Raw genomic sequence first — 57,671 nt, forward strand, 5'->3', positions numbered from 1 at the left:
ATGCAGTTTGTGCATGGGCAGATCGCATGGATGATCGCGACAGTCCTTGTGCTCACACTGTTGAACGCGCTGTCCTACGAGTTGGTTTTCGTCCTCTCACTCATCGGATTCCTGATTATCACGGAGCTAACGGCCCCATTCAACGTCACACCGACATGGCGACGTCGGCTCCGTTGGCTTATTCTGCTCGGCCTCGCCGGCTTCGCAGTCATCGTGGTGCGACGGATTCTCGACATTCTGCCACCGGAGGTAATTCCGGCATGAGTCTCACTCATGCACTCCGTCTCACCCGAGCCACGAAGGTGATCCAATGAGCCGGCTTGGCGACGGCAGAATCGACTGGCCGCGAATCCTGTTGCTCGCACTTACCATCACCGTACTCGTCACACTAGGCACCGTGGCCGCGACGTCGTCGACTGCATTCGGCCCGTACAATCCATCTTGGGATGGATCGTCTGACTTCCGGCAGGATGCTGCGGATGATCCCACAGTCGAGAGTCATCTATCGAGTGACACCGCCCGGTACGATGAACTGTCGGCCAACGAGACGGTCACATTTGTTATCGCGCCAGACGAACCCTATGAGAGAGAGGACGCTGAACGGGTCAGGGATTTCGTCACTCAAGGTGGCATGCTAGTCGTCCTCGGGAGCACCGGTGAGCCAGGAAACGAACTGCTGGCTGAGATCGGTGCCGAGGCACGGATTGACGGGCAACTTCTCCGTGACGAACGTCACCACTTCCGGGGGCCAACGATGCCGGTCGCGACGAGCGTTGAGAACCATACGCTCACGACGGATATTAATCAGCTGTCGCTCAACTACGGAACTGCGGTCGAACCAGGAAACGCAACAGTGATAGTAGCGACCAGCGACTTCGCATACCTCGGCCCTGAGGATGACGAGCTAGACAATCAGGACGAACTCAGATCATATCCGGTCGCCACCGTCGAAAACGTCAGCAAGGGCAAGGTGGTCGTCGTCGGTGACCCAAGCATCACGATCAACGCAATGTACGGTGAACCGGACAATGCCGCGTTCGTGCGCGGTTTGTATGCTGATGCCGATCATGTGATCTTCGACCGCTCGCATGGTTCCGGAGTCCCTCCGTTGGCCGCTGTGCTGCTGGTGATCCGGCGCTCACCATTGTTACAGCTACTCGTAGGTACTGTTGGGATCGGATTTGTCGCAGCACTCTCTCGGATTCGGGTCACGTCTCCACTCGAGACGGTGCAGTCCTGGTTGCCTGCGCGGTTCCAGTCCGCCAGGAATCGCAATCGTGGAACGAACGGTCCTGGACTTTCAACTGCCGAACGCGCCGACCTCCTCCGCAGACGGCACCCCGACTGGGATAGGGAGCAGATCCAGCGCGTGATAACAGCGCTTAACCATCCCGGTTCGGAAGATGAGACAGACGAATGAGCGGTACCACTGATTTGGCCGACGGGACGAGCGGCGATCCCGAAGCCATCTATGACTCGCTTCGCAGGGAGATCGACCGCGTTCTCATCGGCAATGACGAGGCCGTCGAGTATTTGGCGGTCGCGTTACTGACCCGTGGACATCTCCTGCTTGAGGGGGTCCCAGGTATCGCTAAGACGACGCTTGCGAACCTTTTCGCGCGGACGACTGGCCTGGAATACAACCGGGTTCAGATGACGCCCGACACCCTCCCGGCCGATATTACGGGCACGCACATCTATCGACAGGGTGCAGGAACGTTCGAACTCCAGCGCGGCCCCGTCTTCGCAAACCTCGTGGTTGCTGACGAAATCAATCGCGCGACGCCGAAAACCCAGAGCGCATTGCTCGAGGCGATGGAAGAGCGTCGCGTGACCATCGAGGGTGAAACGCTTTCGTTGCCGGATCCGTTTATCGTTGTCGCGACCCAGAACCCGATTGAGGCCGAAGGGGTGTTCCAACTCCCAGAAGCGCAGCGTGACCGCTTCCAATTTAAGCTGACACTCGATCTGCTGGAGCGAACGGACGAACGAGAGTTGCTCGACCGATTCGATGACAATCCGGAACTCGGTCCTGACGATGTCGAGCAAGTCATCGAGCCACAGAAACTCGTCGATGCACGCCAGACCGTTCAAGCAGTCCACGTCGCACCGGCTGTCAAGGAGTACGTGCTTGATCTCGTTGCTGCGACGCGATCGCATGCTGATGTCGAACACGGTGCCTCACCGCGTGCGACGCTGGCATTTCTCAACGGTGCCAAGGCACGCGCCGCTATCCGTGGCCGCGACTATGCAATTCCCGATGACGTAAAGACGATGGCTAAACCGGTACTGCGTCATCGGCTCGTGTTGAGTACCAGTGCCGATCTGAGCGATGTCGATCCCGATGCTATCGTCGCAGAGATCGTCGATACGGTCGAACCGCCGGGAGCGGAGACGAAGCAGGCATTCGAACCAGCCGCAGCAAGCGACAGCGACGAGACGGATCTCGAGTAAACTGCTTCGGATCAAGTCCGTTGGATCCATCTCGAAAGTTCCGTGAGCGAGACTCACTCCAACGTGAGTTCATCTCTCGTTGTCGTTCTCGGCTGCCGTGTTTCACTTCTCAGTGAGAGCAGTCTCGTCCGAAACTTCTTCCGTACTCTCCTGCCACCGGCAGGTGACTAGCCAGTCTGCTCGTTCAGTGGCGGGTGTGACCTCGAGTCGGATTGGCCGCTCGAGCCCCGTGACGAGCCCGACTGCGAGAAATGAGACGATCGGATGGTCAAAGCGGTCAAGATTGCCGAACGCGCTATCGTCGATGGCGACGGTGATGCGGTTGGAGGCGACATCGATGTCTGGCTCGGCACCGCCTGCGAGTTCGAACTGCTCGACGAGGCCGTCAGCGAGCTGGGTTGCAAGCGGCGTCGGCGTAGTCGCAAACTCGTCGGTCAGCGTCCGCTCGAATTCTTCGAGCAGCGGTGCGCCAGTGGGCGCAAGAACAAGTCCACGGTGTTCAGAGTCCGTCAGGATCGGCCCCTCACGGTTGTCAAGCGTGGGCAGTTCATCGGTCATCCGCTGGGGGACATATAAGCGCACACCCGCGGCGTCGTCAGGGAGGTAGACGCAATCGTTGCTCAGGCCGAGTTCTCCGGCGATTGCGGCCTCGTTGGCTGCCATCGCAGCATAGATCCGTTCACCGACATCCGCAGCGACAAACGACCCTGGTGTCAAGTAGTAGGTGAGTACCCCACCAAACAGACCCACGGAAGCGAGTGCGAAAAGTACCTCCCGGCCATCAGGCAAGAGGACTGCGGCGAGGGCCGCACAGGTACCAACGAGGGCTAGTCCCGCTGCAGTGCGACGGTATTGCGAGTGCTTGGTGCGAGCATACTCGGCCCGTAACCGCTCGTTTTCCGCCTCTAGAAGTTCCGTCCGCGCCGCGAGTTCGAGCCGGTTAGTGTCCACCTCGTCTGCTCGGTCAGCATCCGAGTCGGTCGTCGTCTCGCTCAGATCAACATCACTCGTATTCATATGTCAGTGGTGGGTTCAGTCGTCGGGTTGGCGGTCGTCTCGGTATTCGTCTCGGTGGTTGACTCGTCGGTCTGATCAGTGTCGATCTGGCGTGCCTGCTTTCCGTCTTCGTGATCTGGAACCAGTCCGAGTCGAACACGCTCGAGTCGGTGGAGACCATACGAGGCGCTTGTGAGGAGAACGATCACCGTTGCAGCGGCCATATAGATCGGCTGTGAGTCGACGACGAGCCACGCAGCGCCCGCCAGCGTGAGTGCGCTCGTGATCGCGACGAGCGTGATGCGACCTGGGCTCTCAGTCCACGCGATTGGCGCGAGGAGGACGGCAATGAACGTGGCTTCGACGATGACGAACGGGAGTGGATCGATCCCGTCCGGGAAGGATACGACGAGCGCAACGTGACCGGCTGCAAGCGCGTATGGCATCCCAAGCAGGTAACCAACGAGTGCCGTCGCGATCCCTGCGAGCGCGCCAAGTGGGCCAGCGACGGCACCGAACGCAACGACGATCGCAGCGAGAGAGATGACGGTTGCCCAGTCGCGTCCAGTCGCGGCCGGGACCGTATTGATTCGGGCGGTCACGCATGCCCACCTCTCGAGCGGCCTGCCTCAATGATAGCCGAGAGTCGGTCGGTTGGCCCGACTTCGAGGACGGTCACGTTATCTAACCGGGCAAGTTCTCGCCGGAATTCCTCAAATTCGACGTAGCGGTCATAGGCCTGCTCGATATCCGTCAGTCCATCCGGTTCGTAGAGGACCGAGGGTGCGAGCAAAACCAAGACCTCGTTTCCGCCTTCTCGTGCAAGCAAGACCGTCTCGCGGAGCTCTGCTGGCCGTGAATCATCAGTACAGATAACAGTCCAAATGGAACCCTGTGCGTCCGTCACACTCTTGTGGACTGCGCCGTACAGTGGATCCTCGGCGATCCGTTCCTGATATCTTTGTCGATCGGAATAGAACGGACGCAGTGTCCGTGCAAACGTCTCATCCGTTCCTTCGAGGTCGGAGAACGACCGCTGGGCGTCCGTTGGGGTGGTATTCCGTCGCAGAATCGAGCCGCTGTTGTTGCCTGCGTTGCCCGTTCTCGATTGTGTGTTCGAGGACCGCGACGCGACTGATTCAGTTGCGGTAGTTTTCGGTTGGTTCATCGTCGTAGTACCCAGCTGGTTAGAGACGGTCATCGTGGCGGGCGTGTCCGCCGCTGTTGTTGGCTCGAGAGCGAGCAGTCGACGGCGGATTGGCCTGTAATTGACGGTCGTCGATGCTAGTCCACGATAGTTGGTAATTCCACCATCGCCAACCGTCACAAGCCCGAGCGGATTGGTGAGTCGACGGGCGTTTCCTGCGATGACGAGGACCACCTCGCGGAGAGCTTCAAGTTTTGTTTCACTTTGTCGCCCCATCGCAAGTGAACTTCGGTGGTCGACGACCAGCAGGGTCCGGCGGTCACTCTCGGCCTCGTACTCGCGGACGTACGGCGTCGTGTGCCGCGCCGTTGCTTTCCAATCGATCCGTTTCCCTGTATCGCCGGGGAGGTATTCGCGGAGTTCAACCGGCTCGATTCCCGTTCCGATTCGTCCAGATTCGTGAGGGCCGTACGACGCGGCAATCCGGTCACCACCCTCGCCGACATGAATCGACTGGGGACTGGGTGGTTCGACGGTCACTGTTGGTGTCGAACCAACCGTAATCGTCTCTCGGAACAGCCCATCTGTCGCCGTCACGGTCACTGCGTCGAACGTATGGCGACCGGCGACAGGCCACGTAACCGTCCGTGTTCGGTTTGCCTGTTCGATGGCTGACTCAAGTGAAAGCATAAACGGTCTAGTTGCGGTCGCTGTGACCGGTAGCCCAGCAGTGATCTCGAGTGTCAGTTCCGTCGTGGCTTCTCGCGTCGCGGTGAGCGTGACTGGGATCTCGTCTTCAGTCTGGACGGCCAGACGGGCAGGAGACTGCACGACCGACAGCGACTCCACTGCTCGCTCGAGGTCACGGGTGAAGCGATACTGGTAGGCCAGCAGCCACGCGCCGATGAGAGCCGACCCGACAAGCACGAGTGGACGTGCAAACACTACTGCGAGGATGGCGAGCACAACAGCGAGTGCAGCGGCCGTCCATCCCTGGCGCGTGGGATACATGTCTGGACAGATTTCCGTGACCGTGTTCAATGTACTGATTGCCAACAGGCGAGACGATCCGGAAACGAAGTGGAGGCGGAGATACGTGTCCCCCGGTGCGTGGACAGTCGGTTGTGGCGAGTATCGTCGCTCGAGAGAATACCTTATTGGGATGCACTGAAAACCCCGCAGATGTGAATCCTGTCGGTAGTCGTTCGTTCGCCGTTGCACTCTTGATCACCGTCCTGGTGGTTACCAGTGGGATGGTCATGGCGAATCCGGCGAGTGCGGCGGACAGCGATACCGGTCATCGCGTCACAGTCCAGCAAAACAACACCGATGAAAAGCGAAATGAGACGACCCCGCATCGGAATCCCGACACCTACTCCGAAGACGGTGACCTCAATAGCGTCGAAGGGTGGCTGGCGGATCGGCTGTCGACCCAGCTCGGTGACGGGGCAATCCACCTGAGCGAGGGCGAATACGAACTCGCGAAAGACTCCGTCGGTGAGGACTATCACGAGCGGCTGGGGCAATACGTCGATGTCGCGGGCGAGACTGACGGTGAGGGTTACGAAGACGAATTCGAAGAAGCTGGCGAAAAGCAGTCTCGGTTCTCCGAGACCGTGCAGGAGTATCGGGAGACGAAAAACGAGTACGAAGCGGCCCGTGAGGCAGGAAATGAAGAGCGAGCACGTGAGCGCGCACGTGAACTCGAGACACTCGCCAACGAGGTCGAGTCCCTCGGTGGCTCCGTTCGTGAGAGCTACGACAAGATCGAAAATCGGACGAATGCCGATCTTGCAGAGGCGAACACGGCAGTCAAGAACCTTACTGAAACGATCCAGACCGAACAGACAGCCGTTCGCGAACAGTCGTTTGTGGAAACAGAGCTGACGCTGACGCCCGAACGTGAGACGATCTCGTTCCATGACCCACTGGTCGCGGCGGGTGAACTACGAACAGCAAACGGAACTCCCATCGCGAACAAAGAGATTAGACTCGGTGTCGGAACCCACACCGAGCGGGTCACAACGGATGCAGCGGGCACGTTCACGCTCGAGTATCGACCGACCGACGAACAACTATCGAGCGACGAATTTACCGTCCAGTACGTGCCCAAGACACAATCGGTGTATCTGGGTGATGAGACCAACGTTAGTGTCTCGATCGAGCAGGCTGAACCGACCGTCGCCCTGAACGAGGTTAGTCGTGAGGTGTCGTACAGCGATGAGGCAGCCGTCGCCGGCGAGTTGACGGTTGATGGCATTCCCGTCGACGATGTTACCCTTGCTGTGGTCCTCGAGGAGGAGCAAATTGGAACGGTTACCGTCACGGACGGTGTATTCAACGGAACGGCGACGGTTCCAGCGTCGATCCCCGACGGAGAGGCTGAACTGGACGTCCGACTGCCGTTCGATGATCAGGCTCTCGCCGCGACGACTAATACAACGACTGTGATTGTCCGCGAGACCCAAAGCGAACTCTCAGTTGAGGGAGAGTTGGCTGACAATCAGGAGATAACGGTCAACGGGACGCTCAGCACTGGTGGTGGCGACGGTGTCGAAGGCCAAACCGTACGACTTCGAGTCGATGGAACAGCCGTTGGCACCGTCACGACTGGGGCCGGTGGGTCGTTCGGAGGGACGGTTTCGATTCCGGATTCAGTTAGCGGGAATGATGTGACGGTTACGACGGTCTACGAGGGACGTAACACTAATCTCGCACCAGCGACCGCTGAAACGGTCGTTATGATCGGCGAGGCGGGAGCGCAGTTGCCGACATCAATCTGGCTCGCTGGCGGCTTTCTCGTGCTAATCGCAGCCGGTCTTGGTTTCTGGTGGTACCGTCGTTCCGTGGTAGCGTCCACATCGGACAGTCCAGCAGGTAACCGACAGTCGACATTGGACGGGACAACCGCCGCTGAGAAGCCGGCGGACCCGTCGCCTGAGACCGTCACACCACTGCTCGAACGAGCACATGAGCAGCTCACAAACGGACGATCTGACGACGCGACACGAACGAGCTATGCAGCCGTTCGCCGGGCACTGGCAGCACAAATCGATACACAGGATGCGATGACACATTGGGAATTTTATCGAACCTATCGCAACGAAGGGTCGACAGACGCCGAATTGCTCCAGGAGATCACGCAAGGATACGAACGTGCCGCATTCGGTCGCGAGAGTGTTTCGACAGACGAGGCGTCGGGTATTCTCGAGCGAGCACGGACGTTGTGTGGCAGCAACGAGTCGACGAGTGATAGCGCGCTTGCCGACGACTAACGAACTGCTCGCAGCATCTCTGTTCAGTTACTGACCCTCTCGAGTAGCACTGTTGACGGAGACACCAACTGTGGGATCATAAGAGATGGGACATATTTCAATGGGATACTGTTGACGGCGCTCGCGCATACCTTTCGGTTTGTTTTTACCCCTGTTATCAATACTATGGGTTGAATGGTCGCGTTCCGATCGTTGTGGCTGTTGCTCCCACGGCGAGTCAGACAACTACCTGCTGATCTTGCTGCTGTGGTGGCGCTCGTTATTGCAACTAACATTGCTGTACTGGTTCCTGTAATTCGGGAGACGCCACTCCGGGTTCCGATCGGTCTCGCGTTCGTTCTCTTTGTTCCTGGATATGCGTTTATCGCCGCGCTGTTTCCCGAGGCCGACGAGACGCCTGCGTCGGCCACCGAATCGACACCACCAGACGGCCGGACGATAGTCGACGACTCGGATCCGGATGGATGGGACGACTCGATCCCCTCGCGGCCGGGAATCGATGGCATTGAGCGCGTAGCACTCTCGTTCGGCCTCAGTATTGCAATTGTGCCTCTGATCGGCCTCGTGTTGAATTTCACACCTTGGGGAATTCGTCTAGTCCCGATCGTAGTGTCGGTCAGCGTCTTCACGCTCGGTTCGACAGTCGTGGCAGCAGAACGCCGACGGGAACTGCCGGTCGACGAGCGGTTTCAGGTCCCCTACCGAGAGTGGTACATTGCTGGACGCACAGAGTTGCTCGAACCGGATACGCGTGCAGATGCTGCACTGAATGTTCTGCTGGCAATATCCGTCGTGCTCGCGGTCGGGAGCGTGGGGTATGCGGTGATGGGTCCGGCCGATGGCGAGCAATTCTCGGCGATCTATCTGTTAACGGAGGACGATGACGGTGAATTAGTCGCTGACGATTATCCGACCGAGTTCATCCAGGGGGAGAGCCAAGAGTTGATCGTCGGGATCGACAACCACGAACATAAAACGACGGAGTACACGGTGGTTGTCCTCGAGCAGGATGTCGAGGTAGTTGAGAACGAGACAGCTACCAGTGACGGTGACACTAATACGACGGTTAACAAAACAGTCGTTCGGGACCAGCGCGAACTCGATCGATTTAGCACCACGATTGCACACAACGAGAGTTGGACCCACGAGTACACGCTCGAGCCGACGATGACCGGTGAGAGCCAGCGGATCGTCTGGCTACTCTTCCCTGATGGCGACGTACCAGCCGAGCCCGCGATGGGCGATACGGAGTACGCTGTTCACCTCTGGGTTAGCGTGTCCGACTCGTGAACGCGCGGGTCTCACTAGCTAACTGTCTTTTTCGAACTCTTCTTCTCGGGCAACACTACTCGCTCTAAAAGGGGATGATCACGGAGCGAGACGACGCGACAACGGCGTCGGTATCGACGATGTTTTCGGAAGTGACATCAAGTGAAGACAATCCCCACAATCGTCGATACGGGATATACTGGAGTGCTGGCGAATAATGTAGTTTAATTAAATAATTCCAGTGGAGGTGTGCGACTAATCCGCCAACCAGCAGTAGCTGCAGCAATCGTTCCAACGATCACGGCGATTCCGAGACCGCTTCCGTAAATCCACGGTGCAGTTTGGAGAAGGCCTTCAAACCCGACAACCGCCTCTGCAAGTCGGTTGAAAACACTAACAGCAGGCAGCGTGAGTAGTATTCCAATTCCTCCTCCAACGAACCCGATGATGAGCCCCTGTCCGATCACAGTTGAAACAAGGAGTGATCGTGAGATCCCTTGAGCCGTGAGAGCTGCAAACGTTTGGCGTTGTTGGTGAATGACAAGCGAAAGCAGTGATATCGTTAGTGCGATGCCAGACCCGATCGCTAACAAGACGAGTGCCCCTGCAGCTGCCAGTAGCAGCACTTGTTCTTGTAAGACAGCGGATAGCTGTTCTTGATTCGTTCGAATTTCGTATTCAGGGTACGATTGTTCCAGGTCCTGCTGAACCGTACTGACGCTTGCACCGTCCTCGACAGTGATTGTGATGAACGTCGCTGGCTCAGTTTGAGTCGTACCCGTGACTTGGTGCAGTTCACTGAGTGGCATCGTTACCGTTGGCGTTCCAAGCATTCGCTCGAAAGTTGGTGAAATCCCGACGATTGTGAACTGATTTTCCCTCGCAGCAGCCAGTGATCCGCCAATATTGACTGTCTCTCCAATAGAAACGTTTAGCGTCTCAGCTGTTTCTTTATCAATCACCACCTCTCGAGTCATCTCTCCCTCATATGTCCCATTCGCGTAATGGGGGTCTCCCTGAATTCCCTTTCCCTCTGTCATTTGAACGACTGGGCCTCCCTGTGGGACACCTGTTGCGACGAACGTATGGAATTCGGCACTACGATTCGTACTCACATATACGGTATCGAACGCTAATGGGAAAGCATGTCTGACGCCCTCATGTGCGTTCATTTCGGCGGAGAGATTTCGAGAGTTGTACAACGTGTTTTCGAACCCACCGCCGCCTGCAGACGTTATTCGGGTTTCACCTGACGTGACCCATAGGTCACGATCAGCAGCATCAAATCCTTGCTGGCCGGTTTCAAGAACTCCAATTCCTGCACTGGCAAGTAACGTCATTGAGAGGACCGCTAATGCGACACCGATGATCGCCAACGTAAGTCGGAGTTTGTGTTGTCGGAATTGAGCAACAGTGAGACTCCCCGCAGCACGCAGGCGAATAACGCCTCGACTCACCCAACTGTAAAGTCGTCTAAACACTACGGCACACCTCCTGAAACACGGCGAGCTGTCAGTAACAGGACTGGCAGTGAGAGTAGGCCCACTACCAGTGCGACACCGATTCCATAGATAATGAAGACGGGATGTGAGGTCGCTATCGGCTCAGTCGTTATTGTTCGGACTGCAACAATATTTATCAATCGGATCCCTGCTAGACCACCAATAGTTCCGATCATCCCACCAAGTCCCGTCAGTACAACGGTCTGTGTTCCTACAAGCTGTAACTGACTTCTGACCGAGAGCCCCATTGCAGAGAGAACCGCTAATTGCTGCTGATCTGCAACGATCTCAAGCCCTGCTGTTGTGACAACAAACAGCGTCCCGATAGAGAGCGATACCACAAGTGCAGTAAACGCGAGTGCCAATGACAGATCCGATTCAGCCACTTTATTTGCCGTCAGTTCACCACGTGTTTGGACAGATGACCGTGGATAAACCCCTTCGAGCTTATTTTTCATGGCTGGCGAGTTCGTACTGACAACGAATTGATCCGCTTGGTCATATTCCGCAGCGCCAGTTATCCTTTGTAACTCGCTTAGCTGGACAAGTGCTGTCGGCATATCGCCTGTCGAACTCGACTGGTTATCGATAGCCGTAACCGTGAACGTATTGTTTCCCGCAACTGTGACTGCGTCTCCTGATGCGGCGGTAAGAATGTCTGCTGCACTCTCTGAAAGTACCACCTCTCCTGTCCACTTACCGTTGTACTCACCAGTCACGTAGTAGGGATCCTGTGGTGTAAGCAGGTCAGAGTTGACTCCAACAACGCGATCTAGTTCGGGCGTATTTATAATTCCAACAACAAGGACATACTCAGCCGTGTTGCTTGATTCGATTCGGAGAACTTGAGCTAATACTGGTGTCGTTGCATCTACTCCATCGTAGTGACGGATACGATCGTTCGTCTCATGGACCGAGCTAAACTGTATATTATCGGTTGCGATTAACGGTGATTCTGGACTGTCTGTCTCAGGAACGATCCAATAATCAATATCATCGTCATAGACGGTGGTACTCGTTGCGAGGCCGACACCAAGTCCAGTGATCATAATCAGTAGCGCGATAGCAACGGCAACACCGAGAACACTAAACCGACTCCGTTGCTTCGCTGTATCGGTTGCACGTGATGCTGTACGACGAATCCCGACAGCAATTAGCCCAATCCACTGGGTAAGTAATTGCCGAATTTTCATCGATTGACTTCTTGTGTTTGGCGAGTAGTGATCGCGCCGTCTCGAAGCCGAATTACCCGATCACAGATTTCGAGCGTCTCCTGATCGTGTGATGCAAGAACGATCGTTCGATTCTCAGCAACCTGTTTGAACTCCTCGAGTATCTTTTGTCCAGTTGCCGTGTCTAGTTCGCCGGTTGGTTCGTCAGCGATCACGAGTGCTGGATCCGTGATAAGCGCACGGGCGATTGCAACGCGTTGTTGTTCTCCACCGCTGAGTTCACCGGGTCGATGCGTGATCCGATCTCCGAGTCCGATTCGCTCAAGTAATTCCGTGGCCCGCTTTCGGCGTTCGCGTTTGGGAACCCCGAGTTCAACGAGTGGAAGCGCAACATTTGCACGAGCAGAGAGCGAATCGAGTAGATGGAACCGCTGGAACACGATCCCAATATTCTCGAGTCGATGCCGGGTTCGTTCACGAGCGGACAGTGCTGCAAGATCGGTCTCACGAAACGAAACTGTCCCTGCAGTCGGCTGTTCTAATCCGGATAAGAGATGCAACAGTGTCGATTTCCCACTCCCACTTGACCCTGCGAGACCAACAATTTCGCCGGGAGCGATCTCGAGTGAGACTGAGTCAACTGCATGGACTGCCGGTGGCTCCGATCGGCCTACTATTCGACCAATCAATCCTGGTTCCGACCCTCGCTTGTAGACTTTTGTCACGTCCCTCGCTGTGACGATCGGTGAAGAAGAATCACTGTCGACGCTTGCGGTAGCGGCCCCGGCCATACAGGTGAGAGATCTCTATAGCAAATTAACAGTTCCGTTATCGTGAGTAAGTGGACTCTCGGTTTACTTTTGCGGAAAGAAAACCGTGCGCTGTGAGTTAGGTTTGTCGGCGAGACAAGAGCAATGCAACTGATAAGAGGGCAGCAATAGCGACGCCCACACCAAATCCGGGGATGGGGAAGCCGCCGTCATCCTCTGGCTCGTCAGGCTGATCGGGACCGTCGGGTTCAGTTTCCGTATCTTTTTCAACAGTTAGGGTCGCTGTTGCAGTATCAGTCTCACCGGCTTCAGTTCTGACCGTGAGTTCGACTGGGTATTCGCCAGGCTCGTTGAATGTCCTGGTAACGGTTTTCCCTTCAAACGTCCCGTTATTTATTTTCCACTCGTAATCGACGCTGTCCTGGGTTTCATCTGTCGACTTCGTAGCCGAGAAAGTAACTGTCTCGTTGACTGTGGCCGGGTTAGGATCAATGGCAATCGCAGCGTTTGGCTGCTGCTGCTCGGACTCGTTCCCGTCGGAAGTATCCCCATCAGGTTCATCGACGAAACCACCGTCGCCACCGCCACCACCGCCACCATCGTCATCGCCGCTGGTATAGTCTTCAATCGTCACCGTGCCGGTGTTCACTTGGAATGCATCACTCGAGGACCCGGTTGCGATGTGGACCCAGCGGTAGTCACCTTCCGTCCAATTCTGATACGTTTCTACGGTAACAGCTGTTTCAGGACTCGCTTTCACTGCAGTGGTAGAGGCATTGAGCGTTGTTTCTCCGGTAACGTCTGTTTCGATCCCATCGACGTTGCCTTCGTTTGCGATGAAACTCACAACATCTCCGAACTGAGTTAAGCCTGTCCCGGTCTGCTCTCCGATTCTTTGGTTGAATACCGAGACGTTATCTTCGATGTTTTGTATCCCGTTGAACTCCTTAATTTCGTGCTTGATAGTCACGTTCTCACCGGAAAGGTCTGTACTTAGCTGTTCGGAGATGTTGACGGTCATCTGACTCGTGGTGAATGTGGACTTGTCATAGACGGCAACAGCGTGTGACGTGTCGCCCTCTAACTCGGTCGCATTGACATCAAAGGTCACCTCATCACTAGGTTCTGGCGACGTAGGCGAGACTGTGACATCCGATGGGGAATCCTGCGCAGCGAGTTGTTCGACACCGAGAACTGTTGTCTCACCACTGATTTCGAGATCGCCGTTAGACGTGCTAAGATTACCGCCTGTTGCAAGCACGTACACGTAGTGTCCGGGTTTGTCCGGCGTGACGGTTAGCTCTTGATCTCCGCTCAGAGTGATGCGCTTGTCGGTAAATGAAGCGTTCTGGTTGAGATTATCGATGTTTTCGTTCGAGAGTTCACTAAGAAGTTCGCGGCCAGTCGTCGGTGTCGCACTCGCTTCTTCCTCGAGATGCGCAGTCAGAAGTTGCGCATCGTCGGTCGGGATATTACTCGTATCAACGCCGTCTCCGAAGGAAAGTGTTACCTCATTCCCAGTCTGGAAGACAGCAAGTGTAGGACGATTTAGATCACCTGACGATACGTCACCACGTGGGGTCTGTGCATCAAGCACGAGATTGTCGACGGTTACTGCACCGCTCGCACTCGAATCCGTCCGTAGCGAGAGTACTGACCGATCCCAGACACTCATATTCTCGGTGACATCGACGTATGAGTCGTCCGTCCCGTCGCTCGCTGCTAGCGAGTGGGCTGGTGTAGCTGTCCCACTTGTGGCTCCCACAACCCCTGCGATCGGGCTGAGAAGGATCACGGCACTGAACAATAGTGTGATGACTGGCCGACGTTTCATATCTTGTGAAGATAAACTCCACCGCTTTAACTCTTTTCAGGAGAACGTTCTCTTCTTCAGGTGTCACCGTACGGTACGGCACAGCTGAGTATGCGTGGGTACTCCGATTGACCTTCCCCGTGACCTGAAGACACAGATCTGTGCTGTCAGACCTTGTCAACGCGCCTTTTGACGATATCCAACGAGAAGGAGTGCAAAGACAGTTACCACGGGGAAGAAGCCTAAGTTCCCAACCGAGTCAGTATCCGTCTTCGTCGACTCATTAGCTGCCTCAGACTCGTTGTTTGGATTGAGAACCTGATCCTGATCAGGAGTCTCTTGTCCGCTCTCGTTGTTGGAATTGGTCTCGTTCTCACTCACGGTGTCCGAATCCGAACTGGACGTTTCACTCTCGTTAGGGTCATCTTCGTCTCCCGAATCATCGATCACGGATTCATTTGACTGATCAGCGCTGCTGTTAGACGTATTGTTCTCTTCTTCGGCTGCGCTGTCGTCTGGCGGAGCAACTCCACCACCGCCACCGCCGCCGCTACCGGTTCCATCATCTTCGTCGGTGTCATCGGCTGTTACTGAGATCGTCTCACCATTATCGATCGCGACAATGGTCGGGTATCCCTGTGCTTCCTCGTTACCCTTTACGGCACCGTAGACGTGGTACTCTCCTTCACCGACATCACTGAGATCGATAGTCGTACTATACGTTCCGTCGCCCTCAGAATCCAACTCGATATCCTTTCCTTCGTCGTTAGCTTCGTTCCAGATCGCGACATTGACAGCGTCTACCTCCGTTGCCGCATCCGTCGACTCGATCGATGCAGTAATCCTGATTTCCTCATCGACTGTTGCAGATGACGGATGCTCGACTGAGAGGTCGAATTCCTCGACAACTACGGGATACACTGCTTGCCGACCTTGGCCTCGAGGCTCCAAGGATAGCATGTACGTTCCAGGCTCAAGCGTGCTTGTATCGAGTGCATCGTCTTCGGTCCCAATCGCAACACTGGCTTTGTCCGCCGTCCAGACATCACTATACTCAGCTTTTTCGTCTGTATTGTAGAGATAGAGCGTATACTGCTCTTGGGAGGTCACTTCGACCTCGATCGGCTCGCCCGGCTTGATAACACCGACACCGTCAACCGGATACTCTGTTCCTTCGATCTCGATTGTTTCTTCAGGGGTCGAAATCGAATCGGCGACCTCGAGATCGTAGTCCGACTCCGATGCTACTGGAACGGCAAGCGAGACAACAGCAAGGATGAGTAGACAAACACTGACGACTTGAAGGGTACTTGTCCGCATGGATGCACATTGAGAAACTATGAATAAAATCTTTCCGCTGTTGTAAGGGGTCGAGTACGTGGGTGTGGCAGGATCTCGAGGCGGCGTCGATGGTCGGCCAGAACAACAGCCGACTCTTTCTGTGGACGAACAACAGTTCCTGTTGACCCGTCTGTGGCTCCTCTCAGAACTCGAGGACCGCGAGCAGCTAGCCGCTGTCCTCGAGGTCGTGTATACGAACGGAGAGCGTTCTATCACCAGTCCGTCGACGTGCTCCAAGCAGATGGGCAGGACGAGCGAGCACGGGAGGTCGTCGAGGACCGACTAGAAGAGTTTCCACACGCTGTCGACGTCCCTCGGCTGGCAGCCGAATTGTGTCAGGGACGCGACGATGAGCGCTATCGAGGTTCGAGCTGTACGTCCGTGATGGCGACCTCGAGAACGCCTTCGAGAAGGTTATGGAGAGCGATAATCTCGAGACGCGTCGGCGGTATCGAGAGCCCGTCGCCGAGGTCGATTCAGAAGCGTACTTCGAGGCGTATCGGGACTTACTGGAAGCGTATCCGGCGGCCGATACCGGACGCGATCACTACAAGACCAGTATCGAATATTTGCAAGAGATAGCGGAATTCGGGTTCGGCACGGAGCCGGAAGCGTTCGTTGAGCATCTCCGTGAGAAACACTCGAACCGGCCGGCGTTTCTCGACGAACTCGAACCGGCCGGATATTGAGTCTCTCCGCTACTGTTGTCCGGAATCCGTCTTGATCTTGATTCAGCGAGAGAATCCCGCCTCCCGTGGGTGACAAGTGCATCGACGCCCTGTCGGAATCAAGGAGCGAACAGGACCGCGCGGGGGAGAAAGTCACTAGTAGGGATCGTACGTAGCGACGGGAATGACTTCCTGGACGTCATCCCTCCAGAACTGCTTCTCCGCCGTCGCGAACCATCCCCCATGTTCTTGAGCAGAGGCAGCGATCAGTGCATCGAGTTGATCGACTGGTACTCCTCGATCCTGGAGTTCTTCTTGTAAGTCGTATGCCTCCATCGCAGTCTCATCTGTCGTCTCGAGGATCTCCATTGAAGCGTTCACAGCCCTGGTGATTTCGTCCGGAGAAGCATCGATATACCCGTAGAGGCTACCCATGAGAGACTCAAAGAGGACGACAGAGGAGACTCCCCACCGGTCCTGCTAGTACTCCTCGAGGAACGCCCTTGCGTCATCTTCACCACTCAGGTAGTCACTCAACAGATTGATATCGAAGACGAGCAGCGTCACTGCTCCAACTCCTCGATGTGATCGTCCATCCGACTGCGCATCTGCTCCCGGATCTCATCCATTCCTTCGTTATCCATGCTCGATGCGATCCCAAATCCAGCCCACTTATCATGCGACGTGAGACGGATGATGACGTCGTTATAACTCTCATCATCGCCTTTGAAGAGATCTAAGCGGGACTTAGCCTCGTCCGAATGTGCCAACAAGCCGTTACTCTTATCGTGAGACGGACTTGGCGTTACTTTCTGTCGAATGTTCTCTGCACTGTTCGCGTCCGCCTTCGCGACGGTATCGCACACCTCACAGACGTACAACCCATGTTCGACGCGCTGATTGCCGTCTTTCGTCCCAGAGACGGAACACGTCTTCGAACTGTCGCGTTCGGATTCTACGCTCAATCGGCACTCTCGGTCTTCACCTGCTCATCGTCTCGCCACGACCCCCATACCTCCCGATACTCGTGAGTGCGTCTCCTACAAGGCCCCGAACAGGAATTACGTGATAGGATTCCACACCGTCAGGGTGTGGAGGGACTCAAACCGAATCACCGGTAGCTTTCGTGGGTAACTCCGTGGATATTTCCGAAGTGGCTATCGCCAGCAAGGACAGGTTCATTACGCTCCAAAGCAGTCGCTGCGATTGCTGCGTCTCCTTTCCCGATATCAGGTCCCTCGCCTTCGTCCGCATCGGCCATCTGCTCACCGAGTAGCCGTCCAGCGCGACGGGAGATACTCGGGGTCATATCCACGACCGGGTAGGAGTCAAGCACGGCTTCTACCTTTTGGCGCTCCTCGAAGGTGTTTGCAACCTTCCCGACACCGATGTAGAACTCCAGAACGGTCACCGAGGGAATCACCAGCGGAACGCTCTCAGTTTCGAGTTCCTGTACTTTCTTGGCGGCAGGTTCGACATCATCGATAACGTCCACGATGAAGCTCGTATCAACGATCATTCGAAGCGCTCTGCGACCTCACGGACCTCATCACGGTCCGCCTGATCAGCGGCCGCGATGGCGTCCCGCATCTCGCTCACCTGGTCGTCGTCGAACACATCGCGGAGATCGCGGAGTGACCGCCCACCGATGAGTCGGTCCACGGCGTCGCTGAACGACTTGTCATCACGCTTATTCGCTTTGATGCGTTCGTACTACGTCATCTTCGAGACGAATCTGATGCGACATCCTTGTTGACAGCGTTGACACCCTACGAGAATCAATGTTCGGGTGCAGTCTGAGCTGCGTTGAGGCTTTGTCTATCGCGTCAATCATTGGGTCACACTTGGGGCACTTTCATAGCTCCACCGAGCTTGTAAGCGTCGAGAAAGGAATCAACAGTGCTCGTAGTGCTTGATTCGACCGCGCCTACGAGATCAGGTGGACATAGTCGTCGAGGGCGAGGGCGAACTCTCGAGTCGTGGGTAACTCGAGCCAAGAATAGGTGAACTCGGCGCCCTGTTCCTCCCCATCACCAGTCACCACGTGCATCCACGTGTCGCGATCGATGTCGACCTCTGCATGGAAGAAATGCCGATGGTAGCGTTTGGGAGGGGTGCGCCGGCGTGTCCAGACATCGCTCGTCAGGCGTTCGACGTTCTGAAGTGTTGTGAGGCCACTTTCTTCCCGGACTTCACGCTCGAGTGCATCCCATGGCGATTCGCCAGGCTCGATCGTCCCTTTCGGGACCTGGAGTCCATCGTGGCCGGGTCCCTCGAACACGAGCAACTCGCGGTCATTCCGAGTGAGATACGCACAGACCTTGGGGACACAGGGCACTGCCGAGGTGTGCATGTGGTATATTTTCTCGAGTTATAGTATAAAACTATGTGGGTGTGGTACACGTGTGTTGTGAGATCAGCTTGCCTTGAAGTCGCGACTGTGACGCTGACTTGAGGATTCGTCTCGTACTCCGCGACGATGTCAGCGGTGGCGTCCACCGATGGGTGGGCCGGTTCTTGCTGTGTCAGCAGCCCTGCTCCGTAGCAAGCCTATATAGCACTTTGCTCACAACATAGCAACCCACATATACATCGTACAAATGACTAATTTCCAACAGGTGTCCAAACAACATCCAACAGAGCAGACGTCGGTCCCAACTGCGAGCGCCACGGCACGATTCACACCGACAAACCGTGGTTGCCAACCGTCTCTGTGGCCTGTGGCACCCTCTGCTGACGACAGTGCCACCCCGGTGCTGCCTCGTCCGTACGGGACATCGTCAATGAAGCGAGTAAGAGTTCCTATTGTGTGACTCTTGTCCCCGTTCGAAGCCGAATCCCCGCGTAGAGTTCCTCGAGTTTCTCACAGAACACGGCCTCGTGATGCCGACGAAGTCACTCTATCGGAACTTGAATCGGCACGGGCACGAGATCGGCTACTCAACTGTTCACCAACGGTTTGGAGAACTCGAGACCGACGGATTAATCGAAAGAATCGACGACAGAGGTTACTATCAGGAGAGTTTAAACGGAGAAACATACCACGATGGTGAGCTCGTACTGAACGATCTCGAGCAGGACGACTAACAGTTTCTTTAGCTTACTATCGGACTCTGCGAGCAACCAGAAAGCCCCCGACATGCTCGAGGGCTGCGATTCGCTGTGCGCTTCACTCACTCCGTTCGTTCCAGTGCTTGCGTCGTCTCGCACCTCGAGCGCGTCGCCCCTTTTAGTCTCACCCGACGGTGGACTGCTCAGGCTACCACTGAAAGAGGGGACCTCGTTACTACCAGTCTCCTGTGATTGCTCGACGGTAACACTGTTCTGCCTGTTCAGCAACGGCGTCCCAATCGTATCGTTGGGCTCGACTCGTCGGCTCCGTGTTTGGTCGTTCGCCAGTAAGTGCGCACTCGAGACCGTCGGCTACGTCGTCGACCGTTGGTGCAGCGAGGAAGCCGAGCATCATCACTCGGTCGGCATGGTTCAGGTTTCGGGCCTGTCGCTCGAGAGCGTCGCGTTCTGGGCCATCACCGATGATACCCAACGTGATGTTCGGCATGGTTTCGGCGATACGGTCGAATCCCCCCAAGAGGAAGTCGACGTTCTTGTGCTCGATAAGTCGTCCTGCATAGAGGATGTCAAACCCGTCTTCGGCAGGCTGGGTCGTTTCGATTTACTCGATGTCGATTCCGTTCGGGACGATTTCGATTTCGTCTCGCGTCGGACCGATCTCTGTGAGGCGGTCGGCAGTGACGCTCGAGATAGCGATGTCGGAGTTCTGGCAGCAGTATAGGTGATCGGGCAGACGGCGCGGAACTGGTTCTGCTGGGATCCGGAACAGAAGCAACCGCGTGCCCCGTTCAACGACGGCTATGCAGGGAAGTGAAGTGGGTTCGGGATTCGGTTTCGTGGGACAACCGAGTCAGTGGACGGTTCGGCGACGTGATGGAGGCGTTGAACGGAACCGTGAACGGCCACGTCGATCCGTCGTGGTACTGGAGGACGACAGACCACGTCGAAGCCGTAGAGCCACGTCCGTTGTACCCGATGGTGATCGGTGCCCCACGCAGACTTCCAGCCTGACGACGGGTCGCTTATGCTCGTTGATTTGGACGACGTGATCGACGTTCGGGACGACGGGACGGTATGATGACCCGAGAGACGTGGGACATCATTCAGTCACTCGACGGATACGCGGAGGTTCACGGTCGATGACCGGTGCACACGTCTTCGTGAAGGTGCGGATTCCCGGCGACATCGATGGGCGGGAGATTATGGAGGTTTCGTTCCATCTCTGTGGCCTCGCGCATTACTGCATCCAGATCGACCCAAAGAACGATTCCGCTAGCGGTGACGAGTAAAACCGTCGCCAGAAGCACCCACATTATTGACACCTGTTCTCAGATATTAAAACAGGAGGAGGGGAGAGGTTATCAAATTTACCACTGAGGATAGAATTTGGCCAAGGAGCTTCGAGTTAGATGATGCATGTTTTATTGTCTTCGCAAGGAGGATGAGGCATATGGACGTATTGACTCACCTCTCTTCCAATCACGGTTGCTTATTCAGTTCCGCCAGAAATCTTTCCCTCACGATTGTATTTTGCGCTTGCAATGTTTGCGGTCCTCCCTGACTTCGATAAGTTACTCGCCATACCGAGATTGCTTCATTCGGTCTTTGCAGTCGGCGTAATCGGTTCGGCCGCTTTCGTCCTTGAACGTCGACTTGCTAGCACTAGATCATATGCAAATGTTGTGATCATTTTTCTGGCCAGTCATCTTCTACTGGATTTCCTTGACGGTGGCCCTGGTATGTTTCTGTATCCGCTTATCGAAACAGGCGTCGGATTGGAGTACCCCTCACAGATCGTGTTTGGTGACGCTGTTCAAAATGTCGCCGTCCGCAATCCGCTTCCCCATCTTCAACCGATGCTACTAATTCGAGCCGAATAGCGTACTCACTGGTGAATGGCTACGGAATACTGTCGGCACTCGTGTTTGTGACTATGTATCTCGGGATTCATTCCCGACACAGCTACATGGATCGATAGATATGGAAACAAACATCTCACATACTGTCCTACTTGCGGTGCTGTGCTTGCCGACAAGCAGATCGAAGGGCGGACACGTCGATACTGTCAGTAGTGTGAAAACCAGATTTGCCGAAATCCCAAGCCGTGCGTGAGGGTCGTCGTTGATGAGAGCGATCTGTTGCTCGTGAAGCGCACGCAACCCCCGGTGTTGGTACGTGGAGTGTCCCTGCAGGGTTTCTGGAGTATTACGAGGCTTCGGTGCTGTCCGAGAACTCGAAGAAGAGACCAGTGTAACGGCTTCAGAGGAAGAATTGGAACTGTTTGATACTGCGTCATCCTTCTTGAGCTAAGCCAAGAGTTGCGATTTCGTTCCCTGTGGATACTGGGTGAGGGTTATCTGAAATATTTCGGGAACGAATTCTGCTGTGATGCAACCCTAAGTAGAGTACATGACCGAAGGTTTAGTGTTCAGGCCTACGAACCTGTGGTCAACTGATGAATGACGCTCGTGTCGTATCGATTGTTCTTAATTGGAATAATTATTCGGATTCGAGAGACTGCATCGAATCTCTCAAAGGTATCTCCTACGGAAACCACGACATCGTCGTTGTAGATAACGGCTCTGAGGACGACTCACTGGAGAATTTGCAAGACGACTTCCCTGACGCTGAGTTCGTCCCTTTAGACCGGAATCGAGGATTCTCCGGTGGTATGAACGCTGGAATCTCTTGGGCCCTGGAACGGGATGCAGATTATGTATGGATCTTAAACAACGATGTCATCGTCAAAGACGACCGTATTCTGGACAAACTCCTCCATTACTTCGACGGTCATAGTGTTGGGGGAGTGACGCCACAGATTCTGGAATATCCAGACACAGACTCTGCTTGGTTTACCATGGGGGAGGTCGATAGACAGTCTGGCCACTCTATCCATCATCAATCTCTCCCCGAGGAATTTGGTGAACCCATCGAAAACGACTATATTCCTTTTTGTTGTTCCCTCTTTTCGACAAGAGTATTTGGGGAATATGGTTATTTGCCCGGCAAATATTTCATTTACCGGGAAGACGTAGCGTTCTCGTACCAACTTGACGAGGACTATCGCTTACTGACTATCCCTGAATGTACGGTATATCATAAAAGTAGCAGCAGTGGAGGTGGTGACCTGAACCAGACCTTGTCATATTATACGGCCCGAAACCGATGGCTCTTGTTCCACGAGTATTCGGGCGATATGTCCTTCTCTCGTTTTTTGTGGCAGTATCTCAAGTGGGGTCTTAGCAGGTGTGGGATGATGGTTAAACGGGCTAAACTTGAGTCCTTGTCCGCTTTCGCACATGGGACGGTAGATGGAATATTAAATAAGACAGGGAAGGGACGATATCCATGAACGGAAAACAGAGCTTTATCAATATGTTGGAGAAAGCTAAAATCGGCCTCGCTAACCCCGAACTATTCGGGAGGGCGATAAACAGACTGTACTATACGAGATTAAACAGTAGAGACTACAACACGGCTGGTGAGAACTTTATCGAAAGAGACTGGGACAATCTCGTCATTCTAGACGGTTGTCGATACGATACGTTTGAAGAAGAGAGTACGTTGCCTGGGGAACTTTCAACTGTAATTTCTCGGGGTTCAATGACGGTGGAGTTTCTCGAAGGTAATATTACCGACGAATCGATGCTGGATACCGTCTATATTACTGGAAACGGCCAATTCTACCACAACTCCGAGGATCTGAGCGCATCGTTCTACGAGGTCGAAAACGTTTGGTCTGATTCGAGATTCTGGAACGAAGAGAACCACACAGTTCTACCCGAAACAATGGCAGAACGGGGCCTAGAAGCGGCCGAACAGTACCCGAACAAACGCCTCATCGTCCACTTTATACAGCCACACTACCCATTCGTTGACTCGGAAATCGAGATCGACGACGCCTTTGATCCGGAGACGCCTGGGTTTTGGATGCGACTGCTACGGGGTAAGGTCGATGTGGACGAAGACGACGTCCGGGAGGCATATCAGAATAATTTGCGACTGGCGCTACCGCATGTCGAGACACTCCTCACGGAACTACCTGGGAAAACCGTTGTTACGTCCGACCATGGGAACATGCTCGGTGAGAAAGTGCCTCCGATCCCAGTTCGTGACTGGGGTCACCCCCGTGGGATCTACACTGAGGAATTAGTCAAAGTCCCCTGGCTTGAGTATCAAAACGGGGAGCGAAAAGAAATCTCTGCTGGCTCGTCGGCCCACGAAGGCGCCGAAATAGACGACGAAGATGTCGAAGCTCACCTCAAAGAACTCGGCTACCTTTCCTGATATGGATATTCTTCAGGTTGTTCCAAACCGGGTCCATCCGCCAGATACTGGTGGCGACCATCGAAAGCACGGACTGATGGACGCCTTCGTGACCGCTGGTGACAACGTCATACGGTACTGTCAAGGCGGGGATCCCTCCGATTATCTCTCGCGTGAGTTGGAAACCTGGATCGATATCGAGTCGGGGTATCGCGAGGTACGAGTCAACCATCTGTTCCATGACCTAGCGAGCGTCACAGTTCTCTTCGATTTTCCCTACGTATACCTTGGACCAACGCTAAAACGTGTGCCAACGGAGACACTGCTAAACGAACTCGAAAGGGCAGATGTCGTCTTCGTGGAAGGTCCCTGGCAAGTTTCTGCCGTGGATTCTCTTCTCGACGATGGCCTACTCGTATATTCGAGTCATAACTACGAACCAGAGCGATTCTCGACGTTTGCCTCCGGTACGTGCGTCCATCGATATTTCTACGAAAAAGTCGAAGCTGCCGAACGGGATGCGGTGTCGAGTGCCGATCTGGTAGTCTGTACATCGGAACGTGATATGGAGATATATCGCCGTGAGTTCGAAGATGTCGATATCTACGTCGCTCCGAATGGAACATACGTCGATGAGGATCCTACGGTCAATACAGACCAGAACCAGCAGATTCGGGATGAACTCGATGTCGGTGACGACGAATCTCTTGGTCTGTTCGTCGGCAGTAAACACACGCCAAACATCGAGGCCCTTCGTCTGATTCATGACATAGCTTCGGATGTCGACTCGGAGGGGACTCATCTTGTCGCCGTCGGCACTGCCTGTGATGACGTTGATAGACAATCTAGTAACGTCGAACAGCTGGGGTTCGTTGAGGACATCGAACCGTATTTCGAGGCGGCAGACTTTGCCGTTCACCCGATGGTATCGGGCGGCGGAACGAACATCAAGTTATTCGACTACTTCAATTGGGGTCTTCCCGTCATCTCGACGGAATTCGGGGCTCGTGGGCTCGACGTAACGGATAATCACAACATCATCATCTCTGAGATAGAGGGGTTCCCGGAGTCGATTCGGCGACTCCATCGGCATCCCGATCTCCGAGAGGACATTGGAAATGCTGCTCGTGAATTTGTGCGGGAAAAGTACGACTGGCGCGAAATATCCCGAAAACTCCGTGAAAAAATGTTGACATATGTTAATAATTCGGAAAGGGAAGATTCTATAACTGACTAAGGGGTAGTTTATTCCGTAGAATGACCAAGAATGTCTTACTCATCACAATCGATTCTCTGAGAAAGGACTATCTACCGTTACATGCCGACTGGTCGCATACACCTGCCGCGGAAGAACTCTTTCAGAAAGGCGTCTCCTTCGAATCTGCGTTTGCCACGGGACCGGCGACGGCGGTGTCGTTTCCGGGGATACTGACGGGAACCTTACCGCTCTCCTGTGGAGGTCTCGGACCACTCGAGGAATCACGTCCTCGCTTGGCGAGTGAGATGCAGAAAGCCGGGTTCCAAACCGGTGGTTTCCAGTCGAATCCATTTCTCTCCCATCATTTCAACTACGATGTCGGCTTCGATACCTTCGAGGACTACCAGAATCCGTTGATGGGAATCGCGACGAAGATATTCCCTCGGGGTATCGAAGTAAATCACCCGAAACTCCGGCGAATAGACGAGAAAATCAACCTTACGAAGCGGATCAAGGATGTCTATCAGCTTTTCCGTGGCAAACCCCGTCCGTACGTCGGTGCAGATGTAATTACGGACGATTGTATCGACTGGATTGACGACGCCGACTCGAACTTTTTCGCCTGGGCACACTATATGGACGTCCATCATCCCTGTTTCCCACCCGTGGAATATCGAAAGGAGTTCGACGCCGCGGACGTCACGCAAGAGGAAGTTTCGGAGTGGTATTCGGCCTTGATTCGCTCACCGGACACCCTCAATTCCGAGGAGATAAACGACCTCGAGAGCCTCTACTGTGCTGCAATTAAATACACGGACCATCAGATCGAACGGATTCTCCGGAAACTGAAAGAGGAAGGAGAGTTCGAAGATACCCTTATTATCTACACGTCTGACCACGGTGAACTCTTCGGTGACTATGGCCTCTATGGAAAGCCCGAACGGATGTACGACGAACTCCTACAGGTACCATACATTGTTACCAATGGGCCCGAATACCTAGAATCGTCCAAGGACGAGCTGCTGAGCTTGATGGACACGATGGGGATTATCTTCGATGCTGTGGGGATCGACCTGCCAGATTCGTACGAAGGAATTCGCCCCGGTCACGAACAGCGGGATCACATCGTCGGCGAGCATCACGCCGAGGGGGAGACCGTGATCGGCGTTCGATCGGAAAAATGGCTGTTCGAACTCGACGAGATGCGGGACACGAAACGACTGTTCGAAATCACGGATAAGGGGATCGACGAGCGGTCGGTAAACCAAGGGGACGACTACGTCCAATCCGTCGCAGAGAAACGGCTCTCGGAACTCGACATCGAAACGGAACTGCTAGAGGAAGACCTCGAAGAAGACGTGGAGGACCGCCTCGAGGACCTCGGGTACATCTGAAGGATGGTCACGACGCTACAGCTACACCGGAAGAAACCGTATCCACCGGGGAGTGGTGCGGACCGAAGGGTGTGGGAGACCGGGAAGAAATTCTCGGAATTCGGCGATACGTGGGTGGCAGCACCGTGGGAAGGTGATTTCCCCCCGGAAGAAACGGTTACGCCCGTTGATATCGGAACGACGCTACTCACTTCGAAGATTTGCCGGATCTACCTGTGGACCATCGTGACCACTGCTGAAATTGGGACCCTCAATGAGGTCCTCGTCCGCAAGAGCCGCAGCGCGGTCGAGAGGGCCGATATCGATCCGGATCTGGTGATCAGTGAGTGTCCACAACTCTCGCCTGCCGGTGCCACCATCGCTCGGAAGTCGGGCGCGGCCTTTTTGATCAACAAACACAACGCGGAGTTTCGCGTCGTCGACCAGTTCCTCGAAGGGAAACCGATTCCAGAGTTTCTCTGCGACCGAATTGTCGACAATCACCGTGCATTCGAGCAGCGGATGATCGATCAGGCTGACGCCGTCGTCTTTATGTCTGACGAGGACTGTGACCCCTTCGATTTGAGCGACACGGAGTATCGAATCATCCCGAACGGGACCGACTTCTCGGCCTTGGAAGCGTCGGACGATGTCCGGGAATCACTCGATGTACCTGGCTTAGATGCCTCGAAGCAATCGTGTATCTTCGTTGGTGCGTACGATTACGATCCGAATCGTGATGCGGCCGAACGAATCGCGCAGGAGTTCGCGCCTGCCTGTCCCAACGTCCAATTTTTGCTGGTCGGACGGAATCCGCCGTCGGTAGACCAGTCTAACATACTTACACCAGGATTTGTAGACGACCTTGGATCATGGCTCGCATATGCTGATATTGCACTCTGTCCACTTACAATGGGATCCGGAACGAAGCTAAAGATGTTGGACTACATGGCTGCGGGGCTACCGATCGTTACTACTCCGGTCGGCAGTCAGGGTCTTGAAATCGAGGATGGAGAAACAGCTCTCGTTAGAAAATCTACTACGGAGATTGTTGAGGCAATTGAGCAGCTTGCTGCCTCAGAAGAACTTCGAACTCATCTCGGAGAGAATGCACAAGAACTCGGGAAACAGTATGATTGGAGTAATCTCTTCAAAGAATACGACGCACTCATAGAGCAGATCGTTTGAGAACCAAGAACGGTCAACTAATTAGTGCCGGAGCAGTCCCTTAATAAAGCCAATCCCCCACGCCCAAAACCATATAGAAATTAATATTGCGTAGACTGGCAGCTGAGTCCAGCGATTCCGCTTCTCTGATAAATATACACTCATAGAAATGATGCCTAGGCTGCCTAAAGATAGTGTTCCGGCTAGTACCTTGAGCCAAGATCGAGACTTAACACTCCCGGCGAGAAAAGAGGCTAAGAGAAGGATTATAGAAGACGGGGCGAAATGGAACCACTCACCCATCTCTGGATGGAGTTTCGTCGCTTGGGCCCGTCCAATGCCGTAGCGGTACCCCATCTTTGTGTACGATTTCCAGCTGGGTCGCCGATAATGAAGGACCTCTGCCTCGGGGGTGTACAGAATCGTGTAGCCCTTCTCTCGAATCCGGTAGTCCATCTCCTCGTCGTCAACCGTGATGAGGTCGTGGTTGAATCCGCCAACTTCTTCGATGACTTCTCGTCGATAGACGACATTACAAGTCGGATTATGGTAGATCTCCCGGGTCTCTTCGCCCTCGAATCCGTATCTAGCGCCAGCACCGCTTAGCAGGGAGAGGACGTCGCCGACCGATTTTGCGAACGAGGTATCATCGGGGGGAGTAATGTTTGGACCACCAACAGCTGCCACCTCCCCATGGTCGTCGAAGTGACTGATGAGCGTCGAAAGCCAGTCATCAGGGACAACACAGTCGGCGTCGGTGAACGCGATGAATTCGCTGTTAGACGCTTTCACGCCGAGTTCGCGTGCGTAACTGATTGTTCCCTTGTCTTCGAAGATCACGTCGCACCCGTACGTCTCGGCGATTTCGACTGTTCGGTCGTTGGAATGCCCGTCGACGATAATCGTATTGTAGGTGCCAACGTAATCCAGGGATTCTAACGAGTCTAAGCAGGCTTCGAGCGTGTCTTCGTCATTATACGTGGGTATGACAATTGACGTATCGTACTCCGTCATCGATAGAGATCTGTGATTATGGTAGATTTGCTGCAGCGTATATAAAAAGCTTCACTACTATTGGTGCCTGAAATTGTTCTAGCTTTACCGAGGTTTTTCAGTTACTAGAATTGTATCCATGATTTTTGTTCCCATTAGGCCTGCCTCTATCCACATTCAAATAACAAGTTTAATCAGCAAAGTAGAACGACGAGGTGTAACAAGTGGTATTTCAATGGTTGTCAAGGAAATCTTCCAAAATATAGGGCGCCCACGCCTCCTCTGCCAGATGATGAATATCTCATATTATTCGTTGAAGAAGCGACTCGGCCAGTTGCCAGAAGGAATTGATGTGATGGAGGAGGACTGGGATAACCTCATTATTCTGGATGCATGCCGATACGATGCCTTTGTAACAGCATGGGCGAACCGGAAGACCTTGGACGGGGAATTGAAGCAAGTTCGTTCAAAGGCACCGTTTACGAACGAGTTTTTACGGGAAAACGTACATCAGCGTGATCTCACCGATACCGTCTATGTTACGTCAAGCCCCCACCTTCATAAAACGAATGACGGAGTATACCAACCGATTGAAGCTAACTTTGCAGCAGTCGACCATGTATGGAAACACGAGGATCGTTTCGACCCCGGTCTCCTCGTTGATCGGACGAAGAAAGCACTAGAGAAGTATCCTAATAAGCGAATCATCGCCCATATGATTCCTCCTCATCAACCATATTTTGGGGAGTCTGCTGATAAACTTGAGGAGATTCTTACGTCATACGAAATTGAGAACTGGAAAGGAATGGTCGCCAACGAGATCCCGGTGGATGATGAACTCATCTGGCGGGCATATGCAGAAAATCTTGCTGTCGCTATGAGGCACACTGAAGATTTGGTTGATGTATTGGATGGAAAAACAGTTGTAACCGCGGATCACGGCCAGTTGCTAGGTGATCGAGAGTTCCCAATCCCAGTTAAAGGATATGGCCATCCTTCCCTGTATGTCGACGAATTATTGAACGTACCATGGCTGGAATGCACGTATAATAAGCGACGAACGATTACAGATCAAGGGGAAAGCGATACCGAGGAGGAAGCAGAGGAAAAAGCTAAAGAAGCTTTACGTGATTTAGGATACCTATAGAAAGAGGGTGTCATAGAACTCTTCTCACACCGTGATAATCGTGTTTCCCGGATTATCTCCACGTTCGTAGTTGGTGATAGCGAGCAGAACTTGGCAGACGGACTGATAGGTAGATGGACGGTGTTCAACGTTAGTGATATAGCGGGGCTCAACATTCGTGGGCGGGTTCTGCAACAGACTGGAACCCCGAAGAATTTTAACTTCCTTCATAGGTGTTGGAAGGAAAGGAACAATCCTGGCATAAATCTAAGAATAAACGGCGGTGACGGTGTGAGGTTTAGTTTCCCTGATGGGCGGTTTCAGGTATACCATGAGTCCGAGTCACAGCCGGGAATGGTCGGCATCGATGGTTATGAGGTGGTCGCAGAGGTAGTGGTCTGTTCGCCTTTGGCCTGTGCCGTGGTGACGGAAACGGAGGTGGGGTAGTTAATATAGAAATATGATATGAATGGTCATTTCGTGGTAGTACCGGACTCCAGCCGTTCAGCCGCATCAGCTTTAGCCTGTCGCGGATGTAGATCGTGCTCTTGTCCAGTTCGTCAGCGAGCGAACCGGTCCTCCCACAACCGTCACCTAGGAGATCAAAAATGGTGATAGCGTTCGCGAGTGCTGATAGCAAACCTTTTTTGGCTGTTCTGTGCCTGTACTGTTATGGATCGACTGTCGAAAACCGCTTATATATTGGCCTTTACCGGGCTCACAGTCGGGATTCTCTGTATTCGTTCACAATCGCCTATGATCGCTCTCACAATTTTGATCACGTTTGGAATAATATTTGTTCGCCCCTGGGCAGGGTTGCCAACAACAGCCTTGCAACTGGTTCTTCTATATCCTGGTGCTAATACCGGCTATCTATATGGTCGCGATTCTGTTGGATTAAGTGCGATAGCTAGAGATATTTCCCACAACGGGTGGGGATTACCGCAACAAGTTGAGTTTGTCTGGGGTGATCCAACAACTCCCATCATACACTTTTTAATAGCTGTTGGGTCCAAGGTGACTGGTCTCCGAATTTTCCCCTCTGTCGATGGAGATCCGTTATTTACAACGCTTGTTCCAATAATAGCTGTTTGCTTAACTCTCCTGCTTATTGGGCTTCTCATTCGACATCATATATCTACCACGGATATCCCAATAGCAATTCTACCCGCTCTGCTATGGATACCATTATTTCAGTTTTATACAGGTACTCGGCGTGGAGCATTAAGCATCGTCTTTGTAACTTTCCTTTTATTCATCATCCTCCGTATCAGGACTGACGGCCGGGTATTGTTTGCTGCTCTCCCATTACTGCTTGTCCTCCCTGCAACTCATCACTTAGGGATGGCATTTGCACTTCTCTTAATCGCTTGTCTTGGCGCTACTATTGTGCGTATACGGCGACTCACACTCGTAGCGGGAGTGTTAGCTTCACTGTGGTTCGCTTGGATCACAACCCGTGCTGTTTTTGCGGTGGTATTTGGGATATCGTTGCTTAGTCTGGGGTCATCTGGACCTGATATTATTGCAAATACAGAATCTAGCTTTCTTGATGTGTTAGGACCATTACTGACGCAATCAATTCTTGTCCTTTTGGCAGTCCTATTCACCTTAGTATTGACCTGGGAATGGAGAAATGGTATCCTCAATCCGGTTGATCTAGGGTTGTACTTTTATTCTGGCTTCATAGGAATCATAACAGCAATTATGTATGTTGGTGGCGGTTTAGCCTGGACACGGGCGGCAACATTTTTTGTAGTTGTGGCTGGTTGGCTACCGATAGCACGGGCACATCAGCTTCTACCCTCTCGAAATCGACTCACTCAAATAGCATCAACAGGACTAATCTGCCTGTTAGTTTTAACTGCAGGAATCCAAGTTGAACCTCATATTGTCTCTTCTCAAGAGCCAGAATACGACAATGGTGTAGTTGACCAGCGGTTCCACGCAGAAACGTTCGCGGCTGGATACTGGGCAAGAGACCACGCCACGGGGATGCTTGTGGGAGATGCGAATACAATGGAGGTGACTGTTGCAACTTCCCAAAAAGAAGGAACCATGGCGGCTGACAAATTATTGAATTCAGGCTTCGGCAGCAATTATATTGTCATTGTGTCTGGTCGAAACGAACACTTGGTTATGTCCTTAGTGAATGGTGAATGGTATTTAATAACCCCAGATAAAAGTTTAGAAACAACGTATCAACAAAAAACCTCGAAGGTGTACACAAATAGTTGGATTGACGGCTATCGTAAGTTAGATGAATGAATTACGACTTATCGAAATGAGCGCTGGTTAATTCTATTCGGGTGTTTAATTGGAGTGCCGGAACACATCAATCAGACTAGTATGAGAAGGACAGCAAATACGCAAGTATCCCTTGTTTGTATTCCTGTCCTGTTGCGATCTTACGTGTCGCCGGGTCTATAGGGTACGTTCCAGATAGAGGTACTAAAAGAGGGTATCATAGAACTCTTCTCATACCGTGATAATCGTGCTTCCTGGATTGTCTCCACGTTCGTAGTTGGTGATAGCGACGACAAGGCGGAGACACTGAGCGGGGTACACCTCCGCTCGTACGCTCGTGCGAAATCATAAGACTTCGAGATTGAGCGCCTCCTCGAACTTAACTCGATAGGAATATAGCAAAGTATTATTATTAGGTGGGATTTCTAACGAGATAATGAACGTCTCCGTTGCCCTATGCACGTATAACGGAGAGGAATATATTGAAGAACAAATAGAATCTATTCTAGACCAAACATATGATATTAGTGAGGTAGTTGTCTTTGACGACTCATCTACTGATTCTACTATCAGTAAAATAAATAAATATGCAAACAAATACCCACAGCTATTTGAGGTACATACGAACGATGAAAATGTCGGCGTCGAAGAGAATTTTGCTAGATGCATAAAACACTGTAAAGGCGACGCAATCGCCATTAGTGATCAAGACGATATTTGGCACGAAGAGAAGATAGAGAGAGAAGTAGAGGCACTAACTCGAGAAGAAGTTTCCTTGGTATTTCATAATTCGACTATCGTAACTAGTTCGCTTGAACAGAAAGGCGATCTTTGGTCTACCGTCCAACAGCGAGTACCGAAAAACGGGAATCAACGACATTTGATTACTGCCCTCACCAAATACAATTTTGTACAGGGATGTACAATATTATTTGATGAAAGTCTCAAAAGATATCTTGAATCCATCCCCTCACAGTGGGAATATGACTATTACATTGCCGTTGTAGCTGCCCTGACGGGGGGACTCCATGCCATTGACGATGAATTATTACTTTACCGTCAGCATGAGCAGCAAGCGATAGGATCGCCCGAGGAGAATTCACTCGAGCGTGTGAGAAAATGGACACAGAACTCGCTGGCGAGGAACCGCCAATCATACCATGAGAAGGAAAGTCGTAAATGGAAGAATGTTCTCGATGCAATTGATCGTATCGACAGCCCATCCCCAGATAAAAATAAAATAATTGAGATGAAATGTGATTTCGAGAGACAGCGATCAGAGGTATATGATCCTGATGTGGGGATCCGGCAGCGGATCAAGACAGTTGTCGACTGCTGGAATGAGAAGGGGTACCAAAGGTATACTGACGCCCCTTCGTTGCATTCAATAAAGGATTTATTTGCGTCTTTTCTAGTATCTGTATATTCTAATTTGAAGTAACAATGAATATCTCTCGGTCTAGTTTGCGGCTGTCCATAGCCCGATTCTCGAGCAGTATTATCGCATTTGCAAGTATTACGTATTTTGCTCAGAACTTAGGTGCCTCTGCGCTGGGGACGTATTTTCTGTTCCAGACATCAACTGCTTTACTCTCTCTTTGTTCAGATGTCGGCGTAAAAGGTGCAATTGAAAAACGCATCAGCGAAGGTGAGGACCAATCGTACTATTTGACCACCGGCACAGCTATCAACAGTGTATTATTATTGGTAATATCATCAATTTTATTTCTATTTAGAGCAGAAGTTGATGATTTCCTTGGTGCAGAACTGACTCTTCTTCTAATTATAGCGCTAGTGGTCCGGGCAGCCTTTCAGTTGACGATCAGAATTCTCAATGGAGAGCTTCGCGTTGGAGAAACCGCCTCTCTCCTAGCGTTGCGTCAGGTAGTTTGGGCCTCTGTTGGAATATTGCTATACCATCTTGGTCAAGGAGTCAACTCGCTTGTATACGGACTTATCATAAGCTATGCAGCAGTTTTTGTGATCGGGTTCAACAGACGGAACACGCAATTCGGCGGTTTTTCCCTAACTCACGGTCGATCACTGTTCGATTATTCAAAGTACCATTTCGTTTCCGTTTCCGGGTCACAGATATACAGTTGGATGGATGTTGCGATTATTGGCATTATCCTCACACAGATGCACGTGGGAGCCTACGAATCCGCTTGGAGAGTAACTGGTGTCGTGATGCTGGTTAGTGGTTCGATTGCTACGACCATCTTTCCCCAGATCAGCAAGTGGGACGCGGAAGGAAATACCGAGAAGATCGAAGAACTGATTCCGAACGGTATCGCTTGGTCACTGCTCCTGGTTGTCCCGGCATTTTTTGGTGCACTCCTGCTGTCCGAAGACATACTGCTGTATCTGTTTGGGGAAGAGTTCACAATCGCTTGGATAGCGTTGATTATTTTATTAGCAGACAAGATTGTTGGCGCAGTACAGAAGATAATCGGTCGTTCGCTATCCGCGATTAATCATCCAGGTCTATCAGCGCGAGCCTCCATAGTGTCTATAATATTGAATATAATTATGAATATCATTTTCATCTATCAGTTCGGTATCGTCGGTGCTGCGGTCGCAACCTTTCTCTCATCTTCGATTGGTGATCTCTTGCATTGGTTGTATCTCTCCCGGTTCATCGACGTCAGATTCCCTACTCGGCGGTTCTCTTGGATCGTCCTTTCCTCAGTTGTGATGATACTAGTCCTGTTCGCGATAAGTCGGACGATTCTGCCAGTAACTTCCCTTTTGAACTTATTCTCCACAGTCGGTTTTGGAGCGATCATATATATGGGTATGATAATGTTGTACCGCCCTTTCCGCTCCGAGATCTTCAGTTATGTCTCCGATATCCGTGGTTGACTGTCTCGCTCCCCACTATTTGGCTTTCCACAATCTCTGGGCCCTAGCTGTGTGGTATTCGCACAAAATATTTCATCAGAATAAAATATTTGGCGACACAAACCGACCAAGATTGGTGACAGTCCACTCCCAAACATATAAGCGAGTCCAACTCCGAATCTCGTTTAGATGTCACAAGTTCATGACGTAGAAGTCCGCGATCTCCGAGTAAACGCCGACGAGCGCGGGCATCTCGTCGAAGTATTCCGTGATGACTGGGACGAATACGACCCAGAACCTTCGATGTCCTACTATTCGATGACATACCCAGGTATTACTCGTGCTTGGCACAAGCACAACAGAGGTCAGATTGATCACTTCGTTTGCCCAAAGGGACGAATCAAAGTCGGCATCTACGACGACCGTGAAGACTCCCCCACACAGGGCGAACTCGACACGTTCGTTGTCGGCGAACACGATCAGAAGGTCATCCGCATCCCGGGCGACTGCTGGCATGGCTTCAAGGCTATCGGCGACGAACCGGCGTTCCTCATCAACTTCCCAACGAACCTCTACGAATACGAGGATCCCGATGAAGAGCGACTCCCGCACGACACAGACAAAATACCTTTAGACTGGGACGAAGAACCGAGCGGATGACAGATGAAAGGCGTACTTCTCTCGGGTGGGACGGGCTCTCGGCTTCGTCCCATCACCCACACTGGTCCGAAGCAGCTTGTCCCGGTCGCAAATAAGCCAGTCCTCGAATATGCAATCGAGGATCTAAAAGAGGCCGACATCACCGAAATCGGCGTTATTCTCGGGAACAAAGGCCGCGAAGAGATCCAAGAACTTCTTGGGGATGGTTCGAAGTACGGTGTGGATATCACCTACATCGTCCAAGGTAACCCGCTCGGACTCGCACATGCAGCTGGATGTGCCCGAGACTTCGTCGGTGACGATGACTTCGTAATGTACCTCGGAGATAACATCCTGAAATCCGGCGTCACCGATCTCGTTGAGAATTTCGAGGCAGGTGACTACAGGGCAGGAATTGCCCTCCAAGAGGTGGATAATCCACAGGCCTTCGGCATCGCGGATGTTGATGAGGAGGGCAACGTCACGGAGCTCATCGAGAAACCCGACGAGCCGCCGACAAATCTCGCGCTAATCGGGATGTATGTCTTCTCACCTGCGGTCTTCAACGCCATCGACGATCTCGAACCGTCGTGGCGTGGCGAGCTCGAAATCACAGATGCTATCCAGGATCTTCTCGAAGACGACTACGAAATCGACTCTCACGTCGTTACTGGCTGGTGGAAGGACACCGGAAAACCCGTGGATATTCTGGAAGCAAACCGTCTTGTGCTCGAAGATAAGGATCTGAACACAGCAGGCGTTGTTGAGGACGGCGCGGAGACCGACGGCCGCATCGAACTCGCGGACTCTGCAGTTATCGAAGAGGGTGCTGTTGTACGGGGACCCGTCTCCATTGCGGCGAACACGACTATCAAGAGCGGGACGTACGTTGGTCCGTATACGTCAATTGGCGCGAACTCCACATTGGAGGATATCCACATCGAGAATAGCGTCGTCATCGGCGACTCTGAAATCACCGCCAACGGCCGTATTGCCGATAGCTTACTCGGACGCAACGCCAACGTCGAGAGCGCGGACGACCTCCTTCCAGAGGGCCGCCGACTCGTCGTCGGTGAGAACTCCCAACTCAAACTCTAACGATGCGCATCATCACTCACCTCTGTCCGGCCTGTGGCACCGTCGTTGCAGCGAATGAACTCGAAAATAACCGCGTGATGAAGTGCCCGGGACTCGGCTGTCAGGAAGTTCTCCGCTTCGAGGACCTCCCCGAGGACGCACGCGAACACTTCCTCAAAAACCGGAACCGCTACCAGACCTAACGCAACGCACCCCAGACAGTTTCGACATCCTCGCGCAACGTTGGCTGGGGACGACCAAGCTCTGATTCCACCTTTTCAACGTCAAGGCAGCTGTGCGTCGGTCGCGTCGCATCTCGTTCTACATCGTCTATCGATCCCTCACTAAGCAATTCCTCGCTGCTGTCGATGCGATCAGCAATCACTTCCCCAAACTCGTAAGGGGTGACGCACGACGAACACGTGATATGGAAGAGACCAGTGGCATCCTGTTCAACCAGATCAAGCAGTATTTTGGCGGCCTGGCCAGCACGCGTTGGTGTCACCCATTGATCCGTGAATAGAGGTATGTCTTGATCGGACTGGAGTTGATCACGAACCCACGCCGGAAACCCCGTGAGATCGTTGCTACTGCAATGGATACCCCAAACAAACGAGAGCCGAGCCACGAGCGCGTCTGTAGTTTCTTCGATGACCGCCTGCTCGCCAGCTAGCTTCGACTCGCCGTACACCTGTACTGCATTCGTATCTGCCGACTCACTATACGGCTCACGTTCCGTCCCATCGAAGACATAGTCCGTCGAAATGTGAACGAATTCAACGCCGTTAGCGTCACAGTGAGCGGCCAGCCCACCTGGTGCGTCGCCGTTGAGTACATAGGCTTGTTCCGGATTCGTTTCGCAGCTATCGACATCCGTCATCGCGGCACAGTTGATGACCACGTCTGGGTCGTGTTCGGTAAGGATGTCGCCAAACGAATCGTATTCTCGGAGATCGAACTGCTTGAGTGGAATGTGGAACGTCGGTTGCGTTGAGTGATAAGTACCATAAACGTCCCACCCGCGTTGTTGACTTGCACGTACGACGTTACTGCCAAGGAGACCGTTCGCACCGACGACGAGGAGTTGCATACCGTAGTGTTCCGACAGTAATGTAAATAGGTACTGCGAATAAGGTCATAACATGCGAATTCTCGTCACTGGCGGTGCTGGATTCATCGGATCAAACTTCGTCCACTACGTCCTTGACGAACACGAGAACGACGAAGTGATCACACTGGACGCGTTGACGTATGCGGGTTCGAAGGATAACCTCGATGGCGTTCTTGACGACCCACGCCACGAGTTCGTCGAAGGTGACATACGCGACCGCGATCTCGTCACGGACCTCGTTTCCGACGTCGATGCAATCGTCAACTTCGCGGCGGAATCTCACGTAGACCGGTCAATCGAAGGTGCGAAACCCTTCGTCACGACGAACGTCCAGGGCACCCAGACCCTCCTCGACGCCGCCAACGAGGCAAATATCGAGTGCTTCCTCCAGATCTCGACCGACGAGGTGTACGGCCAGATCCTCGACGGAAAGTTCTCCGAGGACGACCCACTCAATCCCCGGAACCCCTATTCGGCGACGAAGGCAGGTGCAGACCTCCTCGCACAGAGCTTCCAGACGACTCACGACCTTCCTGTCCTCATTACGCGGACGTGCAATAACTTCGGTCCCCGTCAGCACCCCGAGAAGCTCATCCCGAAATTCATCCAGAACGCGGCCGCCGGTGAGACCCTTCCTATCTACGGCGATGGGTCGAACGTCCGCGAGTGGATCTACGTAGAGGATAACTGCCGAGCACTCGACATGGTCCTCCGGAAGGGGGAAGTAGGAGAGATTTATAACATCGGGAGCCACGCGGAGAAGACGAACTTTGAAGTCACCGAAGCGATTCTGGATGCCATCGGGGCAGACGATGCCCTGATCGAGTTCGTCGAGGATCGTGCCGGCCACGACCAGCGCTACGCACTCGAAACCGAGAAAATCGAATCCCTCGGCTGGGAAACGGAATACACGTTCGAAGAGGGTCTCGAACGAACCGTCGAGTACTACTTGGACTGATGCCTGCCGAAGAGAAACCAATCCCGCCGTCCGAGTGGCAGGCAATCGTAGAGAACGTTCCACTCGTCTCCGTTGACATCGTCGTCGAACGTGATGGCGGTATTCTCTTGGGCAAACGCGAAAACGAACCCGCCAAAGGAGAATGGTTCGTGCCCGGTGGAACGTTATTGAAGAATGAAGCCCGGACTGAGGCTGCCCACCGCGTTGCCAAAGAAGAACTCGGAGAACCTGTCGTCATTGGCGAGTGTCTTGGAACCTACGAGCACTTTTATGATATCTCTGAGATTGAGGGTGTTGACTCGAAACACTACGTGGCGACCGCGTATCGCTGCCATCTTGAACACGACAACCCAGATCTCTCTGGCGACGACCAATACAGCGCGCTTGATGTCTTCCAGCCGCCGTTCAACGACCTTCATCCATACGTTGAACAACATCTTGACGACCTCTAAGACAGCGCTTGGACTACTGAGGACCGCGCTCACGAAACACCTTCCCGATTTGATCCCAGTCCGTCGAGACGTACTTCATCGTCGTTCACACAGCCCCGTGCCTGCCGTCGCCGTTTCCGAACAGTCGGGAAGAACCGACTGCGCCCAACGGAACGTAAGCAAGCCTCTCGAACTAGATGGAGCGCCTCGGACCGCTCGAGTACTGACGAGCGGGACTCGGGGGTCTGTTGCCTGACACCAGCCGTCCCCTGCGTCCGAACTTCACTGGTAACAGAGCAGGTGAACTGCACTACGGCTGTCGGTTTCGTCCTCGGCGGTAGGGGGTTTGTTATGCTGTGAGAGAGCAACTTACATGATATGCAACAGAGGTAACATGAAGCCGCGGAGAACTTGCCGGTCGCCGCACTNAGGGGGTTTGTTATGCTGTGAGAGAGCAACTTACATGATATGCAACAGAGGTAACATGAAGCCGCGGAGAACTTGCCGGTCGCCGCACTCGAGGGAACGGACTGTACGTTCTGCGGCGAGGGGGAACTCGTTTGAGGGGAATATAAGGGTAACACAGCCGTTATCTGGGATTCGTGTAAGACTCCCGGCGCACTACTGGTAACACCGACCGCTCTGTTTTCCGGAGCGAACGACCGATCGTGTGATTCGAAAATCCGTGCCTCGAAAAACCACAGTGTTCTCATAGGTGGAACCCCGTCATGCTGACATGCAGAACAAACAAATCCTGATCACGGGTGGTGCAGGGTTTATCGGCTCAAATTTGGCGAATCATCTCGCGGCGGACAACGATGTCGTCGCAATCGACAATGAGTACCTCGGCACACCCACGAACCTCGAGGCAGCTGTCGACTATCGGACGCACAGCGTCCTCGAGGACGACCTCCCAACGGACGTGGACGTCGTCTTCCACCTCGCAGCGCTTTCCTCCTATGCGATGCACGAAGAAGACCCCACCAAAGGCGCTCGAGTCAACGTCGAGGGATTCGTCAACGTGGTCGAGCAGGCCCGCGAAGACGGCTGTGAGACGGTTGTCTATGCGTCGACATCCTCAATTTATGGCAGTCGAACGGAGCCGTCTCCGGTCGACATGGACGTCAGCGTCAACACGGGGTACGAGGCCTCCAAACTCGCCCGCGAACGCTACGGCGAGTACTTCGCGAACCACTACGACATGACCGTCGCTGGCATGCGCTTCTTCTCGGTATATCAGGGCTACGGCGGTGCCGAAGAACACAAAGGCGAGTACGCCAACGTGATCGCGCAGTTCGCCGACGACATCGCCAACGACGACGCGCCGGTCCTCTATGGCGACGGCACGCAGACGCGAGACTTCACCCACGTCTCCGACATCGTCCGCGGGCTCGAGCTCGCGGCCGACCACGAGCTCACTGGCATCTACAATCTCGGGACAGGCAACGCCTACAGTTTCAATATGGTCGTCGACATGCTCAACGAGGAACTGGGGACCGACGTTGAACCCGAATACATCGAAAACCCCATTCCCGACTCGGTGTACGTCCACGACACCTGTGCCGATTCGTCGACGATGCGTGAGGCAACCGGGTGGGAACCTGAGATCGACTTCGAAGAGGGAATACAGCGGGTCTGTTCGCAATATACCGACGCAGCAGCTTCGACTCACCAGTAGGCAGAACAGTCTGCTCTAGCAACTGTGTTTCTTACAGGAACGGTCACTATCGGGAAACCAGTTCGTCTCTGTGACCCGTATCGGGGCTTGATCCTGAAAGACACCCGGTCCGCTCCACCGGTGCATGCCGAGAAACCGCTTGTCGATCGGGTTGATCGCCTGCTCGCCACCCATGGAACGTTCGACAAGCCAAACGCAGCGTTGCCTGCCCTGACGAGCAGACGGAGTCCGTCCACTCCGCACTCGAGGCTGCGATCCTCGACACGATCGCCAGCGGCACTATCGAGAACGTGCATACCGCGGATGGATTCAAACTCACGCGCGAAGACGGGCAGGTAAGGACGAACTGTCCCGAATCAACGCCTGTGGAGACTCACTCACTATGGGGACTACTTCGGCTCCTGCACAGCACGTCAGCGACACAGGAACACCACCCTCACGGAGCAAGCAGCACCAGCCGTGAGCGAGTAGGGTGGAGAGGATGTCACCGATTCACAGCACTCAGGAAGAACGACGAGAAGACCGTCTGAAGTCCGATGACGATTGCTGTGAACGCAATGAGTGCACTCATGGTGAACGAGAGGGTCGCAAACCCACTCGAGATCCATTGATAGATCAACGTGCCCGCGTACACACTACCGACGCCGAATACCGCCAGCCCGGCCGTCGCACCGTGTTCAAGCGACAGCGAATTCGTCACCCAGTCCGTGATCGGATCCGCGGGTTGCCGAATCGGATCGCTCGCCACAGCTGCGAACACTCCCAGACTGCCGATCTGATAGCCGACGATCGTCAACAGACTCCCGGCGATCAGCGAGTGAATTCCAAGCGTTACACCACCGAGTGACACTCCAGTGGCGGCGATCCCCATGACGGCCATTCCGACGAGGCCAAGCAGGAGCCCTGGCACTGAGAACAGATAGCCGGGCGCGTTCACCAGCATGAAGCGGACGTGTCGCCACCCGTCCTTGAAACTCTCGAGGGTCTCTTCACCCTCGCGTTCGTGGTAGATGATCGGCGTCTCCGCGATTTCAAGACCCTGAGCGCCGGCTTCCATGATCATCTCGCTGGCAAATTCCATCCCCGTCGTCTCCAGATCCATTGTCTCATAGGCCGCCTGCGTAAAGATCCGGAAGCCACTATGTGAATCGCTCACACCAGCACCGTAGAATAGGTTCAGGAACCTCGTCAGCATCGGATTCCCGATGTACTGGTGAAGCGTCGGCATTGCACCGGGCTTGATCTCGCCGTCGAGGCGACTTCCCATCACCATATCTGCGCCGGTATCCTCGAGTTCGGCGAGCAGCCGAGGAATTTCTCGGAAGTCGTACGTCGTGTCAGCGTCCCCCATCGCAATGTAGTCACCACGAGCACGCTCGAACGCGTACCGATAGGCGTACCCGTACCCTCCCTGGTCAGGTTCGACGACGATCGCCCCGTGTTCGCGGGCGATCTCCGGCGTCCGATCAGTCGAACTGTCGCTGATGATGATTTCAGTTGGTATCTGCAGCTCTTCGATTGCTTCTTTGATCCAGTTGAGACACTGCCCAATGCCATCTTCTTCGTTCAGCGTCGGCATAACGACGGTCAATTCGGGCTCGAGGTCGGAATCCTGATCGAGGAGGAAGTCATCGGCAGACTGATGTCGGAGTACAGTTCCATCTTCCCCTGCTTCGGAGGGCTCCGAGAGTTGTGAGTTCTGCTGAGTGGACATTTGTAAGCTATGTAAATTGATTCGTACTGATACCTGCTTGTAGTACCATATAAGTATTCTCACTCGAGATTATCATAGTCATATTCTCAAGTTGAGATATATTTTAGGAGCGTATGACTGGGGTGAGGGAATTTCGTCACAAAGCAATAACAAAGAAGGTATGAGTTGCACATCAGCAAGAAGAGGCTCACTATTATTGTAAATTATGTTCCGTTGAATAGATGCTGCGTCGCGGCTACAGCGTCTCACAAAGTGATTCGCTGTTGCTGGTGGCGAACATCAAGACAGTTTCACGGAACTGCCGATACCAGCCGAGTGCTCGCACGGCATCGTCGAGCGAGCGCTTCGGTGCCGAATCCGAAGTCTCGGTCATCCAGCGCTGAGAGGCCCGATTCGGCCATACCTGTTAATACCAATACGTAGAACTCAATAGCGATCATCGCTCTTTCTCTTTAGCTGAATTGATCTGAGGCCGGTAAGTATATGGTGATGAAATTGAATGTCTCAATCAGGAATGCAAAACGTTGAGACGACGGATGATCGTCATAAATTGATTGATGAACTGACAGGTCGACCCTGTTCTTTCTGCGATGACGGCAGCCTCATGTCGGGCAGCTACAAGGGGAATCGGGCAGTTATTTGCGAGGGCTGTGAAACGCCCGCTGCGCAACTCTGGTAATAGCGTAACTCGTTCATCGATTGGCAGTCGTACGCGGTGATCCAAGGCTAGCTAGATGAGTGTTGAAGCTGACTCGAGCGGTAGCCCAAACCGACTTCGCGATGAGCAGTATCGTCGGCCCCGTCAGCCGGAAGGCCGACGCTGAGTTCCCTCTGGTGAGTTCCAGAGGACGGCTCGAGATCGGGCCTGTCTGGCTAGTGACTTCGGGTCCCGATCTCGAAATGATGGGGAGCATTGTCTCGGAGCGGAGACGTACTAGTTATCCGACAGAGACAGCTCCCGCCACGAACATCTGTGAATCGTACTATTGTAGCATTGGTGGCCACCCGATACTAGCAGAACAGGCTATCGTTCGCCTCAATAGCACTGACATGCTGACCGTGTCAAGATACGACCTGGATCACACGTCAGCGGTGCAAGCACCGTCATGACCAATTGGAGGAGACGACGCCTGTGACACTATGCCTGTGCCGTGTTCGCCATCCATTCCCGGTGGACCTGCACAGACTGCGCTCCTGTGAACGATACGCCTTTGGGACTTCCCCTGAAAGTCCGAGTCGATGTGGCCCTGGGGACACCTCGCCGTTGCGTACCTGTTGTACACGATCTATACGCATCGCCGCGACGGCCGCAGACCACGCACAGGTCCGCTGATCGTCCTCACGATTGGATCGCAGTTTCCAGACCTGATCGATAAACCGCTCGCGTGGTCGTTCGGAGTTCTCCCCGCCGGGAGAACGTTCTCCCACTCAGTGTTCGTCGCTGCACTCCTCCTCCCAACTGTCGCCTTGCTCGCCTATCGCGTTGATCGGCCTGCTATCGGCCCTGCGTTCGCCATCGGACAGCTTTCACATTTACTCTCCGATATTCCGCCGTCCGTCCTCCTCTCGCAGGATTTCTCGGCAACGACGTTTCTATTCTGGCCTGTTCTCGAGCCGCCAGCGTACCACTCGCCCGACAGCCTTCTCGACGGCTTCCTGCGGTACTCGATGGGGTGGTACGAGGGGGTCCAATTGGGATTAGTCCTCGTCGCGCTCATTGTCTGGTACCATGATGGGACACCCGGACTCGGTGCTGTGCGCCGCAGGCTCGAGTACATCGGAAGCACCGTAGCTGGTGATTGATCGCAGCTCAATCTACTTCTGGCTGGGCCGTGGGGTTGTTCGGGCCCGTCGACGCCGGTCCAGCGCGGTGGCTCCAGTCGCCCTTGTCGGTCGTGCTACCTCGGTCGCGTGACTCGGTGGGTTCGAGAACCCGCAACCTGCGCCGCGGTGGCGCGGGTGACGACGCTGTTCCGGTTGGGACGTATTCGGGGACGACGCGGCCGTCCGGAGACATGTGTCCGCTGTTTCCCGGTTAATCAAAACAATTATTCCGCGTGAATATGTTTGCTGCTTAAGTGGTTGCGGAATGATAAGGACATATGTCCAATATAGATGAATTTTTCCGATCGGTTGTGAATGTTCGACGCCGTCGGTTGTTAGTCCACATGCTATCTCACAATCCGGAGGACGAATCGAAACTCTACACTGGCGATATCGAGACGGTCGATACGGAAGCGACGAGGTTGCTCATCGAGATGGAACATACGCACTTGCCGCTGTTGGAGGACTACGGGTTCATCAATTGGGACAGGGACAACCACGAGGTAACGAAGGGGCCGAAGTTCGACGACATCAGGCCGCTGTTGGAGATGATTGAAGCTCATCAGGACGAACTCCCGGATGACTGGTTATAACGTTGGGCGAGTGCTGACTGCGAGCGACTGCCAACACGATTCGGTGGCACTGAAATAACGGCTCGAGAGTGCATCTCGAACTCGGTATTCCTCGCAATGGCTATCGGATTCCTCGTGTTGTGGTATGCGGAAGGTAGGTGGGACGCTCGCACCACTTCGGACTGTTCGGCCGATGGCTGAGTGAGGCGTACGTCACCCGCTCGAGGGGGGAACCGATCCGCCCAACGGACGGGACTCGCTTTCACGGAAGTAACAGTAGATATAAGTTAGTATAGGACAACGATTAGAACGGAAGCGGGTCTCCAGAAGCAGGGGACGTATCGAAACGTCCCGGGTGCTGGAACCACCCGAGACTTCGCTTCCAAACCCCGGCGCGGGGATTGCAAGCATGATTGCGTACATTCTACCGGGATATAAACGTCCCGCACGACAGCAGAATCGCCCGACGCGAGTAGCTGTGATGTTAGCTCGGCGTGCGAGCGGTGGTTGCGATGGGTAGCGACCGGGCGGCGAGTGACGACGCCGCGTCGTCGGCACCGCCCGACTGTCCGCGCTGTGGGCAGCGGATCGCGTTCCTCACCGTGTCCGGCCCGATGACGGCGTCGGTCAGTCCCTGTGGCTGTTCGGTGCCGCCCGCGCTCGTCCACCGCGAGGACTAGGGGCTCGGCCGCGAGTCCCGGCGGGCAGCCGACCGGTCGGCCTTGCCGTTCGAACCCACCACAACCACCCATCCGACAGCGGTTGCCGTGCGGTCGGTCCGAAAGCGGGTCTCGGGTCGGGGATGAGGGATCGACGCAGTCGAATCGGTGGCGCGCAGTTTTTGCGGCGAATCTCGGCGACTCGAGCGGCCTCGCTCGCTCGAGCGGCGGATTTCGTGCGGTCTCGGCTGCTGCCCACCAGCGGGCAGTCGTCGGCGCGCCACGTTCCCGAGGTGTCTCGGTGCGCGGTCGCGGGGCGACCGTTAGCGGCCGAACTCGAGCCCGACGGGGGCGGTCGGGGAGAGATCGGCGGGCAGCCGATCGGGGACGATCGCGTCCGGCAGCGCGGTCCAGTCGAGGTCGTCTTCGCCGGGGACCGCATCGGTATCGAACTCGGGCTCGTCCGCGGGTGGCAGGTCGCGGTACTCCTCAGGGGGTGCATCGTGTGCGTAGACGCTTTCGGGGTGGTCGACCCGCCAGACGTGGAGCATACAGGGCGTCCGGCAGGGGAACTCGAGGCTGTCGTCCCCGGACGACTGCTCGTAGGTCTGCTGATAGAACCACCACGCGAACCGGCCGGGAAGGCCGGTGTGGGCGTGCCACGGCGAACACCGTTGTTCGTCGTCGTCCGCGCCGTACACCGCCGGCGGCTCGACCGGCTCCCCCTCGTCCGTCGCGATGAACATGACGCCGAGGGACCGCCACGACTCGTTGTCGACGAGGACCGACTCCGGCCGGGTCGGGTCCAGCAGGTCGTCGTCGCCGATGAACGCGGGGCTGAGCCAGTGTGACCAGCTGTCGTCGCCCGTCTCGAGCGTGTCGAAGTACGGTTTGTACCCCGCGTCGAGCAGCGCGTCCACGTCGGGATACTGCGTCTCGAGGGCGTCGGTCACCGACGATCGAAGGGCGGTCGTCGCCGGGTGATCGTCCGCACAGCCCTCCATAGTCGTCCCCTCGCAGTCGGTCATGCTGGGCTCGAGGGTGGCTTCCGGACAGTCGTCGTCGAACTGCGACGCGCCTGCGGCGTCCCCGGTGGCGTGTACGCTGCCGACGCCGGAAAGTGCGACCGTCCCGGCCGATGCCCGGAGCAGTGCCCGTCGAGACACGTTTCGCTTGCCGTTACTGTCGTCCATCCCAGCACGATCCACATCGACCGGCGGTATGAAACCCCGTTGCCGCTCGGACTGAGAGTCGCCCGCAGCCGACAGTTTTCGAGGGGCCGGTCGCGCCGTCCCGCCGCGTCAGTCGCGTGCCGACTCGAGGACGGCACCCGTTCCCGGACGCTCGAGGTCGGCGAGTTCGATCCGGCCATCGGGCATCGGCACGCCGTCGGCGGGATCGTCGGCCAGAAGCAGCGAGCCGTCGAGATCGGCGTAGTCGAGCAGCGGCGCGAGGTGACAGGCCGCCGCGATCGAGGCGTTGGATTCGGTCATACAGCCACACATCACTTCGAGGCCGTGGGCGCGAGCGGTACTGATCATCCGCCTGGCTTCCCGCAGGCCGCCGCATTTCATCAGTTTCAGGTTCGCGATGTCACAGCGGTCGGCGATTCGGGGAATGTCCGCGAGCGTGATACACGACTCGTCGGCGGCGATCGGCAGCGCCGACCGCTCGAAGACGAACCGGAGCCCCTCGGGGTCCTCGGCCGGGACCGGCTGTTCGACGAACGCGAGGTCGAACTCGGCGAGTCGGTCGATCTTCGCGACCGCTTCGCGGGGCGTCCAGGCCTCGTTCGCGTCGACGAACAGTCGAACGTCGGGCGCGACCGACCGGATCGTCCGCACGATCTCGAGATCGCGGTCGGTGCCGAGTTTGACTTTCAGCGTGTCGTACCCTCGATCGACGGCCGTCTCGGTCTTCTCGCGCATCGTTGCGAGGTCGTCCAGCCCGATGGTGTAGGACGTTGCGGGGGCGTCGTCGGGATCGAGTCCCCAGTACCGGTACAGCGGGACCGCGACCCGTTTCGCGACGAGGTCGTGGAGGGCGATGCTCACTGCGGTCCGCGCGGCCGGATTCCGCCGGACCGTGTCGCGCATGCGCCGTTCGATCCGCTCGAGTTGGTGGGGATCGCCGACGTCCTCGACGACCGCGAGGAGGTCGGGCAGGACGGCCGCGACGGTGTCGGCGGTCTCGCCGTAGTGGGTCGCCGGTGCGGCAGCGCCGAGGCCCGTTGTGCCGTCGTCGGCTTCGATCCGGACGAAGAGCACTTCGGTCTCGGTCGTCGTTCCCCGGGCGATCCCGAACGGGAACTCGAGGGGGAGCGAGCGCCGTTCGACGGCGGTCTCGAGGGCCATCTCAGCACAGCACCTCGAGCAACTCGTCGGTGCCAAAGCGGATCACGTCGGTCGCGGGGCGGCCGAGCGCGTCGGCGTACTCGTCGACGGCCTCGCGGGCTCGCTCGTCGCTCTCGAGGCCGGACGTGTTGAGCGCGCCGGCGACGACGCGACTGTCCGCGACCGGCGCGGCGATGCTCTCGTAGAGATCGATATAGGTCCGCAGCGACGGCAGTGCGACCGATTCGTAGCCGTGGATCGCGTCCTGGTCGGCGTTGTGACAGAGCACGAGTGTGTCGGCCATCGACCCGTGGAGGATACCGAGCGTGACCGCCGAGTACGCCGGGTGGATGATGCTGCCCTGGCCCTCGACGAACAGGTAGTCGTGGTCGTCGCCCTTTTCGAGAATCATCTCCTCGACCGCGCCCGCGGTGAAGTCGCTGACGACGCGATCGATCGGCGTGCCCCAGCCCTCGATCATGATCCCGGTCTGGCCGGTCGGGATGACGGCGGCGTCGTGGCCGGCCGCGCGGGCGTCGCGGGCGAGTTCCATCGTCGTCGTCATCTTGCCGACCGAACAGTCGGTGCCGACGGTGAGGATCACCTCGGCGTCGACCTGGTCGGCGATGCCATCGGCAACCGTGAGATCGGCCGGCGGGTTCCGAACGTCGCGAATCTCACAGTCGTTGTCGGCCGCCAGCCGGGCGAACTCCTCGTCTTCCGCAAGGAAATAGTGCAATCCCGAAATCACGTCACAGCCGTACTCGAGGGCCGTCCGCACGTCCTCGCGCCAGCTCTCGTCGAAGCCGCCGCCGATCGGCGCGATCCCGATCAGCAGGGTGTCGACGGCGTCGGGCTCGAGGTCGGCCATCCCGGAGACGATCGGCGCGTCCTGGACATCGGGAACGAGGTCCGCGACGTGTCGGCCGTCGTTCGCTCGATCGAGGACGGCGACGGCATCGTGATCGGCGTACCGGAGGACGCCGAGTGCTGTCTTGGCTCGGTCGGGGAACTTCTCGTGTGCGAGAATTGCGACACGCATACCCGGAGAGAGATGGAGCGATCACTTATACTATTGGCGGCTAGTCCGGTCAAGCACCGGGATCTCTCGGCTCGACAACTGATCAGTGTCGGCCGACGGGGAGAAGCGATCGGCGCGATCGGCGGGGAACGACGCATAGCGGACGATGCTGTTCACGGACCAGTAAATCAAAAATAGAACGGCTATTCGAGAGCGAATAATGTCAATACAATATTACTATCTCGAAGATACCGAAACCCTCATTCCGGTTACCACCCGATTCGACCACAACTTCGTGTTCCACCAGTTCGAACGAGTCGGTACGGGGCCGATTCGCGGCGGTTCTGTCGGCATCGCTCAGTGGGACCGTAACAGTACGTCGAACTGACATTGCTCGACGGGAGTGCTGGAAAGAGATGACATCCGACACATCGGTTTCGAACGTCGTGCTCGTCACGGTCGACTCGCTGCGGGCGGACGCGATCGGTCCGTACGAAAGCGGCCGCCACACGCCGGTCATGGATTCCCTCGCTGACCGCGGGACCGTCTTCGACCGGGCCTTCGCGACCGGTAACTGGACGCCCTTTTCGTTCCCGTCGATCCTCTCCTCGCGGCCCGTGTTCGCCGACGACGGACGGATCGGGGTCGAGGAGTCCCCCACGCTCGCGGAAACCGTCTCGGACGCGGGCGTCGCGACCGGCGGGTTCAACGCCGCGAACGGCTTTCTCACGACCCACTGGGGGTACGACGACGGGTTCGACGAGTTCGACTCGTTCGTCGCGAACGTCGGCTCGAGCGTCTACAGCCGCTATCTCGCGACGCATCCGACCGTCGAGGCCTGGCTCCAGTTGGCCGCCTCGCCGATCCGCCGCGCGGGTTCGTGGCTCCGGGGCGAGACCGACGACCGGCCGTTCCTGGACACGTCCCGGCTGTTCGATGTCGAGCACGCCGCAAGCGAGTTCGTCGAGGAGACATCGTCGCCGTTCTTCCTCTGGGTCCACTACATGGACGCCCACACGCCGTACGTCCCCGCCCCGCGTTACATCCGCGAGGTCTCGGACGATCGGGTCGGGACCCACAGAATGTTGCTCGCCCACACCCGGACCGGACTGGGGCTGGGCGTCAGCGATCGCACCCTCTCGGACCTTCGAACGCTCTATCAGGCGGCGGTTCGACAGGTCGACGCGAGCATCGGGCGACTCCTCGAGACGCTCTCGGCGAACGACCTCGCCGACGACACCGCGGTCGTTCTGGCGGGGGACCACGGCGAGGAGTTCCAGGAACACGGCCATCTCGCCCACTATCCGAAGTTGTACGACGAACTGATTCGGGTCCCGCTCATCGTCGACGTTCCCGGTGCCGAGGGGAGCCGAGTCGAGGGACAGGTCGGACTCGATTCGATCCCCCCGACGGTGACCGACCTGCTGGATGTCGCGGCCCCGGCGTCGTGGACCGGCGACACGCTCGTCCCCAGCGTCGTCGGGGACGAGTCGCCCGCCGACGACCCGGTCGTCTCGGTCACGGTCCGGGACGACTCGGTGACCGCCCAACCGATTCCGCGCTCGCTCACGGACGGTGACCTCCTCGTCAGCGTCCGCAATCGAGACTGGACCTACATCGAAAACGTCGCCACCGAGGAACCCGAACTGTACTATCGACCCGACGATCCGCGACAGCAAACGAACCTCGCGACGGAGCCGACGTCCGAACAGCGGGACGTGATCGAATCGCTCGCGCCGGTCGCGACGGCACATGCGAACACGCTTCGGGACCGCGACGACGAGGCGACGGCCGACGACGAGGCCGTCGACGAGGACCTCGAGGCACGGTTGTCGGCACTCGGCTACCGCTAGCATGATCCGATCGTTCCTTCGCAGTCTCGTCGACGGCCCGTTCGCGCGCCAACTGCGCCGGTTCGTGATCGTCGGGATCGTGGCCGCGGGAGTACAGATGGGGTTGCTCTGGGCGTTCGTCGACAGCGCCGGACTCCATTATCTGCTCGGGGCGGTGATCGCCATCGAGATCACGATCGTCCTTTCGTACGTGCTCAACAACGCGTGGACCTTCGAGGCCTCACAGAACACCGGGACCATCGAGTATCTCGTCGGCTTGCTCAAGACGAACGTCGTCCGCGGGACGGCGATTCCGATCCAACTCGGCGTCCTCTTTGGCTTCGTCGAGTGGGTCCACCTGCCGTACCTGCTCGCCAACGGGATGGCTATCGCGCTCAGTGGCGTGTATCGGTACGTCCTCGACGCACGATGGACGTGGGGGTCGTGATGTTCGGCACAGTCCCTCTCGGCCATGTCCCGCCGCAACGAACGGCTGCTCGATCGTCCGACGGCGCGTTGAACGTTCACTCAGCTGATCACTCATGAACGGCATACTCTCGATCCCATCGCTGCTCGTGCTCGAAGTGCTGGACGGGTTCCTCGTCGGCAGCGGCGAGGCGATCGTCGAGTCCGCGACCGGGTGGGGTGGGATGGGAATCGTCTTCGTCTACTCGTTTTTGATCGCGTTCGTCCTGCCGGGCCCCAGCGAGGTCGTTCTCGTCGCGCCGCTCGAGATCGGCCTGCCCCCCTGGCTGCGGCTCTCGAGTATCATGCTCGTCAGCGCGGCCGGAAAGATGGCCGGCAGCGTGTTCGCGTTCCACCTCGGACAGGAGGTCAAACACTCGGGACCGATAACGCGGTGGCTACGCCGGTCCCGGTGGGACATCCTGGCGTGGTCGGAGAACCGCACCGTCCAATTGGCTCAACGGTACGGCTACGGGGGACTCGCGCTCGCCCTCTCGGTTCCGTTCTTTCCCGATACGATCTCGATCTACGCCTTCGCCGTCCTCGAGACGGATTACCCGAAATTCGCGCTGGCGACGTTCGTCGGAAGCCTCGGCCGATTCCTCGTGACGCTCGGTCTCTTCGGGGGCCTCGTGACGGTGTTCTGACGCACTCGCCGAGCGCCCGCGACGCGGCCGACCGACGGGGACGGCTGCCGACGCCGGTACTGATAAACCGACCACGCGTCAAGTCAGCGGTGAATGCTTGAGGGAGTCAATGTCGCACTCGGTGTGACCGGCTCGATCGCCGCCGTCAAGACGGTCGAACTGGCCCACGAACTGCGACGGCAAGGTGCCGCGGTTCGCGGGGTGATGTCCGACAGCGCACAGGGGATCGTCCACCCCTGGGCCGTCGAGTTCGCGACCGAGAACGCGGTCGTCACGGAGATCACGGGCGGCGTCGAACACGTCGACCTCTGTGGCTACGACGGCTGGGCGGACGTGCTCCTGATCGCGCCCGCGACGGCCAACACCGTCGGCAAGATCGCCGGTGCCGTCGACGATACGCCCGTGACCACGTGCGCGACGACCGCACTGGGTGCCGACACGCCGATCGTGATCGCACCCGCCATGCACGAACCGATGTACGACCACCCCGGCGTGCTCGAGGCCATCGACACCGTCTCGGAGTGGGGCGTCGACTTCGTCGATCCCCGCATCGAGGAGGGGAAGGCCAAGATCGCCAGCGAGGACGCGATCGTCCGCGATACGGCCCGCGCGGCGGGTGATCGGCCGCTCGAGGGCACACACGTCGTGGTCACGAGCGGGGCGACCAGCGAGTCGATCGACCCCGTTCGGGTCATCACGAACCGCTCGTCGGGGAAGATGGGCCGGGCCGTCGCGACGGCCTGCTACGTCCGCGGGGCGGACGTGACGCTCGTCCACGACGGTCCCGAGGTGTCCTTTGCCGATGTCCGCGCGGTCGAGAGCGCCCAGGACATGCTCGCCGCCACGCGCGAGGCCTGTGAGGACGCCGACGCGCTCGTCTCCGCCGCGGCGATCAGCGACTACACCGTCGACACGAACGCGGAGAAGATCCGTTCGGGCCGGGAACTCACGCTCGACCTCGAGCCGACGCCGAAGCTGATCGACGAGATCCGCTCGACCCATCCCGACCTCCCGATCGTCGGCTTCAAGACCGAGACCTCCGGCGACGAGGACGCGATGATCGAACGGGCCAGGAACACGCTCGAGCGGGTCGACCTCGCGTTCGTCGTCGCGAACGACGCGAGCGTGATGGGTGCCGAGCGGACCAAGGCCCTGCTAGTCCACGCCCGCGACGCGGCTCGGTACGAGGGGACGAAAGCCGGACTGGGTGGCGAAATCGCCGACTCGATCGCGGCGGTACTGTCCCCGAACGTGACAGATAGTTAATTGTAGCTCGAGTGCGTCAGGACAATTATATGGGTGGGGTTCATCCCACCGGCATAATGGATAGACGTCCGGCACTGGAAGGGAAGGGGTTACCGGCGTTGGCCGGCGCTTCGAGGTGATCGAGGTGGCACAACGACAGCGAACTGATACGAGTGGTACCGGAGATGGTGGGATCGACGACGCTACCGGGGATGCCGAGACTGCCGACCCGCTCTCGAAAGGTGAAATATTCGAAGTCCTGCGGAACCAGCGGCGGCGCTACGTCCTGCAGTATCTCAAGCAGGACGATCGACCGGTCGAACTCGGCGATCTGGCCCAGCAGGTCGCCGCCTGGGAGTACGAGACGACGTTAGAGGGGGTCACGCCCGAACAGCGAAAACGGGTCTACACCACGCTTCAGCAGACGCACCTCCCGAAGATGGACGACTCCGGCATCCTCCGGTTCGACTCCGACCGGGGCGTCATCGAGGCGACCCAGCGCACGCACGACATCAGCGTCTACCTCGAGATCGTTCCCGGTCGGGAGTTCGCGTGGCGGGAACTGTACCTCTCCTTGGGTGCGATCAGTTGCGCGCTCGTCGCCGCGCTCTGGCTCGAGATCTATCCGCTGGTCCGTCTGTCGAACCTGACGTGGACGACCATGATCGCGGCCACGTTCACACTGACCGCGGTCGCACACATTTACCACGAGCGGAACATGCGCCTCGGTCACGGCGACCAGCCGCCGGAACTCAGCTACAGTACCGACGAGTAGCGGTCGGTGTGCGGGAACGGCCGACTGGCGCGCTCGAGGCGACGAGAGAGGTGTCTCGACCGACCGAACGGTCGGCTGATCCGACATGCTGAATGTGAGGCGTTCGCATCTGTCGGGCCGCTCGCTCGTATCGTCAACTTTTACTCCGCTACCGTCCCACCCACGACATGGATCAGTTGAAGCAGTCGCTCCTGGAAGCGCCGATCATCGAGAAAAACGGGTATCATTACTTCGTCCATCCGATCAGCGACGGCGTCCCGAAACTCGACCCCACCCTTCTGCGGGAGATCGTCATTCGGATCATCCGGAAGGCGGAACTCGACGAGGTCGACCGGATCGTTACCCCTGCGGCGATGGGGATTCACATTTCGACCGCCGTCTCGCTGATGACCGACATTCCGCTGACGGTCATCCGCAAGCGCCAGTACGGACTCGACGACGAGGTCGCGATCTCCCAGAAAACGGGCTACTCGGAGAACGAGATGTACATCAACGACGTACGCGAGGGCGAGCGCGTGCTCGTCCTCGACGACGTCCTCTCGACGGGCGGCACGCTCGCCTCGGTGCTCACCGCACTCGACGAGATCGGCGCGGAGGTCGTCGACACCGTCGCGGTCATCAAAAAGGTCGGCGGGGAGAACGAAGTCGCTGACACCGACTACAACGTCAAGACGTTGATCAACGTCGATGTCGTCGACGGCGAAGTCGTCATCATCGACGAAGAAGGCGATCAGTAAGCAGCGTCGGTAACGCGTCGGTTTTCGACCAGTATCTCCAGCCTTCGCACTGAGTCGTGTATACCTATCACAAGGAATATGTCGCCACGATTTGAATTGCATACCGATGCCAGGAAATAGCGCTGGGTCGCGCGAACGGCGTCCGATCCGGCGGCGTTCGCTCTTGACGAGCGTGGGTCTGGTGGGGATCTCCGGGTTCGCCGGCTGTATTCGCAGTAACAGCGTCGAAGCCGACGGTCCGGCCGAGGAGTTGATTCAACAGGGGTTCGCGGCGACCGATACCGCTCCGCCGTTCGAAACGACGATCGTCGTCACCGAGGGCACCGAACGAAGCCGCGTTGCGACGCTCCTCAAATCCGCACTCGAGGACACCGGCTTCTTCGAGATTTCGATCGCGGAATACAAGTGGACGACGCATCTCGATCTGTTGACCACGGCGGCCGACGAGAACAAAAACGCCCTTTTTATGGTCAGTTGGACCGGCGGCTGGGACCCCGACGACTACGTCAACATGCTGTTTCACTCGGACAGCCACCCGCCCAACGGACTCAATATCAATCAGTACGCCGACGAGACCGTCGACGAGTACATCGAGACCGGACTCGAGGAGACGGTCTTCGACGACCGGGTCGAGATCTACCGGCAGTTACAGGAGCGGCTGGTCGCCGACGCTCCGGTATCGTTCGTTCGATTCGGCGAGGTGACACACGTCTGGGATGCCGACGCCGTCAGCGGCTGGCAGGCGTATCCGCTCGAGACGGGAACGTACAACGCGGTGTACGCCCCCTGGGCCGACACCGTCACGAAACTCGAGGGGAGCACGGAACTGGTCGCCGATCTCGGCAGCGATATCTCGACGACCGATCCCGTGTCGATGAACGACACCGCCTCGAGCCAGGCGACGCAACTCGTGTACGAGGGGCTGACCGGGATCGACTTCGACGGGACGGTACAGCCTGTTTTGGCCGACGAGTGGAAGCGACTCGACACCACGCGGTATCGGTTTTCCCTCCGGGAGGGCGTCCAGTTTCACAACGGCGAGGAACTCACCGCCGCCCACGTCAAGTGCTCGTTCGAACGCTACGAGGGCGAACCGCGCGAGGCCGATGTCTTCGATTGGTACGGTGACAGCGAGATCGTCGACGACTACACGATCGATATCGACTGCCGACGGGAGTACGGCCCGTTCGAGCGGCGACTGTTCGACGTTCCGATCGTCCCGATGGCGGCGATCGATGGCGATCTCGACCTCGAGTCGACCCCGATCGGAACCGGTCCCTATCGGTTCGTCGACTATCAGGCGGGCGACGACTGTCGATTGGAACGGTTCGACGAGTACTGGTTCGAGGGCTCGGAGACGGTTCCGGCGACGGCACCGGTCGAAACCGTGCGTCTCGAGGTAATCCCTGAACCGGCGTCGCGCCAGGGCGCACTCGAGGCCGGGAATATCGATGTCAGCTACGGCGTCCCGTCGGCGAGTCTCGCGGACCTGGCCGCCGACGACGCGTACGGCGTCGACCGCCACGTCGGCGGCGGGTTCGATATGCTGATCTACCCGCTCTACCGCGAGCCGTTTTCCAGTACCGCCGTCCGCCGGGGCTGTAACATGTTGCTGCCGCGCGAGCGGATCGTCGAGGAGGTGTACAACGGCGTCGGCCATCCGGCGTACACCCCGATCTCGCCCCTGCTCGAGGCGTACGCCGACGAGGAGTTTCAAGAGCGGATCGCCGACGAATACGTGCGGTCGCCCTGACCACACCATCAATGTCGCTCGGACGCTACGTCCTCACGCGGATTGCGGTCGCGGTTCCAGTCCTGCTTGGCGTCACCGTGTTGACGTTCTCGTTCATCCACGCGCTCCCGGGCGACCCGATCGATGCGCTCGTCGGGTTCCGGAGCGTCAGCCCCGCCACTGAGGCCTCGATTCGGGCCGAGTATCACCTCGACCGGCCGATATGGGAACAGTACCTGCTATGGCTGCGGGACGTGCTGGTCCTCGAGTTCGGCGAGTCGCCGATCACCGGTCGGAACGTCATGGCGACGGTCGGCCGCCGGCTGCCCGCGACGCTCGCCCTCGGTGGGGCGGCGTGGCTGCTCGCGCTCGCGATCGGCGTTCCCACCGGCATCGTCGCCGCGGTCCGGCACGGCGGGCCGGCGGACGAACTCAGTCGGATCGCCGCGCTCGCCGGGATCGCGACGCCGAACTTCTGGCTCGGCCTCGTCCTCCTGTTGCTCTTCGGCGTCCGACTCGGCTGGGTTCGAGTGATCCCGCCGGACGCGCCGCTGGCGAGCCTCGCGATGGCGAAGTTCATGCTCCTGCCGACGATCACGCTCGGAACGGCCTCGGCCGCGTTCGTCACGCGGCTGCTGCGATCGTCGATGCTAGCGGAACTCGACGCGACCTACGTTCGGACGGCGCGTGCGAAGGGGCTGCGCGAACGAACGGTGATCCTGAAACACGTCCTGCGAAACGCGTTCCTCCCGGTCGTGACGATTACCGGGCTCCAACTCGCGTTTCTGATCGACGGTGCCGTCGTGGTCGAACGGATCTTCTCCTGGCCGGGCATGGGACGACTCCTCGTCCGGTCGATCCTGCAGCGGGACTATCCGGTCATTCAGGCCGGCGTCCTGCTCATCGGCGTCTCGATCGTCCTCGCGAACCTGCTCGTCGACATCGTCTACGCGGTACTCGATCCACGCATCCGATACTAACCATGAGCGACCGACCACCCACCACCGACCGCGGCCGGATTCGCATCGTCGGCTTCGACGACGCGGACTCGGGCCGGCCCGGCGACGCGACCTCGAGCGGCGACGGCGATGAGTCACCGGCTGCGACTGCCGAGTCACCGGCCGAGCGCACCGCTCGTCCGACCGCCGACACGCAGTCGCGGACGGACCCGACAGCGGCGGCGAGTCGTCCGTCAGGGACCGCACTCGAGGGATCCGGACGCTCCCGGTCCGCCGGAGCGTGGCAGCGGTTCCGCCGGAATCGGACTGCGATGGCCGGGCTGACGATCATCGTCGTCATGGCGGTGCTTGCGGTCTTCGCCCGCCCGATCGAGGTCTCGACCGCGGAGTACACGATTACGCTCCAGCCCGTGTCGCTGGCCCCGTACGATCCCGCACAGCCGTTCGTCGGCCCGGCGAACGCTCCGCCGTCGTGGGCCCACCCATTCGGCACCGACTGGGCGGGCCGCGATCAATTCTCTCGAGTGCTCGTCGGCGGCCGCTACACCCTGACCGTCGGCCTCGTCGCCGTC

The 57,671-nt window shown here is 56.4% G+C and carries 53 protein-coding genes and 5 pseudogenes (2 of these 58 only partly in view); 35 read left to right on the forward strand and 23 right to left on the reverse strand.

Annotated features, from left to right (window positions below; genetic code table 11):
• The 3 genes in view from C486_RS14755 to C486_RS14765 are tightly spaced (at most 46 nt apart) and all read left to right on the forward strand, a layout consistent with a single transcriptional unit that may run on beyond the window.
• Positions 1-264, forward strand: partial view of a hypothetical protein gene (locus C486_RS14755; protein WP_008457459.1) — the 3' portion only. Its footprint begins 18 nt before the window's first position; only the last 264 of its 282 coding nucleotides appear in the window; its start codon lies beyond the left edge, outside the window; its stop codon occupies positions 262-264.
• A 46-nt stretch (positions 265-310) separates the two neighbouring features.
• Positions 311-1,420: a DUF4350 domain-containing protein gene (locus tag C486_RS14760; RefSeq protein ID WP_008457460.1), complete on the forward strand. Its 1,110-nt coding sequence runs from the start codon at positions 311-313 to the stop codon at positions 1,418-1,420.
• On the forward strand, positions 1,417-2,454 hold the full coding sequence (locus tag C486_RS14765; RefSeq protein ID WP_008457461.1) for an AAA family ATPase: 1,038 nt from the start codon (positions 1,417-1,419) through the stop codon (positions 2,452-2,454). Before C486_RS14760 ends, C486_RS14765 begins: the two co-directional genes overlap by 4 nt.
• A gap of 102 nt (positions 2,455-2,556) precedes the next feature.
• Here the strand turns inward: C486_RS14765 and C486_RS14770 are convergent, their stop codons facing one another.
• From C486_RS14770 to C486_RS14780, 3 genes are read right to left on the reverse strand one after another with little or no spacing between them, the layout of a single operon-like run.
• Positions 2,557-3,471: a hypothetical protein gene (locus C486_RS14770; RefSeq protein ID WP_008457462.1), complete on the reverse strand. Its 915-nt coding sequence runs from the start codon at positions 3,469-3,471 to the stop codon at positions 2,557-2,559.
• Positions 3,468-4,052, reverse strand: a complete 585-nt coding sequence (locus C486_RS14775) for a hypothetical protein (protein ID WP_008457464.1) — start codon at positions 4,050-4,052, stop codon at positions 3,468-3,470. Before C486_RS14775 ends, C486_RS14770 begins: the two co-directional genes overlap by 4 nt.
• Positions 4,049-5,608, reverse strand: coding sequence for a DUF58 domain-containing protein (locus C486_RS14780; protein ID WP_049910602.1), 1,560 nt, complete (start codon positions 5,606-5,608; stop codon positions 4,049-4,051). Before C486_RS14780 ends, C486_RS14775 begins: the two co-directional genes overlap by 4 nt.
• 173 nt (positions 5,609-5,781) lie before the next feature.
• Between C486_RS14780 and C486_RS14785 the strand changes: the two genes are divergently transcribed.
• Together C486_RS14785 and C486_RS14790 are read left to right on the forward strand one after the other, a co-directional pair.
• Complete coding sequence (locus tag C486_RS14785) at positions 5,782-7,872, forward strand: DUF4129 domain-containing protein (protein WP_152419179.1); 2,091 nt, start codon at positions 5,782-5,784, stop codon at positions 7,870-7,872.
• 174 nt (positions 7,873-8,046) lie between these two features.
• A complete protein-coding gene (locus C486_RS14790; protein ID WP_049910603.1) occupies positions 8,047-9,162 on the forward strand; it encodes a DUF1616 domain-containing protein in 1,116 nt (371 codons plus the stop codon).
• A gap of 203 nt (positions 9,163-9,365) precedes the next feature.
• Here the strand turns inward: C486_RS14790 and C486_RS20345 are convergent, their stop codons facing one another.
• The 5 genes from C486_RS20345 to C486_RS14805 all read right to left on the reverse strand — a co-directional run bounded on the left by C486_RS20345 (position 9,366) and on the right by C486_RS14805 (position 15,718).
• Positions 9,366-10,598 (reverse strand): ABC transporter permease, encoded by a 1,233-nt coding sequence (locus C486_RS20345; RefSeq protein WP_008457469.1) that lies wholly within the window; start codon positions 10,596-10,598, stop codon positions 9,366-9,368.
• Positions 10,599-10,621: 23 nt separating this feature from the next.
• Positions 10,622-11,836 (reverse strand): ABC transporter permease, encoded by a 1,215-nt coding sequence (locus tag C486_RS20350; protein WP_008457470.1) that lies wholly within the window; start codon positions 11,834-11,836, stop codon positions 10,622-10,624.
• On the reverse strand, positions 11,833-12,606 hold the full coding sequence (locus tag C486_RS14795; RefSeq protein WP_014865511.1) for an ABC transporter ATP-binding protein: 774 nt from the start codon (positions 12,604-12,606) through the stop codon (positions 11,833-11,835). The genes C486_RS20350 and C486_RS14795 overlap by 4 nt, the downstream gene beginning before the upstream one ends.
• Positions 12,607-12,703: 97 nt before the next feature.
• A complete protein-coding gene (locus tag C486_RS14800; RefSeq protein WP_241432511.1) occupies positions 12,704-14,419 on the reverse strand; it encodes a PKD domain-containing protein in 1,716 nt (571 codons plus the stop codon).
• Positions 14,420-14,575: 156 nt separating this feature from the next.
• A complete protein-coding gene (locus tag C486_RS14805; protein ID WP_008457486.1) occupies positions 14,576-15,718 on the reverse strand; it encodes a hypothetical protein in 1,143 nt (380 codons plus the stop codon).
• 437 nt (positions 15,719-16,155) lie between these two features.
• On the opposite strand from C486_RS14805, the gene C486_RS14815 reads away from it, so the two are divergent.
• On the forward strand, positions 16,156-16,428 hold the full coding sequence (locus tag C486_RS14815; protein ID WP_008457490.1) for a hypothetical protein: 273 nt from the start codon (positions 16,156-16,158) through the stop codon (positions 16,426-16,428).
• Between the two features lie 135 nt (positions 16,429-16,563).
• Here C486_RS14815 and C486_RS14820 read toward each other — a convergent pair.
• The 7 genes and pseudogenes from C486_RS14820 to C486_RS20360 form a co-directional block, all read right to left on the reverse strand.
• Positions 16,564-16,872, reverse strand: a pseudogene (locus tag C486_RS14820) (type II toxin-antitoxin system VapC family toxin); the annotation flags it as partial.
• A 98-nt stretch (positions 16,873-16,970) separates the two neighbouring features.
• The gene (locus tag C486_RS21080) at positions 16,971-17,180 is read right to left on the reverse strand and encodes an antitoxin VapB family protein (RefSeq protein WP_049888573.1); all 210 of its coding nucleotides are present in this window, start codon (positions 17,178-17,180) and stop codon (positions 16,971-16,973) included.
• Positions 17,172-17,372 (reverse strand): annotated as a pseudogene (locus C486_RS21085) (zinc ribbon domain-containing protein); the annotation flags it as partial. The gene C486_RS21080 and the pseudogene C486_RS21085, both read right to left, overlap by 9 nt.
• 146 nt (positions 17,373-17,518) lie before the next feature.
• On the reverse strand, positions 17,519-17,926 hold the full coding sequence (locus C486_RS14830; RefSeq protein WP_008457494.1) for a PIN domain-containing protein: 408 nt from the start codon (positions 17,924-17,926) through the stop codon (positions 17,519-17,521).
• A pseudogene (locus C486_RS22670) lies at positions 17,923-18,154 on the reverse strand (antitoxin VapB family protein). The gene C486_RS14830 and the pseudogene C486_RS22670 overlap by 4 nt, the downstream one beginning before the upstream one ends.
• A 180-nt stretch (positions 18,155-18,334) precedes the next feature.
• Entirely contained in the window at positions 18,335-18,760 is a 426-nt protein-coding gene (locus tag C486_RS14840; RefSeq protein WP_008457496.1) for an NUDIX hydrolase, read from the reverse strand.
• 933 nt (positions 18,761-19,693) lie between these two features.
• The gene (locus C486_RS20360; RefSeq protein WP_275039793.1) at positions 19,694-20,080 is read right to left on the reverse strand and encodes a glycosyltransferase; all 387 of its coding nucleotides are present in this window, start codon (positions 20,078-20,080) and stop codon (positions 19,694-19,696) included.
• A 538-nt stretch (positions 20,081-20,618) separates the two neighbouring features.
• Between C486_RS20360 and C486_RS21390 the strand changes: the two genes are divergently transcribed.
• The 6 genes from C486_RS21390 (at position 20,619) to C486_RS14875 (ending at position 27,504) form a co-directional block, all read left to right on the forward strand.
• Positions 20,619-20,768, forward strand: coding sequence for a hypothetical protein (locus C486_RS21390; protein WP_160164303.1), 150 nt, complete (start codon positions 20,619-20,621; stop codon positions 20,766-20,768).
• A 1,166-nt stretch (positions 20,769-21,934) separates the two neighbouring features.
• Positions 21,935-22,831, forward strand: a complete 897-nt coding sequence (locus tag C486_RS20365; protein ID WP_008457503.1) for a glycosyltransferase family 2 protein — start codon at positions 21,935-21,937, stop codon at positions 22,829-22,831.
• On the forward strand, positions 22,828-23,766 hold the full coding sequence (locus C486_RS14860; protein WP_008457504.1) for a hypothetical protein: 939 nt from the start codon (positions 22,828-22,830) through the stop codon (positions 23,764-23,766). The genes C486_RS20365 and C486_RS14860 overlap by 4 nt, the downstream gene beginning before the upstream one ends.
• Positions 23,726-24,982: a glycosyltransferase family 4 protein gene (locus C486_RS14865; RefSeq protein ID WP_083866037.1), complete on the forward strand. Its 1,257-nt coding sequence runs from the start codon at positions 23,726-23,728 to the stop codon at positions 24,980-24,982. Before C486_RS14860 ends, C486_RS14865 begins: the two co-directional genes overlap by 41 nt.
• Positions 24,983-25,002: 20 nt before the next feature.
• Positions 25,003-26,337, forward strand: coding sequence for a sulfatase (locus C486_RS14870; RefSeq protein WP_049910605.1), 1,335 nt, complete (start codon positions 25,003-25,005; stop codon positions 26,335-26,337).
• Positions 26,338-26,340: 3 nt separating this feature from the next.
• On the forward strand, positions 26,341-27,504 hold the full coding sequence (locus C486_RS14875; protein WP_083866038.1) for a glycosyltransferase family 4 protein: 1,164 nt from the start codon (positions 26,341-26,343) through the stop codon (positions 27,502-27,504).
• A 21-nt stretch (positions 27,505-27,525) separates the two neighbouring features.
• On the opposite strand, the gene C486_RS14880 is transcribed toward C486_RS14875, so the two are convergent.
• Complete coding sequence (locus tag C486_RS14880) at positions 27,526-28,497, reverse strand: glycosyltransferase (RefSeq protein WP_008457511.1); 972 nt, start codon at positions 28,495-28,497, stop codon at positions 27,526-27,528.
• Between the two features lie 214 nt (positions 28,498-28,711).
• Here C486_RS14880 and C486_RS14885 point away from each other — a divergent pair, with 214 nt between their 5' ends.
• Together C486_RS14885 and C486_RS21090 are read left to right on the forward strand one after the other, a co-directional pair.
• Positions 28,712-29,623, forward strand: a complete 912-nt coding sequence (locus C486_RS14885; RefSeq protein ID WP_008457513.1) for a hypothetical protein — start codon at positions 28,712-28,714, stop codon at positions 29,621-29,623.
• 651 nt (positions 29,624-30,274) lie between these two features.
• On the forward strand, positions 30,275-31,870 hold the full coding sequence (locus C486_RS21090) for a hypothetical protein (protein ID WP_152419180.1): 1,596 nt from the start codon (positions 30,275-30,277) through the stop codon (positions 31,868-31,870).
• Between the two features lie 210 nt (positions 31,871-32,080).
• Here the strand turns inward: C486_RS21090 and C486_RS22850 are convergent.
• Positions 32,081-32,191, reverse strand: a pseudogene (locus tag C486_RS22850) (IS5/IS1182 family transposase); the annotation flags it as partial.
• Between the two features lie 94 nt (positions 32,192-32,285).
• Here C486_RS22850 and C486_RS20370 point away from each other — a divergent pair.
• From C486_RS20370 to C486_RS14905, 5 genes are all read left to right on the forward strand, one after another.
• A complete protein-coding gene (locus C486_RS20370) occupies positions 32,286-33,290 on the forward strand; it encodes a glycosyltransferase (RefSeq protein WP_008457515.1) in 1,005 nt (334 codons plus the stop codon).
• 2 nt (positions 33,291-33,292) lie between these two features.
• A complete protein-coding gene (locus tag C486_RS14890; protein ID WP_049910606.1) occupies positions 33,293-34,711 on the forward strand; it encodes an oligosaccharide flippase family protein in 1,419 nt (472 codons plus the stop codon).
• 168 nt (positions 34,712-34,879) lie between these two features.
• Positions 34,880-35,350: a dTDP-4-dehydrorhamnose 3,5-epimerase family protein gene (locus C486_RS20375; RefSeq protein ID WP_008457518.1), complete on the forward strand. Its 471-nt coding sequence runs from the start codon at positions 34,880-34,882 to the stop codon at positions 35,348-35,350.
• A 3-nt stretch (positions 35,351-35,353) separates the two neighbouring features.
• Positions 35,354-36,427: a glucose-1-phosphate thymidylyltransferase gene (locus C486_RS14900; RefSeq protein WP_008457519.1), complete on the forward strand. Its 1,074-nt coding sequence runs from the start codon at positions 35,354-35,356 to the stop codon at positions 36,425-36,427.
• Between the two features lie 2 nt (positions 36,428-36,429).
• A complete protein-coding gene (locus C486_RS14905; protein ID WP_008457521.1) occupies positions 36,430-36,609 on the forward strand; it encodes a hypothetical protein in 180 nt (59 codons plus the stop codon).
• On the opposite strand, the gene rfbD is transcribed toward C486_RS14905, so the two are convergent.
• The gene (rfbD, locus tag C486_RS14910; protein WP_008457522.1) at positions 36,606-37,496 is read right to left on the reverse strand and encodes a dTDP-4-dehydrorhamnose reductase; all 891 of its coding nucleotides are present in this window, start codon (positions 37,494-37,496) and stop codon (positions 36,606-36,608) included. The genes C486_RS14905 and rfbD overlap by 4 nt on opposite strands.
• 52 nt (positions 37,497-37,548) lie before the next feature.
• Here rfbD and rfbB point away from each other — a divergent pair, with 52 nt between their 5' ends.
• The 3 genes from rfbB to C486_RS14925 all read left to right on the forward strand — a co-directional run bounded on the left by rfbB (position 37,549) and on the right by C486_RS14925 (position 40,584).
• Positions 37,549-38,475 carry a dTDP-glucose 4,6-dehydratase gene (gene rfbB / locus C486_RS14915; protein WP_008457523.1) on the forward strand — a complete coding sequence of 309 codons (927 nt, stop codon included), beginning with the start codon at positions 37,549-37,551 and terminating at the stop codon, positions 38,473-38,475.
• Positions 38,475-38,927, forward strand: a complete 453-nt coding sequence (locus C486_RS20380; protein WP_008457524.1) for an NUDIX domain-containing protein — start codon at positions 38,475-38,477, stop codon at positions 38,925-38,927. Before rfbB ends, C486_RS20380 begins: the two co-directional genes overlap by 1 nt.
• A 715-nt stretch (positions 38,928-39,642) precedes the next feature.
• A complete protein-coding gene (locus C486_RS14925; RefSeq protein ID WP_008457525.1) occupies positions 39,643-40,584 on the forward strand; it encodes an NAD-dependent epimerase/dehydratase family protein in 942 nt (313 codons plus the stop codon).
• Between the two features lie 484 nt (positions 40,585-41,068).
• On the opposite strand, the gene C486_RS14930 is transcribed toward C486_RS14925, so the two are convergent.
• Together C486_RS14930 and C486_RS20385 are read right to left on the reverse strand one after the other, a co-directional pair.
• On the reverse strand, positions 41,069-42,298 hold the full coding sequence (locus C486_RS14930) for a glycosyltransferase family 2 protein (protein ID WP_008457527.1): 1,230 nt from the start codon (positions 42,296-42,298) through the stop codon (positions 41,069-41,071).
• Positions 42,299-42,533: 235 nt separating this feature from the next.
• Positions 42,534-42,683, reverse strand: a pseudogene (locus C486_RS20385) (IS5/IS1182 family transposase); the annotation flags it as partial.
• 129 nt (positions 42,684-42,812) lie between these two features.
• Here C486_RS20385 and C486_RS22675 point away from each other — a divergent pair.
• The 4 genes from C486_RS22675 (at position 42,813) to C486_RS21785 (ending at position 45,374) form a co-directional block, all read left to right on the forward strand.
• On the forward strand, positions 42,813-42,977 hold the full coding sequence (locus tag C486_RS22675) for an HVO_A0556 family zinc finger protein (RefSeq protein WP_338042913.1): 165 nt from the start codon (positions 42,813-42,815) through the stop codon (positions 42,975-42,977).
• A 560-nt stretch (positions 42,978-43,537) separates the two neighbouring features.
• Complete coding sequence (locus tag C486_RS14935) at positions 43,538-44,101, forward strand: metal-dependent hydrolase (RefSeq protein WP_008457529.1); 564 nt, start codon at positions 43,538-43,540, stop codon at positions 44,099-44,101.
• A 299-nt stretch (positions 44,102-44,400) separates the two neighbouring features.
• Entirely contained in the window at positions 44,401-44,715 is a 315-nt protein-coding gene (locus tag C486_RS14940; protein WP_449289192.1) for a DUF7344 domain-containing protein, read from the forward strand.
• A 491-nt stretch (positions 44,716-45,206) separates the two neighbouring features.
• On the forward strand, positions 45,207-45,374 hold the full coding sequence (locus C486_RS21785; RefSeq protein WP_008457533.1) for a hypothetical protein: 168 nt from the start codon (positions 45,207-45,209) through the stop codon (positions 45,372-45,374).
• Positions 45,375-45,676: 302 nt separating this feature from the next.
• On the opposite strand, the gene C486_RS14945 is transcribed toward C486_RS21785, so the two are convergent.
• From C486_RS14945 to C486_RS14955, 3 genes are all read right to left on the reverse strand, one after another.
• Positions 45,677-46,546 carry a hypothetical protein gene (locus C486_RS14945; protein ID WP_008457534.1) on the reverse strand — a complete coding sequence of 290 codons (870 nt, stop codon included), beginning with the start codon at positions 46,544-46,546 and terminating at the stop codon, positions 45,677-45,679.
• Positions 46,547-46,654: 108 nt separating this feature from the next.
• Positions 46,655-47,707 (reverse strand): dipeptide epimerase, encoded by a 1,053-nt coding sequence (locus C486_RS14950; protein ID WP_008457536.1) that lies wholly within the window; start codon positions 47,705-47,707, stop codon positions 46,655-46,657.
• Position 47,708: 1 nt separating this feature from the next.
• On the reverse strand, positions 47,709-48,728 hold the full coding sequence (locus tag C486_RS14955) for a DUF1611 domain-containing protein (protein ID WP_008457537.1): 1,020 nt from the start codon (positions 48,726-48,728) through the stop codon (positions 47,709-47,711).
• A 395-nt stretch (positions 48,729-49,123) separates the two neighbouring features.
• Here C486_RS14955 and C486_RS14960 point away from each other — a divergent pair, with 395 nt between their 5' ends.
• The 9 genes from C486_RS14960 to C486_RS15000 form a co-directional block, all read left to right on the forward strand.
• Positions 49,124-50,560, forward strand: coding sequence for a sulfatase (locus C486_RS14960; RefSeq protein WP_008457539.1), 1,437 nt, complete (start codon positions 49,124-49,126; stop codon positions 50,558-50,560).
• 1 nt (position 50,561) lies between these two features.
• Positions 50,562-50,987 carry a GtrA family protein gene (locus C486_RS14965; RefSeq protein WP_008457541.1) on the forward strand — a complete coding sequence of 142 codons (426 nt, stop codon included), beginning with the start codon at positions 50,562-50,564 and terminating at the stop codon, positions 50,985-50,987.
• 94 nt (positions 50,988-51,081) lie between these two features.
• Positions 51,082-51,651 (forward strand): YqaA family protein, encoded by a 570-nt coding sequence (locus C486_RS14970; RefSeq protein WP_008457543.1) that lies wholly within the window; start codon positions 51,082-51,084, stop codon positions 51,649-51,651.
• Between the two features lie 93 nt (positions 51,652-51,744).
• A complete protein-coding gene (gene coaBC / locus C486_RS14975; RefSeq protein WP_008457545.1) occupies positions 51,745-52,917 on the forward strand; it encodes a bifunctional phosphopantothenoylcysteine decarboxylase/phosphopantothenate--cysteine ligase CoaBC in 1,173 nt (390 codons plus the stop codon).
• A 115-nt stretch (positions 52,918-53,032) separates the two neighbouring features.
• A complete protein-coding gene (locus tag C486_RS14980) occupies positions 53,033-53,671 on the forward strand; it encodes a DUF7344 domain-containing protein (protein WP_008457547.1) in 639 nt (212 codons plus the stop codon).
• Between the two features lie 167 nt (positions 53,672-53,838).
• The gene (hpt, locus tag C486_RS14985; RefSeq protein ID WP_006186263.1) at positions 53,839-54,408 is read left to right on the forward strand and encodes a hypoxanthine/guanine phosphoribosyltransferase; all 570 of its coding nucleotides are present in this window, start codon (positions 53,839-53,841) and stop codon (positions 54,406-54,408) included.
• A 106-nt stretch (positions 54,409-54,514) separates the two neighbouring features.
• Complete coding sequence (locus tag C486_RS14990; RefSeq protein ID WP_241432512.1) at positions 54,515-56,161, forward strand: ABC transporter substrate-binding protein; 1,647 nt, start codon at positions 54,515-54,517, stop codon at positions 56,159-56,161.
• Positions 56,162-56,172: 11 nt separating this feature from the next.
• Positions 56,173-57,120 carry an ABC transporter permease gene (locus C486_RS14995; RefSeq protein WP_008457550.1) on the forward strand — a complete coding sequence of 316 codons (948 nt, stop codon included), beginning with the start codon at positions 56,173-56,175 and terminating at the stop codon, positions 57,118-57,120.
• 2 nt (positions 57,121-57,122) lie between these two features.
• Positions 57,123-57,671, forward strand: partial view of an ABC transporter permease gene (locus C486_RS15000; protein ID WP_008457557.1) — the beginning only. Its footprint extends 603 nt past the window's final position; the window shows 549 of its 1,152 coding nt (coding positions 1-549); it begins with the start codon at positions 57,123-57,125; the stop codon falls past the right edge of the window.

The organism is Natrinema gari JCM 14663, from assembly GCF_000337175.1.
Taxonomy (GTDB): Archaea; Halobacteriota; Halobacteria; order Halobacteriales; family Natrialbaceae; genus Natrinema; species Natrinema gari.

Coding starts and splice junctions, on each gene's coding strand:
- C486_RS14870 (WP_049910605.1), top strand. CDS start 25,003: ATGACCAAGAATGTCTTACTCATCACAATCGATTCTCTGAGAAAGGAC.
- rfbD (WP_008457522.1), bottom strand. CDS start 37,496: ATGCAACTCCTCGTCGTCGGTGCGAACGGTCTCCTTGGCAGTAACGTC.
- C486_RS14880 (WP_008457511.1), bottom strand. CDS start 28,497: ATGACGGAGTACGATACGTCAATTGTCATACCCACGTATAATGACGAA.
- C486_RS14760 (WP_008457460.1), top strand. CDS start 311: ATGAGCCGGCTTGGCGACGGCAGAATCGACTGGCCGCGAATCCTGTTG.
- C486_RS14930 (WP_008457527.1), bottom strand. CDS start 42,298: ATGTCCACTCAGCAGAACTCACAACTCTCGGAGCCCTCCGAAGCAGGG.
- C486_RS14955 (WP_008457537.1), bottom strand. CDS start 48,728: ATGCGTGTCGCAATTCTCGCACACGAGAAGTTCCCCGACCGAGCCAAG.
- C486_RS14770 (WP_008457462.1), bottom strand. CDS start 3,471: ATGAATACGAGTGATGTTGATCTGAGCGAGACGACGACCGACTCGGAT.
- C486_RS21785 (WP_008457533.1), top strand. CDS start 45,207: ATGGGTAGCGACCGGGCGGCGAGTGACGACGCCGCGTCGTCGGCACCG.
- C486_RS21090 (WP_152419180.1), top strand. CDS start 30,275: ATGGATCGACTGTCGAAAACCGCTTATATATTGGCCTTTACCGGGCTC.
- C486_RS14950 (WP_008457536.1), bottom strand. CDS start 47,707: ATGGCCCTCGAGACCGCCGTCGAACGGCGCTCGCTCCCCCTCGAGTTC.
- C486_RS20380 (WP_008457524.1), top strand. CDS start 38,475: ATGCCTGCCGAAGAGAAACCAATCCCGCCGTCCGAGTGGCAGGCAATC.
- C486_RS14840 (WP_008457496.1), bottom strand. CDS start 18,760: ATGCACACCTCGGCAGTGCCCTGTGTCCCCAAGGTCTGTGCGTATCTC.
- C486_RS14815 (WP_008457490.1), top strand. CDS start 16,156: ATGGAGAGCGATAATCTCGAGACGCGTCGGCGGTATCGAGAGCCCGTC.
- C486_RS14805 (WP_008457486.1), bottom strand. CDS start 15,718: ATGCGGACAAGTACCCTTCAAGTCGTCAGTGTTTGTCTACTCATCCTT.
- C486_RS14970 (WP_008457543.1), top strand. CDS start 51,082: ATGAACGGCATACTCTCGATCCCATCGCTGCTCGTGCTCGAAGTGCTG.
- C486_RS14900 (WP_008457519.1), top strand. CDS start 35,354: ATGAAAGGCGTACTTCTCTCGGGTGGGACGGGCTCTCGGCTTCGTCCC.
- C486_RS14860 (WP_008457504.1), top strand. CDS start 22,828: ATGAACGGAAAACAGAGCTTTATCAATATGTTGGAGAAAGCTAAAATC.
- C486_RS20370 (WP_008457515.1), top strand. CDS start 32,286: ATGAACGTCTCCGTTGCCCTATGCACGTATAACGGAGAGGAATATATT.
- C486_RS14925 (WP_008457525.1), top strand. CDS start 39,643: ATGCAGAACAAACAAATCCTGATCACGGGTGGTGCAGGGTTTATCGGC.
- C486_RS20365 (WP_008457503.1), top strand. CDS start 21,935: ATGAATGACGCTCGTGTCGTATCGATTGTTCTTAATTGGAATAATTAT.
- C486_RS21390 (WP_160164303.1), top strand. CDS start 20,619: ATGACCGGTGCACACGTCTTCGTGAAGGTGCGGATTCCCGGCGACATC.
- C486_RS14765 (WP_008457461.1), top strand. CDS start 1,417: ATGAGCGGTACCACTGATTTGGCCGACGGGACGAGCGGCGATCCCGAA.
- C486_RS14905 (WP_008457521.1), top strand. CDS start 36,430: ATGCGCATCATCACTCACCTCTGTCCGGCCTGTGGCACCGTCGTTGCA.
- C486_RS14885 (WP_008457513.1), top strand. CDS start 28,712: ATGGTTGTCAAGGAAATCTTCCAAAATATAGGGCGCCCACGCCTCCTC.
- C486_RS20350 (WP_008457470.1), bottom strand. CDS start 11,836: ATGAAAATTCGGCAATTACTTACCCAGTGGATTGGGCTAATTGCTGTC.
- C486_RS14940 (WP_449289192.1), top strand. CDS start 44,401: ATGTCCAATATAGATGAATTTTTCCGATCGGTTGTGAATGTTCGACGC.
- C486_RS14790 (WP_049910603.1), top strand. CDS start 8,047: ATGGTCGCGTTCCGATCGTTGTGGCTGTTGCTCCCACGGCGAGTCAGA.
- C486_RS14945 (WP_008457534.1), bottom strand. CDS start 46,546: ATGGACGACAGTAACGGCAAGCGAAACGTGTCTCGACGGGCACTGCTC.
- C486_RS14935 (WP_008457529.1), top strand. CDS start 43,538: ATGTGGCCCTGGGGACACCTCGCCGTTGCGTACCTGTTGTACACGATC.
- C486_RS14965 (WP_008457541.1), top strand. CDS start 50,562: ATGATCCGATCGTTCCTTCGCAGTCTCGTCGACGGCCCGTTCGCGCGC.
- hpt (WP_006186263.1), top strand. CDS start 53,839: ATGGATCAGTTGAAGCAGTCGCTCCTGGAAGCGCCGATCATCGAGAAA.
- C486_RS14990 (WP_241432512.1), top strand. CDS start 54,515: ATGCCAGGAAATAGCGCTGGGTCGCGCGAACGGCGTCCGATCCGGCGG.
- C486_RS14890 (WP_049910606.1), top strand. CDS start 33,293: ATGAATATCTCTCGGTCTAGTTTGCGGCTGTCCATAGCCCGATTCTCG.
- C486_RS14995 (WP_008457550.1), top strand. CDS start 56,173: ATGTCGCTCGGACGCTACGTCCTCACGCGGATTGCGGTCGCGGTTCCA.
- C486_RS14800 (WP_241432511.1), bottom strand. CDS start 14,419: ATGAAACGTCGGCCAGTCATCACACTATTGTTCAGTGCCGTGATCCTT.
- C486_RS14780 (WP_049910602.1), bottom strand. CDS start 5,608: ATGTATCCCACGCGCCAGGGATGGACGGCCGCTGCACTCGCTGTTGTG.
- C486_RS14795 (WP_014865511.1), bottom strand. CDS start 12,606: ATGGCCGGGGCCGCTACCGCAAGCGTCGACAGTGATTCTTCTTCACCG.
- rfbB (WP_008457523.1), top strand. CDS start 37,549: ATGCGAATTCTCGTCACTGGCGGTGCTGGATTCATCGGATCAAACTTC.
- C486_RS14865 (WP_083866037.1), top strand. CDS start 23,726: ATGTCGAAGCTCACCTCAAAGAACTCGGCTACCTTTCCTGATATGGAT.
- C486_RS20375 (WP_008457518.1), top strand. CDS start 34,880: ATGTCACAAGTTCATGACGTAGAAGTCCGCGATCTCCGAGTAAACGCC.
- coaBC (WP_008457545.1), top strand. CDS start 51,745: ATGCTTGAGGGAGTCAATGTCGCACTCGGTGTGACCGGCTCGATCGCC.
- C486_RS14830 (WP_008457494.1), bottom strand. CDS start 17,926: ATGATCGTTGATACGAGCTTCATCGTGGACGTTATCGATGATGTCGAA.
- C486_RS22675 (WP_338042913.1), top strand. CDS start 42,813: ATGCAAAACGTTGAGACGACGGATGATCGTCATAAATTGATTGATGAA.
- C486_RS14875 (WP_083866038.1), top strand. CDS start 26,341: ATGGTCACGACGCTACAGCTACACCGGAAGAAACCGTATCCACCGGGG.
- C486_RS14960 (WP_008457539.1), top strand. CDS start 49,124: ATGACATCCGACACATCGGTTTCGAACGTCGTGCTCGTCACGGTCGAC.